Origin of the sequence: Streptomyces sp. NPDC048604 (genome assembly GCF_043199435.1) — a bacterium.
Classification (GTDB): Bacteria; Actinomycetota; Actinomycetes; order Streptomycetales; family Streptomycetaceae; genus Streptomyces.
Window position 1 is genome coordinate 327,907 of the sequence record NZ_JBICVX010000006.1, and the last position, 55,624, is coordinate 383,530.

At 69.2% G+C, this 55,624-nt stretch carries 53 protein-coding genes and 6 pseudogenes (1 of these 59 cut by a window edge); 20 read left to right on the plus strand and 39 right to left on the minus strand.

The window, feature by feature from the left end; translation table 11 throughout:
• Positions 1–175 precede the first annotated feature (175 nt).
• The gene (locus tag ACGFMM_RS15465) at positions 176–463 is read left to right on the plus strand and encodes a hypothetical protein (protein WP_393646794.1); all 288 of its coding nucleotides are present in this window, start codon (positions 176–178) and stop codon (positions 461–463) included.
• Between the two features lie 123 nt (positions 464–586).
• Here ACGFMM_RS15465 and ACGFMM_RS15470 read toward each other — a convergent pair whose 3' ends face one another.
• Positions 587–1,405: an isocitrate lyase/phosphoenolpyruvate mutase family protein gene (locus tag ACGFMM_RS15470; RefSeq protein WP_393646796.1), complete on the minus strand. Its 819-nt coding sequence runs from the start codon at positions 1,403–1,405 to the stop codon at positions 587–589.
• Positions 1,406–1,992: 587 nt separating this feature from the next.
• Here ACGFMM_RS15470 and ACGFMM_RS15475 point away from each other — a divergent pair.
• Positions 1,993–2,535, plus strand: a complete 543-nt coding sequence (locus ACGFMM_RS15475) for an SUKH-4 family immunity protein (protein WP_393646798.1) — start codon at positions 1,993–1,995, stop codon at positions 2,533–2,535.
• A gap of 587 nt (positions 2,536–3,122) precedes the next feature.
• The gene (locus ACGFMM_RS15480) at positions 3,123–4,223 is read left to right on the plus strand and encodes a hypothetical protein (RefSeq protein WP_393646800.1); all 1,101 of its coding nucleotides are present in this window, start codon (positions 3,123–3,125) and stop codon (positions 4,221–4,223) included.
• 164 nt (positions 4,224–4,387) lie between these two features.
• On the opposite strand, the gene ACGFMM_RS15485 is transcribed toward ACGFMM_RS15480, so the two are convergent.
• Positions 4,388–4,615 (minus strand): hypothetical protein, encoded by a 228-nt coding sequence (locus tag ACGFMM_RS15485; protein ID WP_393646802.1) that lies wholly within the window; start codon positions 4,613–4,615, stop codon positions 4,388–4,390.
• A gap of 305 nt (positions 4,616–4,920) precedes the next feature.
• Here ACGFMM_RS15485 and ACGFMM_RS15490 point away from each other — a divergent pair, with 305 nt between their 5' ends.
• Positions 4,921–5,406 carry a hypothetical protein gene (locus ACGFMM_RS15490; RefSeq protein WP_393646804.1) on the plus strand — a complete coding sequence of 162 codons (486 nt, stop codon included), beginning with the start codon at positions 4,921–4,923 and terminating at the stop codon, positions 5,404–5,406.
• Here the strand turns inward: ACGFMM_RS15490 and ACGFMM_RS15495 are convergent.
• The 8 genes and pseudogenes from ACGFMM_RS15495 to ACGFMM_RS15530 all read right to left on the minus strand — a co-directional run.
• A pseudogene (locus ACGFMM_RS15495) lies at positions 5,399–5,743 on the minus strand (transposase); the annotation flags it as partial. The gene ACGFMM_RS15490 and the pseudogene ACGFMM_RS15495 sit on opposite strands and share 8 nt — an antisense overlap.
• Before the next feature lie 333 nt (positions 5,744–6,076).
• Entirely contained in the window at positions 6,077–6,421 is a 345-nt protein-coding gene (locus ACGFMM_RS15500) for a hypothetical protein (RefSeq protein ID WP_393646806.1), read from the minus strand.
• A gap of 321 nt (positions 6,422–6,742) precedes the next feature.
• Complete coding sequence (locus ACGFMM_RS15505) at positions 6,743–7,189, minus strand: DUF3592 domain-containing protein (protein WP_393646808.1); 447 nt, start codon at positions 7,187–7,189, stop codon at positions 6,743–6,745.
• A 378-nt stretch (positions 7,190–7,567) separates the two neighbouring features.
• Positions 7,568–7,999: a hypothetical protein gene (locus ACGFMM_RS15510; RefSeq protein ID WP_393646810.1), complete on the minus strand. Its 432-nt coding sequence runs from the start codon at positions 7,997–7,999 to the stop codon at positions 7,568–7,570.
• A gap of 455 nt (positions 8,000–8,454) precedes the next feature.
• Positions 8,455–8,769 (minus strand): hypothetical protein, encoded by a 315-nt coding sequence (locus tag ACGFMM_RS15515; RefSeq protein ID WP_393646812.1) that lies wholly within the window; start codon positions 8,767–8,769, stop codon positions 8,455–8,457.
• On the minus strand, positions 8,729–9,241 hold the full coding sequence (locus tag ACGFMM_RS15520) for a zeta toxin family protein (RefSeq protein WP_393646814.1): 513 nt from the start codon (positions 9,239–9,241) through the stop codon (positions 8,729–8,731). The genes ACGFMM_RS15515 and ACGFMM_RS15520 overlap by 41 nt, the downstream gene beginning before the upstream one ends.
• Positions 9,242–9,412: 171 nt before the next feature.
• Positions 9,413–9,598 (minus strand): annotated as a pseudogene (locus ACGFMM_RS15525) (hypothetical protein); the annotation flags it as partial.
• Positions 9,599–9,651: 53 nt separating this feature from the next.
• Positions 9,652–10,062, minus strand: coding sequence for a DUF6463 family protein (locus tag ACGFMM_RS15530; protein WP_393646816.1), 411 nt, complete (start codon positions 10,060–10,062; stop codon positions 9,652–9,654).
• A 180-nt stretch (positions 10,063–10,242) separates the two neighbouring features.
• Here ACGFMM_RS15530 and ACGFMM_RS15535 point away from each other — a divergent pair, with 180 nt between their 5' ends.
• The gene (locus ACGFMM_RS15535) at positions 10,243–10,830 is read left to right on the plus strand and encodes a TetR/AcrR family transcriptional regulator (protein ID WP_393646818.1); all 588 of its coding nucleotides are present in this window, start codon (positions 10,243–10,245) and stop codon (positions 10,828–10,830) included.
• Positions 10,831–11,504: 674 nt separating this feature from the next.
• Positions 11,505–11,684: pseudogene (locus ACGFMM_RS15540) on the plus strand (transposase); the annotation flags it as partial.
• Positions 11,685–11,759: 75 nt separating this feature from the next.
• Here ACGFMM_RS15540 and ACGFMM_RS15545 read toward each other — a convergent pair.
• The 3 genes and pseudogenes from ACGFMM_RS15545 to ACGFMM_RS15555 form a co-directional block, all read right to left on the minus strand.
• On the minus strand, positions 11,760–12,086 hold the full coding sequence (locus ACGFMM_RS15545) for a hypothetical protein (RefSeq protein WP_393646820.1): 327 nt from the start codon (positions 12,084–12,086) through the stop codon (positions 11,760–11,762).
• Between the two features lie 1,787 nt (positions 12,087–13,873).
• Positions 13,874–14,914: a glycoside hydrolase family 5 protein gene (locus tag ACGFMM_RS15550; RefSeq protein ID WP_393646821.1), complete on the minus strand. Its 1,041-nt coding sequence runs from the start codon at positions 14,912–14,914 to the stop codon at positions 13,874–13,876.
• 442 nt (positions 14,915–15,356) lie between these two features.
• Positions 15,357–15,616 (minus strand): annotated as a pseudogene (locus tag ACGFMM_RS15555) (transposase family protein); the annotation flags it as partial.
• A gap of 189 nt (positions 15,617–15,805) precedes the next feature.
• On the opposite strand from ACGFMM_RS15555, the gene ACGFMM_RS15560 reads away from it, so the two are divergent.
• Both ACGFMM_RS15560 and ACGFMM_RS15565 read left to right on the plus strand, forming a co-directional pair.
• A complete protein-coding gene (locus ACGFMM_RS15560; RefSeq protein ID WP_393646823.1) occupies positions 15,806–16,744 on the plus strand; it encodes a MerR family transcriptional regulator in 939 nt (312 codons plus the stop codon).
• A gap of 146 nt (positions 16,745–16,890) precedes the next feature.
• Positions 16,891–17,385, plus strand: coding sequence for a GNAT family N-acetyltransferase (locus ACGFMM_RS15565; RefSeq protein WP_393646953.1), 495 nt, complete (start codon positions 16,891–16,893; stop codon positions 17,383–17,385).
• 330 nt (positions 17,386–17,715) lie between these two features.
• On the opposite strand, the gene ACGFMM_RS15570 is transcribed toward ACGFMM_RS15565, so the two are convergent.
• Positions 17,716–17,988: a hypothetical protein gene (locus tag ACGFMM_RS15570; protein ID WP_393646825.1), complete on the minus strand. Its 273-nt coding sequence runs from the start codon at positions 17,986–17,988 to the stop codon at positions 17,716–17,718.
• 75 nt (positions 17,989–18,063) lie between these two features.
• Positions 18,064–18,489 (minus strand): hypothetical protein, encoded by a 426-nt coding sequence (locus ACGFMM_RS15575; RefSeq protein WP_393646827.1) that lies wholly within the window; start codon positions 18,487–18,489, stop codon positions 18,064–18,066.
• Positions 18,490–18,792: 303 nt separating this feature from the next.
• Between ACGFMM_RS15575 and ACGFMM_RS15580 the strand changes: the two genes are divergently transcribed.
• Positions 18,793–19,182: a hypothetical protein gene (locus tag ACGFMM_RS15580; protein ID WP_393646829.1), complete on the plus strand. Its 390-nt coding sequence runs from the start codon at positions 18,793–18,795 to the stop codon at positions 19,180–19,182.
• A 263-nt stretch (positions 19,183–19,445) separates the two neighbouring features.
• Here the strand turns inward: ACGFMM_RS15580 and ACGFMM_RS15585 are convergent, their stop codons facing one another.
• On the minus strand, positions 19,446–19,646 hold the full coding sequence (locus tag ACGFMM_RS15585; protein WP_393646830.1) for a hypothetical protein: 201 nt from the start codon (positions 19,644–19,646) through the stop codon (positions 19,446–19,448).
• A gap of 677 nt (positions 19,647–20,323) precedes the next feature.
• Positions 20,324–21,328 (minus strand): helix-turn-helix transcriptional regulator, encoded by a 1,005-nt coding sequence (locus ACGFMM_RS15590; protein WP_393646831.1) that lies wholly within the window; start codon positions 21,326–21,328, stop codon positions 20,324–20,326.
• A gap of 117 nt (positions 21,329–21,445) precedes the next feature.
• Between ACGFMM_RS15590 and ACGFMM_RS15595 the strand changes: the two genes are divergently transcribed.
• Complete coding sequence (locus ACGFMM_RS15595; protein WP_393646832.1) at positions 21,446–22,687, plus strand: FAD-dependent oxidoreductase; 1,242 nt, start codon at positions 21,446–21,448, stop codon at positions 22,685–22,687.
• A 62-nt stretch (positions 22,688–22,749) separates the two neighbouring features.
• Here the strand turns inward: ACGFMM_RS15595 and ACGFMM_RS15600 are convergent, their stop codons facing one another.
• From ACGFMM_RS15600 to ACGFMM_RS15660, 13 genes are all read right to left on the minus strand, one after another.
• A complete protein-coding gene (locus tag ACGFMM_RS15600; protein WP_393646833.1) occupies positions 22,750–23,280 on the minus strand; it encodes a GNAT family N-acetyltransferase in 531 nt (176 codons plus the stop codon).
• 107 nt (positions 23,281–23,387) lie between these two features.
• Entirely contained in the window at positions 23,388–24,146 is a 759-nt protein-coding gene (locus ACGFMM_RS15605) for a MerR family transcriptional regulator (protein WP_393646834.1), read from the minus strand.
• A gap of 117 nt (positions 24,147–24,263) precedes the next feature.
• Positions 24,264–25,523, minus strand: a complete 1,260-nt coding sequence (locus tag ACGFMM_RS15610) for a vanadium-dependent haloperoxidase (RefSeq protein WP_393646835.1) — start codon at positions 25,521–25,523, stop codon at positions 24,264–24,266.
• Positions 25,524–25,638: 115 nt separating this feature from the next.
• Positions 25,639–26,538, minus strand: coding sequence for a TauD/TfdA dioxygenase family protein (locus ACGFMM_RS15615; protein ID WP_393646836.1), 900 nt, complete (start codon positions 26,536–26,538; stop codon positions 25,639–25,641).
• A gap of 89 nt (positions 26,539–26,627) precedes the next feature.
• Positions 26,628–26,996, minus strand: a complete 369-nt coding sequence (locus ACGFMM_RS15620; protein ID WP_393646837.1) for a 4Fe-4S dicluster domain-containing protein — start codon at positions 26,994–26,996, stop codon at positions 26,628–26,630.
• Positions 26,993–28,600 carry an FAD-dependent oxidoreductase gene (locus tag ACGFMM_RS15625; RefSeq protein WP_393646838.1) on the minus strand — a complete coding sequence of 536 codons (1,608 nt, stop codon included), beginning with the start codon at positions 28,598–28,600 and terminating at the stop codon, positions 26,993–26,995. The genes ACGFMM_RS15620 and ACGFMM_RS15625 overlap by 4 nt, the downstream gene beginning before the upstream one ends.
• Positions 28,597–29,952 carry an LLM class flavin-dependent oxidoreductase gene (locus tag ACGFMM_RS15630; RefSeq protein ID WP_393646839.1) on the minus strand — a complete coding sequence of 452 codons (1,356 nt, stop codon included), beginning with the start codon at positions 29,950–29,952 and terminating at the stop codon, positions 28,597–28,599. The genes ACGFMM_RS15625 and ACGFMM_RS15630 overlap by 4 nt, the downstream gene beginning before the upstream one ends.
• A gap of 69 nt (positions 29,953–30,021) precedes the next feature.
• Positions 30,022–30,963, minus strand: coding sequence for an ABC transporter permease (locus ACGFMM_RS15635; RefSeq protein ID WP_393646840.1), 942 nt, complete (start codon positions 30,961–30,963; stop codon positions 30,022–30,024).
• Entirely contained in the window at positions 30,960–31,811 is an 852-nt protein-coding gene (locus tag ACGFMM_RS15640; RefSeq protein ID WP_393646841.1) for an ABC transporter ATP-binding protein, read from the minus strand. The genes ACGFMM_RS15635 and ACGFMM_RS15640 overlap by 4 nt, the downstream gene beginning before the upstream one ends.
• A gap of 4 nt (positions 31,812–31,815) precedes the next feature.
• The gene (locus ACGFMM_RS15645) at positions 31,816–32,880 is read right to left on the minus strand and encodes an ABC transporter substrate-binding protein (protein ID WP_393646842.1); all 1,065 of its coding nucleotides are present in this window, start codon (positions 32,878–32,880) and stop codon (positions 31,816–31,818) included.
• A 538-nt stretch (positions 32,881–33,418) separates the two neighbouring features.
• Complete coding sequence (locus tag ACGFMM_RS15650; protein ID WP_393646843.1) at positions 33,419–34,489, minus strand: tetratricopeptide repeat protein; 1,071 nt, start codon at positions 34,487–34,489, stop codon at positions 33,419–33,421.
• A complete protein-coding gene (locus tag ACGFMM_RS15655; RefSeq protein ID WP_393646844.1) occupies positions 34,489–35,550 on the minus strand; it encodes a hypothetical protein in 1,062 nt (353 codons plus the stop codon). Before ACGFMM_RS15655 ends, ACGFMM_RS15650 begins: the two co-directional genes overlap by 1 nt.
• Positions 35,547–36,797 (minus strand): AAA family ATPase, encoded by a 1,251-nt coding sequence (locus ACGFMM_RS15660; protein WP_393646845.1) that lies wholly within the window; start codon positions 36,795–36,797, stop codon positions 35,547–35,549. The genes ACGFMM_RS15655 and ACGFMM_RS15660 overlap by 4 nt, the downstream gene beginning before the upstream one ends.
• A 314-nt stretch (positions 36,798–37,111) precedes the next feature.
• On the opposite strand from ACGFMM_RS15660, the gene ACGFMM_RS15665 reads away from it, so the two are divergent.
• From ACGFMM_RS15665 to ACGFMM_RS15680, 4 genes are all read left to right on the plus strand, one after another.
• On the plus strand, positions 37,112–37,777 hold the full coding sequence (locus ACGFMM_RS15665) for a glyoxalase (protein WP_393646846.1): 666 nt from the start codon (positions 37,112–37,114) through the stop codon (positions 37,775–37,777).
• A gap of 48 nt (positions 37,778–37,825) precedes the next feature.
• Complete coding sequence (locus tag ACGFMM_RS15670) at positions 37,826–38,290, plus strand: DoxX family protein (RefSeq protein ID WP_393646847.1); 465 nt, start codon at positions 37,826–37,828, stop codon at positions 38,288–38,290.
• A 195-nt stretch (positions 38,291–38,485) separates the two neighbouring features.
• Positions 38,486–40,138: a ribosomal protection-like ABC-F family protein gene (gene abc-f / locus ACGFMM_RS15675; RefSeq protein WP_393646848.1), complete on the plus strand. Its 1,653-nt coding sequence runs from the start codon at positions 38,486–38,488 to the stop codon at positions 40,136–40,138.
• A 317-nt stretch (positions 40,139–40,455) separates the two neighbouring features.
• The gene (locus ACGFMM_RS15680; RefSeq protein WP_393646849.1) at positions 40,456–42,195 is read left to right on the plus strand and encodes a lysyl oxidase family protein; all 1,740 of its coding nucleotides are present in this window, start codon (positions 40,456–40,458) and stop codon (positions 42,193–42,195) included.
• Between the two features lie 80 nt (positions 42,196–42,275).
• Here the strand turns inward: ACGFMM_RS15680 and ACGFMM_RS15685 are convergent, their stop codons facing one another.
• The gene (locus ACGFMM_RS15685; protein ID WP_393646850.1) at positions 42,276–42,614 is read right to left on the minus strand and encodes a hypothetical protein; all 339 of its coding nucleotides are present in this window, start codon (positions 42,612–42,614) and stop codon (positions 42,276–42,278) included.
• A gap of 172 nt (positions 42,615–42,786) precedes the next feature.
• Positions 42,787–43,671 carry a DUF2268 domain-containing protein gene (locus ACGFMM_RS15690; protein ID WP_393646851.1) on the minus strand — a complete coding sequence of 295 codons (885 nt, stop codon included), beginning with the start codon at positions 43,669–43,671 and terminating at the stop codon, positions 42,787–42,789.
• 200 nt (positions 43,672–43,871) lie between these two features.
• On the opposite strand from ACGFMM_RS15690, the gene ACGFMM_RS15695 reads away from it, so the two are divergent.
• Entirely contained in the window at positions 43,872–44,468 is a 597-nt protein-coding gene (locus tag ACGFMM_RS15695; RefSeq protein ID WP_393646954.1) for an IS5 family transposase, read from the plus strand.
• Positions 44,469–44,483: 15 nt separating this feature from the next.
• Here the strand turns inward: ACGFMM_RS15695 and ACGFMM_RS15700 are convergent, their stop codons facing one another.
• The 3 genes and pseudogenes from ACGFMM_RS15700 to ACGFMM_RS15710 all read right to left on the minus strand — a co-directional run bounded on the left by ACGFMM_RS15700 (position 44,484) and on the right by ACGFMM_RS15710 (position 46,277).
• Entirely contained in the window at positions 44,484–45,146 is a 663-nt protein-coding gene (locus ACGFMM_RS15700; RefSeq protein WP_393646852.1) for a GPP34 family phosphoprotein, read from the minus strand.
• Between the two features lie 329 nt (positions 45,147–45,475).
• Positions 45,476–45,661: pseudogene (locus tag ACGFMM_RS15705) on the minus strand (transposase); the annotation flags it as partial.
• Between the two features lie 31 nt (positions 45,662–45,692).
• Positions 45,693–46,277: a S1 RNA-binding domain-containing protein gene (locus tag ACGFMM_RS15710; protein ID WP_393646853.1), complete on the minus strand. Its 585-nt coding sequence runs from the start codon at positions 46,275–46,277 to the stop codon at positions 45,693–45,695.
• Between the two features lie 456 nt (positions 46,278–46,733).
• On the opposite strand from ACGFMM_RS15710, the gene ACGFMM_RS15715 reads away from it, so the two are divergent.
• From ACGFMM_RS15715 to ACGFMM_RS15725, 3 genes are all read left to right on the plus strand, one after another.
• A complete protein-coding gene (locus tag ACGFMM_RS15715; RefSeq protein ID WP_393646854.1) occupies positions 46,734–47,585 on the plus strand; it encodes an NAD(P)H-binding protein in 852 nt (283 codons plus the stop codon).
• 560 nt (positions 47,586–48,145) lie between these two features.
• Complete coding sequence (locus ACGFMM_RS15720) at positions 48,146–49,768, plus strand: phospholipase D family protein (protein ID WP_393646855.1); 1,623 nt, start codon at positions 48,146–48,148, stop codon at positions 49,766–49,768.
• A gap of 234 nt (positions 49,769–50,002) precedes the next feature.
• Positions 50,003–50,188 carry a transposase gene (locus tag ACGFMM_RS15725; RefSeq protein WP_393646856.1) on the plus strand — a complete coding sequence of 62 codons (186 nt, stop codon included), beginning with the start codon at positions 50,003–50,005 and terminating at the stop codon, positions 50,186–50,188.
• Between the two features lie 224 nt (positions 50,189–50,412).
• On the opposite strand, the gene ACGFMM_RS15730 is transcribed toward ACGFMM_RS15725, so the two are convergent.
• Positions 50,413–50,898, minus strand: a complete 486-nt coding sequence (locus ACGFMM_RS15730; protein WP_393646857.1) for a DUF1877 family protein — start codon at positions 50,896–50,898, stop codon at positions 50,413–50,415.
• Positions 50,899–51,023: 125 nt separating this feature from the next.
• Here ACGFMM_RS15730 and ACGFMM_RS15735 point away from each other — a divergent pair.
• A pseudogene (locus ACGFMM_RS15735) lies at positions 51,024–51,294 on the plus strand (aldo/keto reductase); the annotation flags it as partial.
• A gap of 497 nt (positions 51,295–51,791) precedes the next feature.
• Here ACGFMM_RS15735 and ACGFMM_RS15740 read toward each other — a convergent pair.
• The 3 genes from ACGFMM_RS15740 to ACGFMM_RS15750 all read right to left on the minus strand — a co-directional run bounded on the left by ACGFMM_RS15740 (position 51,792) and on the right by ACGFMM_RS15750 (position 54,724).
• Positions 51,792–53,192, minus strand: coding sequence for a sulfatase (locus tag ACGFMM_RS15740; RefSeq protein ID WP_393646858.1), 1,401 nt, complete (start codon positions 53,190–53,192; stop codon positions 51,792–51,794).
• Between the two features lie 121 nt (positions 53,193–53,313).
• On the minus strand, positions 53,314–53,406 hold the full coding sequence (locus tag ACGFMM_RS15745; protein ID WP_393646859.1) for a putative leader peptide: 93 nt from the start codon (positions 53,404–53,406) through the stop codon (positions 53,314–53,316).
• A 424-nt stretch (positions 53,407–53,830) separates the two neighbouring features.
• Positions 53,831–54,724, minus strand: a complete 894-nt coding sequence (locus ACGFMM_RS15750) for a GyrI-like domain-containing protein (protein ID WP_393646860.1) — start codon at positions 54,722–54,724, stop codon at positions 53,831–53,833.
• A gap of 173 nt (positions 54,725–54,897) precedes the next feature.
• Here ACGFMM_RS15750 and ACGFMM_RS15755 point away from each other — a divergent pair, with 173 nt between their 5' ends.
• Positions 54,898–55,624, plus strand: partial view of an RNB domain-containing ribonuclease gene (locus ACGFMM_RS15755; protein ID WP_393646861.1) — the start only. 728 nt of this gene lie beyond the right edge of the window; only the first 727 of its 1,455 coding nucleotides appear in the window; the start codon lies at positions 54,898–54,900; the stop codon falls past the right edge of the window.

A 55,624-nucleotide genomic window follows, 5' to 3' on the forward strand; every position in this document is an offset into this window, starting at 1 on the left:
GGTCCCCAGCCGTGGCAGGATGGCGTCATGTTGATCCGAAAGGGCGATGCCGCGTAGGCGTCCCAAGGCCGTCCGTGCAGAGCGGTGGCGGCCACGATGGCAGTATCCGGTCCTGAGGGTCCGCGGTGTCTCCGCGCGAACTCGTGCAGCGATCCGCCGGGTCGAAGACCAGGAGATGTGGCCCAACGCGGTCGCTCATGCGCTCTATCGCTTCGAGTGGGCCTTCAAGCAACCTGGCCGCTACCTGAACGCCTCCGAGGCCTGCTCGCCTGGGATAGAGGTGGAAGACGCTCGTGACGATCTGGAGCGGGCGATGCTGCACCTTCCTCCCGGAGCCAAACGGGACTTGGGTCGACTGATCACGCGCATTGATGAGGAATTCGAACGCCGCACGTTGCCGGAGCCCAACCACATCGAGTGGGCAATGGACGGCTGGTGGTGGACCAGGATGCGTGAACGCTGACGGACCGGGCCTCGCGCCCTTTCCCTCCAATAGAACGACACCGTTACCCTCCGCGACCGCTCCCCGAGATCTGTGCCAGAACCGAATTCTGAGAACGGCCTGTCGTTGCGTCGCGTCGCACGGTCAGCGCGGGTTTGGGAACAGGCCGTTGAGCTCGGGGAAGGGGATGGCGTCGGCGAGCGGGTGGTAGTCGCCGCTGTCGTACAGCTGCTGCGCGGCGTGGCGGGTGGCGGTGTAGGCGGTCTGGGCGACGCCCGAGCCGAGGCTGACGCGGGCGACGCCGAGGCCGCCCAGCGCGCCGACGTCCGGTGCTCCAGGGCCGGCCATGACGTTCAGTGGCACAGAGATGCCCGAGGCCAGTTCCGCGATCGTGGCGGGGTCGGTGACGCCGGGGACGAAGATGCCGTCGGCGCCGGCGTCCACGTACCCACGTGCCCGCTCCAGGGTGTGCTCCAGACGGGTGGCGGGGTCGCCGAGGCCGAACAGGTAGGTGTCGGTACGGGCGTTCAGGAAGAGGGACACTCCCGCTCGTTCCGCCGCAGTCCGGGCCGCTGTCAGCCGTGCCCTGAGCTCGGCCGAAGGACGGGTTCCGTCCTCGATGTTGATGCCGACGGCACCTGCTTCCAGCACCCGCGCAATGGTCTCGGCGACCCCGGCTGCGCCCTGGCCGTATCCGCCTTCGATGTCGGCGGTGACCGGTACGTCGACCGCCGCGACAATGCGGGCAATCAGGTCCACCGCCCTGTCGGGGGAGAGGCTTTCCCCGTCCGGATGACCGAGCGACCAGGCGATCCCGGCGCTGGTGGTGGCGATTGCGGGTGCCCCTGCGGCCTCGATGACACGGGCACTCGCTACATCCCAGGCGTTGGCGAGCGCGAGGGGGCGCGCGGAGCTGTGGAGGGATCGGAAGTGCAGGGCCTTGTCCATGTGTGCTGTGGTCACATGCTCAGCCAACCAACCGCCCAGGCCTCTTGTCCGGCAGGAATCCGACACCATCGTCACCGGCCCTGATACATCGCGACCGACAGGATCGGCGATCAGCCTTCGTCATGCACTGCGCAGCGAACGCCACCCAGGCGTTCCCGAATCTCGGCAACATAACCGCCCTGTGAAACGGGGCGCTCTCACCGCCCGGTAAAAAACGTTCTCGAGACTCACACCTACAAATCCAGCAGGCAGTATCCGGCATCCGGTTGCAGGCGGCCTGCGACCCGGTGAAGGGTGATGAGCGACGCTGAGGATGAGCATGAGAGCGACATGCTGGTTGTCGCTGGGAACGGATGAAACGACCCCGGCAGCGGTCAGGCCGCAGGGGTCCTCGTGAACACGGTGTCGGCTTCGCGGTCACTCTGTCGCGTGTGTCTCGGTGATGGCAGTGCGGGTGGAGGACTCGTCGACGATGTCCTTCATCTCGGTGAAGGCGGCGATAAGGGACTGCCCATACATCCGGCCGAGGGCGCTTGGATCGGGTGTCGGTCTTGGTCAGTAGAGTCGCGGCGACCGCTGGCGCCATCGGAAGGATCTTCCCATTGCTGACCTATGACGACCTGGTCGAATGGGCGGGTGAAGAGAACGTCGCGCGGGCCGACGCCGCCTCCGTCGCAGGCTGGCAGGTCCCTGTGAACCAGACAGCCCTGCTCGTGAGCATCGGCATTCCAAGCACGGACCAACTCATCGAGGCAGCGGCGGTCCAGACGGAATCGGCCCCACAGTTGCTGACCCAAGACGGTAAGCAGCTGTACCGACTGACCGAGAACCGCCAGGGAGACCTGGTCCCCGACCTGCTGTGGACGTTCGGAGTCGAGCCCGTGACCGGCACGGTCTACTACGTCCTTCCCGACGGCGAAGCCTGGTTCGCGAACTCCAGCATCGCCCTGTGGCTCCAATCCCTGCACCACTACGGCCGGCACGTAAGCCAGTCCGAGATCCTCAACGACCCGGACGGGGATGAGGACGAGGCCCTCGCCGAGCTCCGCCAACTCGCGGCCGAGCTCAAGCAGATCGACCCGCCCGCGTTCGACGGGTACAACGGCTTCATCTGGGCGGAACTTCTCGACCGATGGCTCTGGTAGCCGTCCGTCGCACCTCGATGCCCCCGTTCCTGTTCACGGTGTCGTCGCACACGAAGAGGCAGCCTGGCCCCGGATGCGACGACAGCCCATGTGCACCGGGAGCGTCGCCGTCATCCCGCTTCATCACCACGCAGAGAGTCGTCCAACAAGGGGTGCCGACTTGCCGGCGGGGACACTGAACCCCACCGTCGCCCGGTGCAGGGCCGCACGGACGATGTTGGCGTGGCGGAGGGCCTCGCACATCCGCAAGGCAAGGTCGCCGACTTCCTCTGCACTGTCGAGTTGGAGGCCGCCGAGCGCGCCGCGCTCGACCCGGGCTCGCTGCTCCCTGTGGTGTCGTGCAGCGGGACGTCGACCTCGGGACTGGTGGGCTCGCATGTTGAGGTGTCGCGTATTCAATGTCTGCGGAGGAGTTCAGTCGCTCAGCGTGTGCTTCGCTCTCTAATGCGGCCGATGTGGCGACTTGAGGAAGCGTGGCGCGCCCACACCGTCCGCCCAGCCAGCCTCGCCATCAGCGCTCTGTGTCATTATGCGGACGCGCCCAAGGGGGAGTGGGCCGCGGTCTACTGATTGCCAGGGGGTTGGGGATGGGCGCGGGTAGGGATCCGGACGGCTCGTCCAGGTCTGACGAGGAGTGGGAGCGGTTTCTGCGCGAGTCGGTGGCGGGCGCCGCCGACGCGCCCAAGGAGCCGTCGGCGCGGGCCCGCGACGTGGCGAAGCGGCTGCGCACGGAGCCCGGCCACGGCCGGGAGGGCTGGCGCAGCTACACGCCCGCGCGGCCCAAGCGGCGCACGGGCTGGTACGTGGCCGGACTGCTGGCCTCGTTGGTGCTGCTCGTGGTGGCGCTCGCCCCGGGGCAGATGGTGAACCTGTTCGCCGGCGGCGACCCTGACTCCCCGCCGCTGGCGGCCGAGACCGCCCGCCCGACCCAGGCACCCCCGGCGGAGGCGGCCCAACGCCCCACCATGGACAAGCCGTTCCGCGGTTCGCCGGCGGCGAGCTGGGCGAGCGGAGCGGCAGGGATCACCGTGCCGAAGGCCGAGGCGGTCGGCTGGATGAGCACGGCCGAGGTCGAGCGGGCCCTCGCCCGCAGCCGGGACTTCCTCGTCGCGTCCGGCCTGGACCGCGGGGTGCTGCGGGGCGAGCGCCCCGAGAAGGCGATCGCACTGATCAACCCGCACCAGAAAGACGTCCAAGACCTTCTGAAAACCGCTTTCCGAACCCCGAGCGAGAAGAACGACCCCCTCCTCCTCTTCAGCCGCTTCCAGCCCTCCCGCACCCACCTCGTCGGCGACGTCGTGAAGACCCGGGGCCGGCTCACCTACCGGGAAGGCGAGCGCGGCGCGCTGCAGGTGACCGCCGACGTCACCTTCGTCTACCCGGTCACCCGCGCGGACGCGGGCGGCGACGACGAGATCGTGCGCACGATCGTCCGGCGCGAGTTGGTCCTGAGCTGGGACGACCCTGACAAGGTGATCACCGAGCCGGGTACGTTCTCGATCGTCTCGTACAAATACGACATGACCAACGGCGGCTGCAGCGCCCCCACGGGCTACTTCACCCCGCCCTTCGGCACGGACCGCCGGGCGGACGAGGCCGGCACGGAGGTCGACCCGTACGACCGCAGCGCGCCGGTCGGGCGGGGCGAGTCCTCTGCGGACGAGTGCGGGAGGGCGACGCGGTCCTAGCGCGGCCTTGACTGGTGGCTCGCATGTTGAGGCGTCGCGTATTCCTCGTTGAGCTCGGTCCTGATGTCACCGTGTGGTCGCCGGGGGCGTATCGGCTCCAGGTTCCTGCGGCCTCGGTGCCCACACACGATGAGTTGTCGCGCCGCTCCAGCTGGCATGTCTCGTCACTCCGGAAAAGTGAAGCCCAGTTCGCGCAGGCGGGGCAGGCAGGCTTCGAGGCACTGCTCCACCGACGCAGCATCGGTACGCACGAGGACGTCGTCACGCAACGGGGCGCCACTGGCCACGAACGTCCAGGGCTTCCGCCTCTCTGCCATCCGCTCAGCATCAGCCTTGAACAGCACGGTTATGCCCTGTTCGGCCAGCGCCTCCATGATCGCGACAATGTCCACCGGTGACCCCTTCAGAAGTGGCTCGAACACACCACGGTGAATCTATCCGTCCGAGGACGGACCACGAACACTGGCCTCGCCACTCAGAGTGACCAACGAGAGCCGTCCAAGCTGGAAGACGCGACACCTCAACATGCGGGCCTACCAGTCCCGAGGGCGGGCGTCCCCTTCGACGACTCCGGCGTCCATGAGGTCTCCGGTGAGGTCGGAGCGGAGCCCGATGAGGGTCCAGAGCGGGGGCCCCTATGTGTTTGGTCAAGGGAAACGGGGGTGCGTTGGGTCGAGGAGCCGGGCAGCATGACGGGGTGGCTGATCTGCTGTGGGATGACGTGAAGTACTTCTTCGACCTGGACTTGATGGGGTCGTTGCCGGACGTGCGTGTTCCGAATGTCTCGGTGGAGGACTGGCAGGCGGTCCTCGATCTTGTTGCGGAGAGGGGCTGGAAGTGCCAGTACTCCGAGGGGGAGACGGTGCTTCCGGTGCCCCGGGCGGAGGCCGTGCTGTCCCGTCCGGCGGATGCCGAGTGCCCGGTCCTGCGCGTCTGGCCGACTGCCGATGTGTTGGCGATCTTCCGTTTTCATGCCGACGATGAGGTCGACTTCGACGTCGACCTGCGGGAGTTGCAGGGCCAGGAGCGACTTGATGTGTTCTGCGGCTTCCTTCGGGAGATCGGGCGGCGGCTGGGCGAACCGGTGCTGATGGACCCGGAAGGCGACTCCGGCCATCCAGTGCTCGGCTTCGACGTTGAGGCCGATCGAGTCGTTGTCCTCGCAGACCCGCAGGTCAGGTGACTGCAGCCGACGGCTGCGGTTCGTAGAAGGTTCCGTTGCGGAGCATCGCGAACAGGGCGTTGGCCCGGCGTCTGGCGAGGCAGAGCAGGGCTTGGGTGTGGTGCTTGCCCTGGGCGATCTTCTTGTCGTAGTAGGCCCGGGACGTGGGGTCGCCCAGGGCGGCGAACACTGAGAGGAAGAAGGCTCGTTTGAGCTGCTTGTTTCTTCTCCGGCAGGGCTGTTCACCGCGGATCGATGAGCCCGAGCTCCGGGTCGCGGGTGCGAGGCCCACGTAGGCGGCGAGGTGGCCGGCGGTCGGGAAGGTGCTGCCGTCGCCGACCTCGATCAGGATCCGGGCTCACCGGCCAAAACCGCCATGGCGCCTCGGACTTGGGCAAGCCTCCTGGCGTCATCGCCCACCGTGCCCGCGGCAGCCGCACGGTGCTGCTGGCACCGAGGCACCGACCGGCCACGTCGGCCTGGCCGCTGCATGACGCCCTGGCGCTGCTCGCCCATGTCGGCCGAACGGCCATCGGTCACCGCCACGGCCTAAGCGCACCCCGGCATGCGCCGATCGACGTACTTCCTCGGCCACTGGTCAGGGAGCGCCCACGAGGAGAGCAGTGCGAAGTGGGCCAACCTCTGCGGCCTGACCAGACACACCCTGAGCTTCGTCGGGCTGGAACCACGGCTACTTGGCCAGGCTAATAAGGTCATCGATGCTTGTGACGCCCACGAGTGCGAGTGCAGAGACGGAGAGTCCCACCATCGTGGTCCAATACGTCGCGTTGGTGCTTTTCCCGGCCTCTACGTCACTACGCAAATGCTGAGCGGCCTCCGTGAGTGCGTAGAAGGGGGCCAAGAAGAGAGCAAGGCCGATCGCGATCTCCGGCAGTGAGGGTTTCTCGCCCTCGCGTAAACCCATGGCGGACAGCACCTTGGCGGCCAGAACGGCCCCGACCACAAGCCCAATGACGCCGAAGAGGATGTCACTAAGATCATCCTTTTTGTTCTGATTGCTGTTCTCATCCGTCACGTCTGGATCCGCCCCCCGGTAACGTCCGATCAAGGGCCGAGTATCCAGGCTGACTGCTGCGCACTCAAGCCGACCTGGTATGCGTACGGCCTCCCGGAACAGGCCGGATCCTCCGGCCGCCAACTCACGCGCTCTCGCCAGGTGAAGCGCTCAGTCACACTGCGGATGGCAAACGATGAGCGGAAGGCCGGACCGATCGGTGGCGAGGTGAATCTTCGAACTGTTTTGCCGCGATCGGTCTGATCGGGGGCCCAACCAACCCCCCGTGCAGGGAGGTTGACTTGGTCCGATACGAATCGAGAGCGGGGCGCGCCGGTGGCCTCACCACCAGTCGTGGGACGCTCCGAACCCCCAGAGCATCAGCAGCGTCATCAGCCCGATGACGACCGCCAGGACGGCCGGGATCACCAGCGCCCGCCAGGCCCCCGGGCCGGCGATCGTGGCCCGCTTTTCGGGGGCCGCCGGGTCGTACGACACCCGCACCGGCGCCCCCTCCTCGAAGCCGAAGGCGCTCGGTGAGGGGTCGGTGAAGCTTATCTCGCGGCCGTCCGGGGTGCGGAAGGCGTAGACGTACTCGGTGGCGTACGAATTATCCATGCCGGACCGTTCCAAAACCCGGCGCTCCGCGCACCACCCATCCGCCCGAGCCCCGAGGCGTACGAGCCGCAGGACCCGGGCGAACCGCAGTGCTGACCGCACCGCGAAGAAGCCGGCGAAGAGTCCGAAGAGCAGCAGGAAGGTCGGTGTGCCACCCGGCAGGATCTGCATCGTCGTTCGCCCCAGTCGCTCTCGTACTCGGTCATGTGTGTGCTCGGTCCCGGCTGCTTCACAGTGACGGACTCGACGAAGGAGTTCAGCTCATCGTCCGTGAGCGCGCTCTCCACCGCGTTGATCCGCACGAGGAAGGGCACACCCTTCGAGCCCACCCTGCCACCATGACACCGTCCGTCTCGGTCCCCTTCGCCGGGTCCGTACCCGACCGCTGGATCACACCGGCTTTCCCTATCTGTTCTTGGACGCCACCTACGTCAAGGCCGGCATTACCGAGGGCTGATCCCCTGCCTTACGGCAGGGGACACGATCGACTGGAACCGAGGTTGCGATGCCGGCCCATGTGCAGCTCACCCGGCCGGCGGCGCTGTCGGGTCAACTCGCCGGGCTGGTCGGGACGCAGTTCGGATAATCGTTGTCCGGATCGCCGATGGCGGTCCAGAGCTTCAGGACCTTGCCTTGCTTCAAGGCGGCGTAGGAGTCGGGCCGTCGCTCAAACTCTTGGGGGTGAGCGGCGGTGCCGGAGCCCACGGGGTGAGCGACGTCGAAGGTCACATAGAGGAAGCTTTGCTCCTTGTTGGAGCTTTGCCTCCATGTGCCTGTTCCGGACCAGGCCAAACTGTCGTACCAGCTGACGGAGACGCAGATTTTATCGGCGGTGAACGTCCCGTCCTGCTTCAGCGTGAGGGTGCCGCCGTCGGCATCGGTCCACGTGGTCGCAAGTTCGGCCGGCTTCAGAATGACCGGTTCGCCTTCGGGCGGCGGCGTGACGGTGAGCCTGCCGCAGGCCGTCAGGGCGAGGGCCATGGCAAGCAAGATCAGCGCAGTGCGACAGCAACGCAACACACTCCACCCCTAACGGGTTCCGGAGGCCGCGTGCGCGACCGGTGCGCTCGCGAGCGCACGCCGTACCCTGGCACACTGTCTGAACACGTTCAAGTCTTGGTCGTTTCGGCGGCCACTCTTCATGAGGTGCGAGGCGTTACGACAGCGAAGTACCGCAACCACAGCGGCCGATCGCGGTCGGGCCGCAAATAGCCCATGGATCACCTTCTTCGCGAACCGTTTCCTGGCCCAGCGCACGCGACGGTCCATGACATCACCACTTGACGCGACGGGCACCGCGACAGGTTGCTGACCGACCAGGGCAGTGACCCTTCGCCTCACTTCGTTGTTGATTGAACGGTGTGAGGAAAGTGGAGCAAAGAGCATGTGTGGGCCACGCCGACCGTCAGGTCGGCGGGGCCCGGTGATCACGGACCTCAGCTGTGGGCCAATTGGTCAGCCCGCACTTCGAACTCGATGCGTCCGTCGAGTGACTCCAGTCCCCAGGGGGCGACGGAGATCTTGACCGTGTCCGCCGTGCCCGAGCTGTTGCCGCTGGTCAGGATGCCGCAGAGGATTGCCACCTCGACGGGATAGCTGGAGTCGGAGTGCAGGTCCTCACCGCTGAAGACGGGCCACTTGTCGATGAAGGTCCATTGCTGGTGGTGGGCGTCGGTGAAGCGGACTTCGACCAGGCCGGGCTGGGGTTCGTCATCGACCCATCGGACCGCTTCGCAACGCAGGAAGACCATGGGCAGACTCTGCCATCACGGCCTGCGGTCGGCAGCCGGGTTTCTCGGCTGCGCTCCTCGCGCACGCCCAGGCCGACGACCTCCACCCGACAGCCAGCCGCGGCGAACTCCCCGCCGTCGCCACCGTCATCTCCGGGTCCCGGAACGCCCCCTCCAGCAGCAAGCTGTACCCGTTGTCGCGGGCGTGCTCGATGCTCATCCGCCCCCAGGTGCCGGAAGCCTGCCCGGTCGCGTTCGGGAACAGCTGCGGGTGCTCGGCGAGCAGCTTCTTGTACTGCGGTTGGAAGGGACGTAGCTCGTCGCCGGTGAGGGGGACGAGCTGCCCGTCGGCGTGCCGCTGCTCGACGACCGTGGTGGCCTGACTCTTGCCCGACGCGGGCTGCCCGCCGAGGAGGACCAGGACGGGCGACTCCTGCACCGCGTGCCGGGCGAAGACGAAATCTCGAACGTGTTCCTCGAACCGCTTCCGCAACTCCTGCAGGGGCGCTGGCGACATCGCCGCGAAGCCGTAGCCGCGGGGCTGTCGTCGAGCTTGCGCTGCTTGTAACGCCGGGGGGTGCGGGAGTCCTTGTGCGTCAGCAGGTGGGGAAGGCGGACGAAGTGGGACCGCCCACCCCCTGAAAGGTCGTTCTCGTCCGATGTTTCATCCCGAGGTGGGCTGCTTAGCAGGCTTTGGGTCGCGCCAGGAGATCGTGTTCTCGCCGGTGAGACGGCGGGCCATGAGGTCGGCCATTGCGAGGTGAACGATGACTTCGGAGCGGGTCGGGAGGGTTTTGTAGTCGCGGGCCAGTCGTCGGTGGAGCATGAGCCAGCCGTAGGTCCGCTCGCACGTGGTGTTCGGCGGGTCCGCGAAGTGCAAACTGTCACTGGAGCCGCCCCTGTTCATGCTCGTGGAAGCCCGGCCTCGGGCGCGAGGTCGTCGCGGCGGGAGCGGCGCGCCCCGATCAGGAGCAGGGCGCAGGCGAGCAGGAAGATCGGCCAGGGCGTGAACGGGAGGATCACGGCGTCGACGACGGTCCAGCTCCCCAGTGTCCAGGCGATGAACGCCGGCGGGTTGATGCCGCGGCGGTCCAGCCACAGCACCGTCAGGCCGACGAGGATGAGCGGTATGCCGAAGCTCTCCAGGCTCAGCCAGTACGCGCTGCCCGCCGGGCTCATGTCGGCGAGGTCCTCGTTCCACAGTCCGCCGCTGAACCACGTCCCGGCGTGGCGTGCGGCTTTCTCCACCGTCAGGGCGCCGAGCGTGTGTGCGGCTCCGCATAACGTGATGATCCAGCCAGCCCACTTGATCACCCGAGTTCTCCGTTCGTGTCGCGAAGCCGCGCGGTGCGACTTCGTAGCGGTTGTCTCTGCGTAGCGGAGCAGCGATCTCCGAAGCCCTAGTTCCGAAACCGTCGTTCCGATACTCGCGTTCCGTATCATGCAGCCATGACAGTGGGAAGACAACGGGGTGGACGCCCCCGAGACAGTCGCGTGGATCACAAGATCCTGCAGACCACCCGTGAGCTGATCGACGAAGTCGGCTACCCGGCCCTGACCGTCGACCAGGTCGCGACGCGCGCCGGAGTGGGCAAGGCGGCGATCTACCGCCGCTACGCCTCCAAGGCCGAGATGGCGTTCGTCGCCACCATGCATGGGCAGCAGTTGCCCCCACCGGCAGGCACCGGCTCCTTGCACGGGGACCTGCTGGCGCTGGTCCGCACGTTTCACGCCCGCATGGCCGCCCCGGCGGCCCGACAACTGGCACCGGCCCTGATCAGCGAACTCGCCGGCAATCCCGCACTGGATGCCCGGTTCCAGGACACCTTCCTGGCCGCCGAACAGGCCGCCGTCGCCGAACTCATCGAACAGGCCGTGGCCCGCGGCGAGCTGGCCGGGACCGTCGACCCCGCGATGGCCCACCTGCTGCTGCTCGGCTCCCTGGCGTCCGCCCTGTACATCCTCAACCTGCCTGTCGACGACGCGATGGTCACCGACCTCGCCGCCGCCGCCACAGCAGGAATCACCGCCCTGGCCGACCGGTGCCACAGCGCCCCGGGCGGAGCCGCCGAGCCGCGCTGACAGGGCCGATCGGTAAAAGGGACTGTCGGCAACCTCGCCGCCGCTGGCCACGGGATTCAGCGCCCGGACGCGTTCGTGGGCGAGTTTCCGCAGCATCGCCGCGCCGGCCGCTACAGCGCCGAGATGCAGTGTCCCCGCGGCACTGCGGTGTTCCGGTGGTGTGAAGCCGGCGGGCTCTGCCAGCGCTGAGTACAGGATGAACGGCAGCTTCCAACTGCTCCATGCGAACAGTGAGCCCGACCCGACCCAACCGACCACCAGGGGCAGCCAGCGGGGCAACCGGGGAAAGTGCGCCCGCACGATCACCCAGATTGCGGCTGACACGGCGAGGGCCCAGAACCCGGAGACAGCTCCGAGCGTGTACCCGTGGGTGGTTCGCTCCGTTGGGTGCGCGATTCCCACGGTGCCTTCGGCCGCCCAGTAGAGCCAGACCAGGCCGACCACCGCACCGACGACAGCGGCCCACGGCGGCGCGGCCCGTGGTGCGTCGCCGACCCGCCCATTGAACGCTTGCGGCCAGCGATTCCGTAGATATGCGGGGATCGCGAGGGCCAGGCCCAGCCCCATCCCCGGGAAGCTGAATTGGATCAGTGTGCCTTCCCAGTCCGGCCTGACCGGGTCGTCGCCCCCGCCGTCCTGCGCGTCGCCGCCGGCATGCAGCAGCGTACTGAGCACGCCGAACGGCAGCATCGAGACTGGGCAAGGTGCGCTGGGTGGTCGAGCGCGCCTTCGCCCGGCTGCACCAGTTCAAGCGGCTCCGCATCCGCTACGAACGTCGCGCAGATCTTCACCAGGGCCTGCTCGAACTGGCCTGCAGCCTTGTATGTCTTCGCCGCCTCCGAACTTCATTCTGAAAGATCAGTAAGGGGCGACGCATCGAAGTTGGTGGCAGGGTGGCGAAGTCGGGTTCCTGCCCTTGCGAGCTGAACTCAGGTGAGGTCGAAGGTGACGCTCACGGAGCCGTCCCAGTCCGGTGCCTCCACGAGCGTGAGGGTTCCATCCTCGGCCTCGACGACTCGCACCGTGATCCCGCCGCTGTCCTCACCGGGAAACGCAATGGAGAAGTGGGGATCCATCTCCATGAGGAAGTCCCAGCCCTCGCGTTGGGTCGCGTCAAAGGCGTTGGCATGCCGACCGGTTGCCCGCCACGTGCCGACCGCGTCGACAGTGACAGTGATGTCGATGTCGTACATCTCAAGGCAAGTCGACTGATTGGCCCACCATTCGAGGCGGCCCTGACCCACGAATCGATCCATGAGCACACTATGCAACTGTGCAGGCCGACCGGGCGAGCCTGCACGGCTGCCGGCCGTCGTGGGGCAGGCCGCGAGACAGAACTGCATGGGGCAGACCGGACAGGTCCTCGCCTCATCCGGCGGCGCCCCATACGACTTCGCCGCCTCGCGACCTCACTCTGAAACCATCAGTAGGTCTTCTGTTTGATGACGCTGCGAATTGTGTTGCGAGAGTGCCCGGACAGCACGTTGCGCTCCGCTTCCGGGCGACCGAAGCCACCGATGTCCGCGGGCTTGTCCTCGCCAGGGTGCCCTGGAGTGGCGGAACACCGGCCCGCCATCCGGTACGGCCGTGTCCGTGCACGAAACTGTGCCCCACGGCGACAGCCTGGACGCGGATCCTGCTGCGTTCCGTACCGAGGCACCCAACGCCTCATGCCGGTCCACGTCTTGTGTACCTGGCTGGAGAGAAGAAGGGAGGGACGGCTGGCTCGGAGCGGCCACCTATTCCAAAAGCGGGTGCCCAAGACCGGCGACGTCCGCTCCTTCGGGCTGTATGGAAGCCCGCGCGGAGCCGGCCAGCCACCCGCTGGCCGTCGAGGTCGGCTACGGGATCTTCGCCCACCGCGACGAGGGCTTCGAGCCGGAGTGGCCGCCGGGGTGACGGGCGTCAGGCAGACCATGCGGACCACGGCGGAGGGACGCCCGCCGTACTCTACTGACACTTCGTCTCGAAGCGCGTTTCAGGAAGAGGATGTATATATGGACGCCCAGTTGAGACTTGCGGCGATAGCGGAACTTGCCACAGCGTGCCCCAAGCCTCCGGAGGGGGAGCTTCAATGCCCCTGCAACAGCCACTGGCGAGGGAGCCTGGAGGCATGGCCCTGCCGCCTCACTCAGATCGCCAACTTCATCAGGGAGCACAGCCAGTACCCCGACGCCACCAGGGAAACCGCAGCCGACCTACTCGCCGCCATGTCGACGGGACCGGACGGAGAGCGGCTCCCTCCCTGTCGGCGCCCTGGACCGGACAGCTGGACCATCCTCCCGCAGGGCGGCTCCTTCTGCTCACTGCCGCGCGGCCACTCGGGGAAGCACTGGGAGTCGGGTGCGCCGCGGCCCTGGAGCAATAGCGACGATTAGTGTGTGAGGCAGCGCGGGCGGCCGGCCAATTGGCGAGGTCGCCCGCAATCCGGTCGATCAGCCGCTTGACGCGGCCGACGGCGGCCTTGAGGTCGCGGCAGGCCTCGGCACGAAAACATGCCTCGACTGTGCCTCGGGCAGGCCATGAGTACGAGCGGCTTTGCGTCTCTTGGCCGGTGAGGGCGAGGGCACTCCGGAGGTCCGACCTGGCCGCGCTCGCGGCGGTGCGGGATGAGGAGCCGGGATACGACACGGCGGAGCCGGACCGCGTCGAGGTGGCGCAGAGCAGCGGTGAGGCCCCGTTCGGGGATCACTACTGATCAGTCCGGCCGCATGGCATCGCCCGGGTCAGAGAGAAGCCGCGGCTGTGGGAGCAGGTGGCGATCCGGAGCGACGCGCTGCGCGGTGACGGAGAACTCTGCTCGGCCATCTGCCCGGCTTCGAGGACCCGCGGCTTGTACCGATCCAGCTGCCCCACCGGACCGACGACCACTGGCTAGCCATGGAATTCGCACCAGGCACGACACTGGATGAGGACCGGCTGCTGTTCACCGCGCACTACGCCGCCAAGCTCACACCGCCGACCGACACCTTCTGCGGCCTACTGCTGGACGAGTGGACCGATCAGTCCGGCCCGTCCGTGTGGGGGTCGGTCGGGACGCCGTTCACGCGTAGAGGTAGCCCCTCGGGGCGGTGCCGCCATTGCCGCCGGTGCTACCTCCGCTGGCGTAGATGGTGGCCTCTTTCGCGGTGGTTGCGATGCCGTCGGTGCCGCTGAAAATGCGTTTGCCCCAGTCAGTCAGGGAGTTGGCCTTGAAGTTGTCAACCATGTCCAGGTAGCCGCCAGTGTTGCCGCTCCAGGACCAGCCCAGGTATCCCAGGCTGAGTTCCTCCGCGGTGGCCATGATCGCGTCCTCGTTGGGGTTGCCGTCGGTGTGCCAGTCGCCGAACTCACCTATCAGGATCGGCAATCCGGCGCTGTCGAAGAAGTCGAGGTAGTCCCGCACCGTATCGGCGTTTTCGTAGACCCCGTACATGTGGATCGAGAAGATCGTGTTCCGGTTGGGGTCGGCGTCGAAGACCGTGTGGGCGTGGTTGCGCATGGTACCCGAATAATCCTGACCCCAGTTGGGGGCGTCGACCATGATGGCGTGGCGGAAGCCGGCGCCTCGCAGCTTCCGGATGGCGGCGCTGGTGTCGGAAGTCCAGCGCTCGTAATACTTGTTGCCGTGCGGCTCGTTGCCGATATTGATGACGACGTACTTCTCCTGGCCCTGCAGTGCTCCTTTGACCTTGATCCAGTAATCGGCGGCCTCGGAGAGCGTGGCGGCGCCGCTCACCTCGCCGTAGCCGGTGGTGTCGTGCACCTCCAGCACGCAGATCAGCCGGTTCCGCTTGCACAGCCGGACGATGGTAGAGACCTCAGCGGCGCTGGTCATCGGCCAATGATGGCCGCTGGAGAGCACCACGCGGACGGTGTTGGCGTCCTTCGCCTTAATGTCGGCGAGGGAGCCCGTCCGGTCGGTATACCAAGCGTGAGGATGGTTGACGCCGCGCATCACAAAGTCGTTGCCATTGGCCTCGACGACACGTCCGTTGCTGACGCGGATACCGGTGGCGGCCTCGGCCTCATCGGCGGTTCCGGACGCGGACGCCAGCGACGTGGCCGCCTCCGTGGGCAGCAGATGCCCTGGTCGCTTCTGCATGTTCCCTCCTCGGATATCGCGCTCTCGCCGTAGTCACGGCCGGTGCGCTCGGCTGGACGGGCCACTCCCGCGTAAGGCTCGTGAGCCGAGCTGACTGCTGCCGGAACTGGCGGGCGCGGCATCCGTTCGCATCTGGCAGGGATCATCGACTCGCTACTGGAAGGAGCGGGGACGCGCTGATAACGGCCGGCCATGCCTGCTGGGCGATCAGGCTTGTGGCCCGCATTGCACCGGTGTGATCGCAGCCGGGCTTTCGGCGAGTGCGAGGAGGCCGGCCTCGGCCGCAATCGGGATGGCGCACCGAACATCTCTCACTGCATCACACCCAACATGTGGGCGCAAATGGAGTAGTAAACGTGGTTGATCGGTCGGAAATCAGCGCATAGACAAGTGAAACTGGAACCAATAGCTGAGCCTTTTCATCCGCAGGCACTGAGCTTCTTCAGCGTTGCCGCTCCAGAGTGAGGACGGCTTTGGCGATTGACATCATGCGGTTCGGACGCATCGGGATCTGCGGAAGATCCGCCAGGACTTCAAGCGGGCGACGCCGCGTTCGACCGGTGCCCGTGCCGCGGCCAGGGCCCGGTTGACGGTCTTCTCGGTGGGTGTGAGTTCCTGCAGGGGCCTGCGTTTGATGCCCGTGGTCAGCCAGGGGACTGCGCCCTGGTAGGCGAGGTCGGCCAGGATGGGGACGCCCCGCTGAAGATCCTTAGTGATGCAAAGGGACAGCGGCCGTGCACAGCTGTCGCCGGCAAGGTGGACTTTCGTGCCCAGGCCGCCTCGGGAGCGGCCGTCCGGAGGAGTTGTCAAGACTTGTGGAGGAGGAGTGGTTGTCTGCTGGCAGGCGAAGGGGCTTGAGTCTCCAGTGGGGGGAGACGTAAAGGTGGGGGCATGGACGGTGACACGCTCTACTCGATCGGCGAGCTCGCTCGGCGGACCGGTCTCACGGTCAAGACCATTCGGTTCTACTCCGATCGCGGAATCGTGGCACCGACGGACCGCAGCCCGGCCGGCTACCGCCTCTACGACATCGACGCCGTCGCACGCCTGGACCTCGTGCGGACCCTGCGTGAGCTGGGACTGGACCTTCCCACGATCCGCAAGGTCGTGGACCGCGAGCTCTCGCTTCCCGAGGTCGCCGCGGCGCACGCCGAGGCACTGGCAGTGCAGATCCGTGTCCTGCGCCTGCGGCGCGCGGTGCTGACGGCGGTGGCCGAGCGCGGGTCCACACTTGAGGAGACGGAACTCATGCACCGGCTGGCCCAGCTCTCCGAGGACGAACGCCGACGTCTGATCGGCGATTTCCTCGACGCCGTCTTCGGTGGTCTTGACGCCGCCCCCGCATTCGCGGGGGTCATGCGCTCGATGACCCCCGAGCTGCCCGACGATCCGGAGGCGGAGCAGGTCCAGGCGTGGGTGGAGTTGGCCGAAATGTCCCTGGACCCGGATTTCCGCGCCGTCGTGCGGCGGATGCTCGAGGATCAGGCAGCCGAGCAGGCCCGAAGCGACACGATGGGCCCGCGCCGCGACATTGCCGCAGCCGTCCGTGACCAGGCCGGCCCGGCCCTGACCGCCGGTATTGACCCGGCCTCGCCCCAGGCCGATCCGATCGTCGCGGCGTTCACGGCGCACTACGCGCACCTCCTCGGCCGCCCCGACGACGTCGAGCTTCGCCGCCGGCTGGCGACTCGGCTGGAGAGCGTGAACGACCCGCGCAGGGAGCGATACCTCCAGCTGCTCGCAGTGGTCAACGGCTGGCCGGCCCCGGAGAGTCTGGCGCCGGTGTTCGACTGGTCCGTCCAGGCTCTGCGCGTCCGGACACAGCAATGACGGGGCGGTCGCAAGGCGGCATGGGCCGGACGCGGCCGGCGTCGGGTGAAAACGCCGCCGCACACGATCGGTTCATGAATGCCCCCGTCGTCCTTCAGGTGGCCGCGACGCCGGCCTCTCCCGCTCTCGTTCTTCGCCCCTGGCACATGGAGGACGTTGCCGCATTGGTCGAGGTGAGCCGGGATCCCGCATTGCGCCAGTGGGCGAGCTCTGTTGTGGACAACGATGCTGACGGGGCACGGTGGGTGCAGGCCCAGCAGCGGGGTTGGGCAGCGGGGGACCGGTTCGGCTTCGCGGTCCTTGAGGCACAACCCGGCTCAGTTCGCGAACAGTTGGTGGGCAATGTGGTCCTCAAGGAAGTCACCTCCCGCAAACCGGCGGCCGAGGTGGGTTACTGGACCGCGGCGCACGCTCGCGGGCGGGGAGTGGCCTCCCGCGCTCTGGAGGCACTCACCAGCTGGGCCTTCGACACCTTCGAAGCCGACGGGCTGGAGCGTCTCGAACTCCTGCACCAGGTGGACAACCTGGCATCGTGCCGGGTTGCGCAGAAGAGCCGGTACGACTTCGACAGCATCCTGCCCGCGGCGCCGCCCTCCTTCCCCCGCGATGGCCACCTGCACATACGGCGCACGAGTGCCTGAGATCCTCCCGGCTTCTGCGGATCGGCTGAGGCTGCTCACGCCGCGAGGGTCTCGGGGCGTTCGACGAGGTGGCCGCGTTCGAAGCGGGCCCCGCGGCTGAGGCGTCCAGACGCCCCAGCGCTGAACCCCGGTCCATACAGCTCCGCACATCGGCGAGCGCCTCGATCACCCCGAGCTCGTCGGAGCCCTGTGAAAGCCGCAACGCCACCCGACCGGCATGCCAGGCGAGGCGAGCGGTGCGCCCGGCCACGTAGTCCAGGGCGGGCTGGCTGCTGAACGCGTGTGCATACGGCGTCAACGGCACCCGATCCGGTCCGCGGTGGCTCTCGATCAGATCACGCACCGCTGCCACCGAACGCGCGGCATCCCCGATGCCCTCCCCGGCCCCAGCTCCGTCCGGTCGGGCGCGGGCAGCGACCCGCGCGCGACCCGCAGCGAGGCCTGCGCCTGGTCCAGCTGCAGAACGAGCTCGCCCAGCGCCTTCGAGGTCCGCAAGATCCTCTCGTCGCTCTCGCGCACCCGGTGCAGTTGGAGCCCCTCACCCAGCCGGCCGATGAGGTCGTCGAGATTTTTGACCAGCGCGGCCGCCTGACCCGGGTTCACCGCGCCGATCGGTGTGCCCGCGGCGGCCTGCAGTCGGGCGTCTGCCGTGTCGAAGAGGTCGCCCAGGGTTCGCCATCAGTGCCCCCGGACCGTCGCGAGGGCCACGGCACCAGCGTCGGCGTGCCCCGCTGCCGCGACCAGCACCGCCCGCGCCTCGTCGCTCTGACCGTCACTCAATCGCACGAGCGCGTCGCGTACCTCGTGCAGCAGTTCCACCCACGGTTCCAGCCCCTCCGGCCCGGCCTCGATGACCGATGCTTCGAGCGGCCGGCCGGACCCCGGCAGAGGCAGCAAGGCCCTGCCGGCCATGCAGGACTGCGAGGCCGCCAGCGCCTGCAGCTCGTCAGACCCCGCCTCCCAGGTGACAGTGCTGGCCACTCGCCGGGTCACGTCGAGGGCGTCCCAGGAAGCGACGAGAACCTGCCGCGGCTCGGACGAGGCGAGCATGCTCTTGGTCTCGGACAACATCGGATTCCCCCAATCAGGCTGGTCGTACAGCAACTTGATCGTCCCAGCGGACGTCACCGCGCCGCGCGCCCTGTGGATGACCTTCGGACGATGCCTCTCCGGTCCCCTCAGCGCGCGATGGAACACGCTGGTGCCCGCCCGGTGTCAGTGCGGCTAGCTACTGAACTTGCATTCGTGATGTCGGTCATCGGCAGCTGACCGACATCACGAATGCAAGTTCAGTAACAACCTTGGCAGATCCGGCTCAACCCGGGCATGATCACTCCGAGTTGGCCGGGCGGGATATCCGCTGTAAGAGCCTGTGAGTCAAGAGAGTGAGGGACGCACATGTCCCGTATGAAGCGTGTTCTGTCTGTCATAGCCGGCGCTGCCGCCTGTGTCGCCCTGGCACAGGGCCCGGCGAACGCCGTCGGGTCCTACCAGTTTGCGTATGCGTCGAACGGCCGGGGATACGGAGCGTTCAACGCCACCGACGGCAACAAGTTCAAGGTCGCGGACACCAAGGCCGACGGCTACAGCATGGTGCTCCGCATCAAGTTCCCCGGCCGTGCTGAGATCACGTCATGCGACGACCGAAACGGCGCGAACAACGGCGTGGAGTACTGCACGATCTCGAACATTCCCCACAACACCACGTTCGAGTTCAAGGCCTGCGCGAAGGACTTTAGCGGCGGACTTCCCGGATGGATCGACTGCTCCGGGTGGATCAAGGACGTGACCAAGTAGGCAATGGGCCTCTTCGGTGTGGCCACTGCCTCCGCAGAACTTGGCCAGAATTCTGTACTTGATCGGGTGGCGTGGCCGCGCTCGGCGGATCGCATCGGATAAGGTGCGATACCCGACGTGTCAGGGCCTTGAGCTGCGCTAATTCGCGACTCAGGGCCCTGTCTTGGTCGAGGTGCTGGTTACGGCGTGCCGGGTGGGGTCGTCTGTTCACCAGGTGTGTTCTGGCGGATCAGCGCCGCCAGCTCACGACGTTCGTCCTCCGTCTATCGCAGCTTGAACTCCCGGCTGTCCGCCCGGGCTGCGGCCATGGCATGGAATGCCGCGCGGCCAAACCCCTCCAGGACGAGGAGCATGATTGACCCGATCGCGACGTAGAAGGCCGTCGCGGCCAGCCTCGGCGCCGGGTCCGGTTCGGCTGTCCCCACGTTCCCTGCCCACCACAGCACTTCGCTCTGCGTCCCCACGATGACACTGCACGTGACCAGCTAGACGATCGAGGCGAGCATCGGGGGCATCAGCTTCCAACACCGAGCTCGGATCGCTGTCTTGGGGTGCGGATCCCGCAGCGCCTCCGGTGAGGGCGTCGCGCCGCGCCGCTTCTCCTCGATTGCGTGGCCGCGAGCCGCCCCCGCCGATGGAGGTCACGCGCGGCTTGTACGTCGTGGAGGTCGGCGGCTGCGCGCGGGAGGCGTCGTTCAGGCCGCCGACGCACTGGGTGCATAAGGACAGGCGCCAGTTCCACTGCATGTGCGGGCCGGCTCTCCCCCTCTTCCACCGGACCAACGGCCTTCCGATGATGACCGCGTGCGCAGGGGCCAGTGCGTGCTGGCCCTGCGCGCCAGGGCCTGCTGAGCCGCCACTTCCGCCGCCGTCTGGAGATAGCGACGCAGTGCTGCTACTGCGGGGAGCGGACCGAGGCGGGGGATGGTTGGTCGCTGAGGGCGCACGTGGCGCGGCCGTGGGCCAGCGGTGCTCGGCGTGCGCGAGCAACCGTCGCGTCCCAGGGGCGGCCGTGGCGCCACGATCAGGTGATGGTGTCCTTCCGGTGGCTCCCGTGCCCCTTCGCATGTGCGCGGGAGCCACTCACCGCCTCGGTTTGACTCGGTGCGGCGGCAGGCTGTTGCCGGCCGTGGGGGCATGACTACGGTTTTCCTTCGGGGTCCGCGACGACCGTCAATCGGTGGGCAAGTCGGTGGCATGCCTGTGCGAGTTCGCGCGGGTGGAGGTCGGTGAGTTCGGTGTCGAAGGTGGCGAGGAGCCCAGCGATGCCGGCCCAGGACCAGGCTCCGAGGGTGAGCCGGCAGTGCTCGGTGTCGAGGTGTTCGACGACCGAGCCGCTTGGTGCCCAGCGGGCGACGACGCCGGCCGGCAAGTTGAGTCGGGCACTGCCGGTGAACTCCCAGGCGGCGGGGGCATCGCCGCGCTCGTGACTGCTCATGACGAAGTGAGCGAGGTCGTCGTGGGGGAGTTGGCGCTGACTGAAGCGGTGTGTCGTGGGGCGGGTGCGGAGCCGGTCGACACGGTGCACGCGCCACTGGTGGTCTTCAAGGTCGTAGGCGACCAGGTACCACCGGCCGGCCCAGACGACCAGATGGTGGGGCTCGATGCGGCGGGCGGGCAGGAAGTCGTCGTCGCCGGGTTCGGGGCGTGAGCCGTCGGCGCGCAGCGTCTCGGTCACGAGTACGTGGCGGTGGCGCACCGCGGCCCCCACGGCGGTGAGCACGGTCGAGTCGATGGGGGGTGCCGGGAACTCCCAGTAGTTCTGCAGCGTGGTCAGGCGTAGGGATTTCATCGATTCCCGCAGCGCAGCGGGCATGGCCTGTTCCAGGGTGACCAGCGCCCGCGCCGCGTCGTCTCTCAGGCCGAACACCGTGCTCGGCGCGGTTTGCAGGGCCACCGCGACCGCAAGGGCCTGATCGTGGTCGAACACCAGCGGAGGGAGGGTGTGCCCTGTGCCGAGCCGGTATCCGCCGTCGGGCCCGTGGACGGTGGTGATCGGATATCCGAGCCGGCGCAGGGTCTCGATGTCACGGCGGACGGTGCGCTCGCTGACCCCGAGCGCGGTGGCGAGCTCGCGCAGTGGCCACAGGCGGCGCGATCCGAACAGGGACAGGAGCCGCAATGCCCGTCGTGAGGTGCTCGCCATCGTCACATCATGCCCATCGTCACATCATGCCCGGTAGTGGCCACTCGGTGTCCACTACCGGTGTCACGGTTGAGTTCCTGTGCAGGGCCAAACAGTGGTGGAAAGGGGCAGACAGGTATGCGTGTTGTCGTGGTCGGTGGCGGGATCGGTGGACTCGCTCTGGGGGCGGGGTTGCGTCGCAGGGGCTTCGAGGTGGCGGTGTTCGACCGCGATACCGACGTGGCGGCGACGGGCGGTTACCACATCACCCTGGACGAGCGGGCCCAGTCGGCGCTCCGGGAGCTGGTGGCGCCGGAGATCATGCAGCGGCTGATGGCGTCGGCCTCGGCACTGCGGCTGCGTGACCGCGACGCGTTCTGGGACCGTCGCGGCCGACTCCTCGGCCGCGGGCCGGATCTCGGCGGCGATTCCGGCATCGATGTCGATCGCATCACTCTTCGCACGCTGCTGGCCGAGGAGGTCGGCGATGACCTGCATCTGGGGCGGACGGTGTCCGAAGTGGGCCTGGGCGTCGACGGCGCACCCCGCGTACTGTTCACCGACGCCGCACGTGTCTCGGCGGATCTGGTGGTGGGCGCGGACGGCACCCATTCCCTGGTTGCCCGACACCTGGCGGGAGGCCGGACCAACAGCCCGGCAGGCATCGTAGGGTTCTCCGGCCGTACCCTCCGCACGGACCTGAGCCCCGGTGAACAGCACCGGCTCGGACCACGATCAGGGCTGGCGATCGGCCCACGGGGTGCAGCGCTGTACGTCGGCTTCCTCGACCCGGTGGGCAACGCGGTCCTCGATGCCCCTGAGTTGCGGATGTCCGTCACCACCGGCCCCTCCTACATCTGGGGCGCCATGCTCCCCGAATCCCACGCGACCGACTCCCTGCGTGAATTGCGAGACGGCGAGTTGCAGGCCGCGGTGCTGGGACGGTTCCGCGAGCAGGGCTGGGCCGAGCACACGCTTGAAGTCATCGCCCGCGCCGACCCGCACAGCGTGGCCGGGTACCGCTTCAATGCCGCCTCGACTCGCGCCACCGAGCTCGCGCCATGGCCTGCGGGCCGTATCACCGCGCTTGGCGACGCCGTCCACGCAACGCCGCCCACCGCCGGAATGGGGGCCGGCGCGGCAATCCGCGATGCTGCCGCCCTGCTTCAGCACCTGGGCCGCGTCAAGGACGGCGATACGACGACGGCCGAGGCCGTGAACCAGTTCGAGGCAGGCATGCGCCGGCGCGGCAGCGAGGTCCTCACCCTTGCCATGAGAACGGTCCGCTTGATCCTGGCCACCGACACCACACTCGGCGCCGCCGCTACCGCCGTGACCACCCCGGTCCTGGCCGCCGCCGCCCGGCTGTGTCATCGATGATCGATGCCGGCGTGAGCCGCGCGGCTCAGTCCTCGCGTCCCCGTCGTCATCCTCGTCCAGCCCTACCGTGTCGGGTTGATGCTGGTTGCGACCTCGCGGGTCATGCGCAGGTTCGGCAGCCTTCCTTGCCAAAGCTCTCGCTCGCCCGTGACCTTGAATCCGTGACGTTGGTAGAAGCGGACCGCGCTCTCGTTGTAGTCGGTGACCCACAGGGATATGGGTGCGGCTCCCGCCCAGGTGAGGAACTCGGTCATCATGCGGCCACCGAGTCCGTGGCCCTGGACGTGATTCAGCAGATACATCGGTCCGAGGGTGACCACTGCGCCACGGCGCCCGCAGAGAACGCCGACGATCTCGGTTTCGGAACGGACAACGCGGCAGAACAGCAGGTCTGGTTGCTGGTTCGCTGCCTCGATGAACTCCCGCCACTGGGTGATGCCCTCCACCGTGGCTGACGAGCTGCGATGCTCAAGGATCCAGTTCTCGTCGATCCCCACCTCCGGGTTGGGGTATGTCTGCAGCCAAGCCTTCAGCAGCAGCGGCCCCAACCATGCGGAGTCGTCCGGACGAGCGGCTTCGATCACGTAGGTCATGGCAACGATCATCGTCGAATGTGGTTCTTGGCTCGAACGTCGCCGGCTCGCCGCGACGCGGCGCAACCGCCATCGCGGTCCTCCCGCGACGGCGGTTGCGCCGTGTCTCAGTTCAGCCGGGTGGTGGCGTAGGTCTCGATGGCGTCGCGCTGGTACGCGGCCAGGCCCGGAGCGATGGCCTCGTAGGCGGTGCGCCACGTCTCGTTGTCGACGATGGAGCGTCCGATGGCCCGGTAGGTCTCGGCGGAGACGGCGCGCAGTTCGGTCAGTGCCCGGTACTGGGCGTTGATCTCGGCCTGGACCGGGTCGGCGTCGGCCGGGTGGCCTGCGGCCATGAGTTCAGCCAGCCGGATCATCTGCGCGGTGCGCTCACGGTGCGCGGCGTCGGCGTCGGCCTGGGTCATCGTGACGGCGCGTCGTCCGATCTCTTCGGCGAGTTCGGGGAAGTCGCGCATGTTCTCCTCGTACTGGGAGGGCGCCACGCCCTCGAAGAGGTTTTCCGGTCGGTTGATGGTCATGGAGTTGCCGTCCTTCCTGGACTGCTCCAGTTCGGCGATCGTGCGGGAGACGGTGCCGGCCAGTGCGTCGAGCCGGTCCCGTTCCGCGAGGAGGCGCTGGTGGTGGCCCCGCAGGGCATCCACCTCGTCGACCTGTTCGGACAGGATCCGGCCGATCTCCGGCAGCCCGACGCCCAGCGCCCGCAGCACGAGGATCTGTTGCAGCCGCAGGAGTTGGCGCTCCTCGTAGTAGCGGTGCCCATTGGTGCCGATCCGGGCCGGCGGCAGCAGGCCCGTCTCGTCGTAGTGGCGCAGTGTCCGGGCGGTGACGCCCGACATCCGGGCCACCTCCGCAATCGGCCAGTCCATCAGGGCTCCTGCACGTGTGTGTCGCCGGGCCGGTGTCTCCGGCCCTGGTCACGACGGTAGGAGCTGCCGCAACGGCAACTTCAACCCCGAGACCCATGTTCGCCTGGGAGGCACCGGTCACAGCCTGCCGAACAGCCGCCCGGAGTGGGCCAGCGCGTACCGGGCCACGTCGCCGCCGAGGTCGACTCCGGCCTCGTCCGCGGACCGGGTGTGGATGCCGGACCACACCCGGGCGTCGACGTTCTCGGCCGTGAGCCGGCGCCAGCTCGTGTAGCTGCGGGTCACGCCGGGCGCCGTGGGGCTGGACAGCTCGAAGGGGGCGGTCCGCGGGCCGACGAGCGCGGTCAGTACCGTCTCGGCCGCCCCGGCGTACGTGGCGTGGCCGCTCGGGTAGTCCGGGTGCGCAGGTGTGCTGTGGCGCGGCGTCCACGCGGGGTCGAGGTCGATGGCGCCGGTGCGCAGGGCGGTGACCGGACGCCAGCGCAGATGCGCGTACTTGCTGTCGGAGGTGGCGATCTGCGTGTCCACCAGGGCCGCATGGAACAGTGCCACGAGCCCGGCCCGCCGGTCGGTGGACGGGCCCGAGCGGGTCAGCGCGACGCGCAGGGGCTCGGTGTACAAGGTGAGCGAGGAGCCGTACCAGAAGTCGGCGGTCTCGGACTGCCGGGAGGTGCGGACCGTGCTGTCCGCCGCCCCGTACGCCCGTACCTCGGCCAGGTCGGCCCGGTAGCGGGCGGAGCCGACGGCGGGCGGCGGGCCCAGCCGGAACCGGTCGGCGCGCTCCAGCAGGAAGGGCTCGGCGAGCCGGTTGCCGTACTGGACGGCCGGGGCGTACGCCGGCGGCGTCGGCTGCCAGATGCCCGGGCCGGCGGGCGGCACCGTGAACGGGGCGTTCACCGAGGCCGGGTCGAGGCCGTCGCCCTGCCGGGCCGTCAGCACCTGTGCCGCCTGCCGGGCCCCGGCCGCGACGCCATGCTCCTCGGCGTACCCGTCCGGGATCGCGTCCAGCGTCCGCTCCAGCGCGGCGTCCAGCGCCTCGGTCCGGGCGGGCGCCAGGGCGACCAGCGCGTCGTGCACGGCCGAGGCGAGCGCTGCATCCTGGAACGCGCGGCGGTTCACGCCGGACGGCGCCAGCCGGGTCGCCCTGGCGGCGGCGAGCCAACTGATCGCCCACGTACGACTGTTGGTGATCTGGGTGGGGGCTCCTGCCGTGGCGATGGTCTCGGCCGTGATGTCGTACCAGTCCAGGACGACCGAACTGCGGGCCGGCGGGGCTGAGGCGGTCTCGACGGGGGCCGCGGGGACCGTGGAGGCGACGGTCAGCAGGGCGGACGCGGAGAGCGTCACCACGGCCGACCGGAGGCGGAACGAGGTCACAGGGGGTCCCTCCAAGGGGGATGGGGTGAAGGGTGAGGGCACGCCGACATGGCAGCGGCGACACGGCAGCCCCTACGCGGCCGCCGGGCAGAGTGCTCGCCCGGCGGCCGGGGGTTCAGGCCGCTGCGGGGGTGTAGTGGGTTGCGTCGTCGCCCTCGATGACGTGGCTGAGCGTGCCGTCGATCCCGGACGGGACGTCGCCGGCGACGGTCACCCGGTGCAGCAGTCGCGGGAGGTCGCCGTAGTCGTCGGGGGCGTAGTGCTGGGTGATGCGGTTGTCGAACAGGACGAGGTCGCCCGGCTGCCAGGCCACGCGCACGATGTTCTCCGGGCGGGTGACGTACGACTGGATGATGCGCAGCAGGTCGCGGGATTCGGAGGGGCCGAGGCCGACGATGCTCTGGGCGAAGCCGCCGATGAACAGCCCCGGCTCCCCGGTCTCGGGGTGGACCCGGACGACCGGGTGGGCGGTGCGGTACTTTCGGGAGACGAACTGCTTGCGGTGCTCGGCCGCCTTGTCGCTCTTCGGGGCGGCGTAGTCGTAATCGTTCGTGTGCACCGCCCACAGCCTGTCAGCCAGCTCACGCAGCGGCTCGGGCAGGTCCCGGTAGGCGGCGCCCGCATTGGCGATGAGGGTGTTGCCGCCGTAGGGCGGGACCACGATGCTGCGCAGCGTGGACGCCTTGGGCGGCGTACGGACGAAGGTGACGTCCGTGTGCCAGTGGTTGGCGCGGATTCCCTCGTCGCCGTCGACGGGCAGGATCTGGGGCTGACCGTCGACGGACGGCACGGTCGGGTGAGCGGTGGTGAGCTCGCCGAAGAGGGAGGCGAAGCGGAGCTGGCCCGCGTCGTCGAGCCGCTGGTCGCGGAAGACGAGCGCCTTGTGTTCCAGGAGCGCGGAGTTGATCTCGGTGACGACGGCGGGGTCGAGGTCGGTGCCGAGGTCCACACCGAGGATCTCCGCGCCGATGCGGCCTCCGATCCTGCGGACGTCGAAGCCGGTGCTGGTGGTCATGTGCGGGGTCCTTTCACGAGGTGCTTTCACGAGGTGCTTTCACGAGGTGCTTTCGGGAGGTGGATTCGGGAGGTGGATTCGGGAGGTGATCAGGACGTGATGGGCAGTGAGGAGCCCTTTGCCCCCGGTGGTCCGAGGGGAGGGCCGACGGCTCGCAGCGCGCCGGGTGTGCGGCCGCGTCCCCAGCCGATGTGCCGGCGGTAGCTGCCGAGCAGGCCGCTACGGGCCAGGTGCTCCTCGTCCCGGGCGGTGGGGTCGTCGGGCAGCGGGCGGGTCTGGGGTGCGACGTACAGCGCGTCGGCCGGGCAGTTCGCCTCGCACTGGAAGCAGGTCTGGCAGTCGTCGCGGCGGGCGAGCACCGGGACGCCGTCCTCACCCCGGTCGAAGACGTCGGTGGGGCAGACCCTGATGCACTTGTCGCAGGTGATACAGCGTTCCGCCGAGACCAGTTCGATCATGAAGCCACCTCCAGTGGTAGCGCCGCCGGTGCGGTTGTCAGGGGCTCGGGCCGGGTCCACACCCGGTCGAGGCCGCCGGTGACGATGCGGTGGTGCTGTCCGGGATCCTGCGTCGGGAAGTCGATTCGCCTGGCCATGCCGCGGGTCTCGGTGCGGGCCAGCGCCGCCGCGTACATCCAACGGGCGTGCGCCGCCATCGCCGACGCCTGCCGGGCCCGTACGACGTCCCCGCCCTCGGCGTGCAGGGTGGCGCGCAGCTCCTGCCAGACGCTGTCGAGCACGCGCAGAGAGGCGGTGAGCTGCTCGCCGTGGCGCAGATAGTTCTTCTCGTAGGGCAGCACCTCGGCCTGGACCGCGGCGACGACCTCACGGAAGCCGCCGGCCGGGCCCGGTGTGCCGGTGGGCCGGATCCCGGCCCCGCCCGCGGGGACCGTACGGCGCGTGGCGGAACGGAATCCCAGCGAGAAGGCGTGGCGGGCCGCACCCTGACCCGCCCACGTGCCGGAGGAGACGGCCCACGCGGCGTTGTGGCTGCCACCACCGGTGAATCCGCCGCAGATCAGCTCACGGGTGGCGGCGTCCCCGGCCGCGTACAGGCCGGGGACGGTGGTGGAGCAGTCGTCGCCCGTGATGCGGATGCCGCCGGTGCCGCGCACGGTGCCCTCGGCGAGCAGGGTGATGGCGAAGCGTTCCGTGAAGGGGTCGATGCCGAGGCGGTCGAAGGTGAGGAAGAAGTTTGGCTGGGCCAGCCGCATCGCCTGCCGGGCGGCCGGGTCCGCCCGGTCCAGGCGGCAGTACACCTTCTCGCTGAGCAGCGTCCTGGCGATCACGGACCGGCCACCCTGACTGGCCGCACCCTCCAGGACCGTGCCGTCCTCGCGGTAGAAGGTCGCGAAGGAGTAGAACGCGGTCTTGGTGACGGAGGTGCCCTCGGGCGCGATGCCGTACGCGTTGGAGAACTCCATGCCGGACAGTTCCGCGCCCGCCTCGGCTGCGAACAGCGCGCCGTCGCCGGTGTTGACGTTGCAGCCCAGCGCACCGCTGAGGAACGCGCAGCCGCCGGTGGCCAGGACGACCGCCCCGGCGCGCACCCGGTACGGCTGCCCGGCCTGCCGTCGGTGGCCCCTGGCCCCGGCGACCGCCCCGGAGGGGTCGGTGAGCAGCTCGGTGACCGGGCTGTGGTCGAGGATGCGCGCCCCGGCCCGCTGGACGCGGATGCGCATCCTGCGCATGTACTCCGGCCCCTGCACGCCGTTCCTGAGCTGCTTTCCGTCCGGCCCTGTCGGGAAGGGGTAACGCCCGGCCGCCGCCAGCTCGTTCATGCCCGCGTACGTCTGGTCCAGCACCCGTGCCATCCAGCGCCGGTCGGCCAGAAACCCGCCCAGTGCCTCCCGGCTCGCCATGGCCGCCTCGCGCGCGGCACGTTCCGGCGGGACGTACCAGACTCCGGTGCCACTCGAGGCGGTGGCGCCGCTCGTGCCGCAGTAGCCCTTGTCGGCGAGGACCACGTCCGCCCCGGCCTGCGCCGCCTTGAGCGCCGCCCACGTCGCCGCGGGGCCACCCCCGACCACGAGGACGTCCGTGGTGAGGTCGAGCCCGGTCATACGGGCCGTCCCTCTGCCGTGGCCGCCGCGTTCGGCCGGCCGGCGGGGCGGGCCAGGCCGTAGTGCTCGCGCAGGGTGCGGCCGTTGTACTCGGTACGGAAGAGGCCGCGGTACTGCAGGATCGGTACGACCTGGTCGACGAAGTCCGCAAGGCCGCTCGGCAGAAGGGGCGGCATGATGTTGAAGCCGTCGGCGGCGCCGTGGGTGAACCACTCCTGGAGCTCATCGGCTATCTGCTCCGGAGTGCCGGCGAAGACGCGGTGGCCGCGTCCGGCGCCGAGGCGGGCGATGAGCTGGCGTACGGTGAGGCCGTCGCGGCGGGCGAGTTCGGCGACGAGCGTGAACCGGCTCTTGTTGCCGTTGATGTCCCGCTCCTCGGGCAGCTCGGGCAGCGGCCCGTCCAGCGGCAGCCCCGTCAGGTCGGTGCCGAGCATCCCGGACAGCTGGGCGAGCCCGTACTCGGGGATCTGCAGCTCCGTGAGCTCCTGCTCCAGTGCGCGTGCCTCGGCTTCGGTCGAACCGATGACGGGGGCGATGCCGGGGAGCACCAGCAGCTGGTCCTCGCTGCGGCCGTGGCGCGCGAGCCGGGACTTGAGGTCCTTGTAGAAAGCCTGGCCGTCGGCAAGGGTCTGCTGAGCGGTGAAGACGGCCTCGGCGTACTGTGCGGCGAACTCCTTGCCGTCCTCCGACGAACCGGCCTGCACCAGCAGCGGGTGGCCCTGCGGACTGCGTGGAACGTTCAGCGGACCCTGCACCCCGAAGTGTTCCCCACGGTGATCGATCGCCCGCACCCGGTCGGTGTCCGCGTAGACGCCGCCCTCGCGGTCGAGCAGGATCGCGTCGTCGTCCCAGCTGTCCCACAGCTTGGTGGCGACTTCGACGAACTCCCGGGCCCGCTCGTAGCGCAGCCGGTGCTCCAGGTGCTCGTCCCGGCCGAAGTTGCGGGCCTCGTTCACGGTGCCGGAGGTGACGATGTTCCAGCCGGCCCGGCCACCGCTGATGTGGTCCAGGGAGGCGAACTTGCGGGCGGTGTGGAAGGGCTCGCTGAAGGTGGTGGAGACGGTGGCGATGAGGCCGACGCGCTCGGTGACCGCCGCCAGCGCGGACAGCAGGGTGAGCGGTTCGAAACCACCGAGCGCGTTGTACCGGGCGTTCCCCCACAGGGCGAGACCATCGGCGAGGAAGACCGAGTCGAGCAGACCGCGCTCGGCGGTCTGCGCGAGCTGCTGGAAGTAGCGGAGATCGGTGACCCGTTCGGGCTGGGTAAGGGGGTGGCGCCAGGCGGCATCGTGGTGGCCGGCGTTCATCAGGAAGGCGTTGAGATGCAGTCGGCGGGGACTGGTCGCGGTCATGGGGGTTCCTCGGATCGGGGGCGGTGGGACGATCGGGGACTGCCGGGGGAGGGGAGGAGGGCGGCCGGATCAGTCGCCGGTGGATACGCGCCAGGAGCTGAGCCGGCGTTCCACGGCCACCAGGAGCTGGTTGAACGTCACGCCGATGGCGGAGATCGTGATGATGCCCGCGTACATCTGCGGGATCGCGAAGTTGTACTGCGAGGCGTTGATCAGATAGCCGAGCCCCGCCTTCGCACCGATCATCTCGGCCGCGACCAGCACCAGGATCGACACCGCTCCGGCCAGCCGGATGCCGGTGAACATCACCGGCACGGCGGAGGGCAGGACGACCTTCTGGAACAGACGGGGCGCGGACAGGTCCATCGACTTCGCGAGCTTCAGCAGCGTGGGGTCGACATGGCGTACGGCGCTGATCGTGTTGAGAAGGATCGGCCACGTGCACGCGTACACCACGATGGAGATCTTCGAGGTCTCCCCGATGCCGAGCAGCAGGACGAAGACCGGCAGCAGCGCCAGCGCTGCGGTGTTGCGGAACACCTCGAGCAGCGGACCGAGCAGATCGGCGAGGGGCCGGTACCAGCCGATCAGCAGACCGAGGGGTACGGCGACGGCCAGGGCCAGACCGAACCCGCTGAACGAGCGCACCAGGCTGGCGTAGGTGTTGTCGGCGAGCTGGCCGTCGGCCGCCAGCTCCCACCAGGCGGCGGCGACCTCGGTGAACGGGGGCAGGAAGGTCCGGTCGACCAGTTCGAGCCGTGGCGCGGTCTCCCACAGCAACAGCAGGGCCGCGATCGCCACGGACTTGGTGGCCCCGGTCGCCAGGAGGGACGTCAGCCGTCGGACCGGCAGGCGGACACGGGCCGCCCGAGAGGCACCTCGACGCGATGGCGGCGACGGTGCCGAGGGAGGGACGGAGGAGGAGACGGAGGGCGTAGGGATGCCTTCGGCGAGGCTCGCCGGGCCCGGCGGGGGAGTCTTCTCGATGGACGTGCCGGTCGTCAGGCTCATACGGAAGCCTCCTCCTTCTCCAACTGCTGGGCCCTGGCCACCTCGTCGTGCAGCAGCGCCCAGATCTTGTGCCGGTGGTGTGCGAACTCGGGGCTGGAGCGGACGTCGTCCGTGGTCGTGCGGGAGTCGAGGGCGACCGGCACGATCTGCTTGATGCGGCCCGGCCTGGACGTCATGACGGCGACGCGCTGCCCCAGGTAGACGGCCTCGTCGATGCTGTGCGTGATGAAGACCACGGTCTTTCCGGTGCGCTGCCAGATGCGGAGCAGTTCGTCCTGCAACGACTCACGGGTCTGGGCGTCCAGCGCGGCGAACGGCTCGTCCATGAGCAGCACGTCCGGGTCGTAGGCGAGGCTTCGGGCGATCGCCACCCGCTGCCGCATCCCGCCCGACAGCTCATGCGGATGCCGGTTCTCGAACCCGGAGAGGCCGACCAGATCCAGGAACTCCCTGGCCCGTGCGGCTCGTTCGCGGCGTGGAACGCCGGTCGCCTCCAGGCCGAACTCGACATTTCCCTGCGCTGTGCGCCAGGGCAGCAGCGCGTACTGCTGGAAGACGATGCCGCGGTTCAGGCCGGGACCGGTGACGGGTTCGCCGTCGAGCAGGATCCGTCCGCCGGCGGGCCGGGTGAGGCCGCCGAGCAGATCCAGCAGTGTCGACTTGCCGCATCCGCTGGGGCCGACCAGGACGACGAACTCGCCCGCCGCTATCTCCAGGTCGATGCCGTCGACGGCCGTGAACTCCCTGGACTTGTCGGTCCCCGAACCTCCCTTCGCCGTCGCGTCCTTGACCGTGAAGACCTTCCGTACGCCCTCGAGCACGATCTTGGGTGTCGTGGATGCCGGCATGGGATCAGCTCCCGCTCGTCGGGGCGGAGGAGCTCGGTGAGGCGGGCGCTGTGCCGCCCGCACCGGCGGTGTTGAACTCATTGGTGTAGAGGTCGCCCAACGTGACCTGGCCCTTGCGGATGTCGCCGCGCTCGGCCAGCCAGTCGATCCAGAGCCGGAGTTCCTTGCCGGTGATCCGGCCCGCCGTCTCGGCGACGCCGTAGGACCGCCAGTACTGCAGGGGCGCGGTGTCCTCGCTCCGTCCGCGCTTCTTCACGATGTCCGTCATCCGGGCGATGACCTCTTCGTGCGGAGTGGTGCGCGACCACTCGATGGCCCGTCCCACCGCGGTGACGAAGGTCCGGGCGGTGTCGGGGTTCTGCTTCAGGAAGCGGTCCGTCATCACGAACGTGCCGGCGCTGAATGCGCCGAGCAGGTCGAAGTCGGTGAACAGCGGGCGGATTCCCCCGGTTGCCAGGGCCTTGTCGCGCAGAATGCCGCCGAGCACGGCCACCTCGATCTGCTTCTGGCGCAGCGCCTGCTCGGTGTTCACCGGAGGCACGACCAGCGGCTCGACCTTGTCGATCTGCGCCCGGGACAGGCCGCCTCGTTGGAGAAAGATGTCGAGCATGGCCTCCGCGTGGGCTCCGAGCGTGTTCATCCCGATCTTCTTGCCGATCAGATCGCGGGCGGAGCGGATCGGGCTGTCCGCGAGGACGTAGTAGCCGTTGTAGGCGTGCTTGTCGGAGCCGTAATAGCTGATGACAGCCTTGATAGGGGTCTTGTTCGCGGCCAGTTTGACGACCGCGCCGTTGAACGCGCCGCCGAAGTCCGTCTGGCCGGTGGCCGCTGACTGGATGTCCTGCGGCCCGCTGATCGTGTTGCCGACCCACTCCAGCTTCACATCCTCCAGGTAGCCGAGGTCCTCGGCCAGCTCGGGCAACGTGACCTGTCCTGCCCAGCCCTGATACCGGAGGGTCCGGGTCTGGCCCTTGCCGGAGGCGCCTGTTGCGGTCGTGCAGCTCACCGCGACCGCGGAGAGACCGATCAGAGTGAGGAACTGTCGTCGGGTCGACGCCGTCGTGGTCATGGAAGGTCCTGTTCACGTTCGATGGAGCGGCGGGAGTGTGTCTCTGCTCTGTCTCTGCTGAGTTCTTCCGCGCACATTGCGAGAACTGACATCGAGACGGTTGTCCGGCCTGAAGCAAGCGCGTTGCCGGAAAATGGCGCGCCAGGATTCGCGGCAAGGGCATGGAAGCCGCCGAACGGCGGGAAAAGGAACCTGCCCGGAAAACTCCGGTGAGGAGTCCGGTCAGTTACCGCAGTGGCGTCCTGCGCGGCGGGGAACGGCGATCCACGGCAGAGAGAAGAGCAGGAGAAAGACGCCTGTCGGCGGGTCTACCGACCGACGGCACAGATGGCGCTGGCTTGACGTCGCAGATCGACGTGGAGCCGCGCGGCGAGGTTCTCGGACATGCTCACGGCCAAGAGACTTGCAGCGAAAACCGGACACGTCAATGTGTCGTCGGGCTGCGTCTCGCATACTGAATCTCGCGCCATATGCGTGAAGTACAGCGTTCACAATTGGCCCGACATGAGGCGCGGGAAAGCGCCCCTTCCATCCGCCTCTACGGCTTCGGCGCGCGCTGCTGGAGGGCGGTGCGGCCGGCCACGGACGTGACGATCACGAAGAAGAACAACGGAATCGCGAGCGCGCCGAACACGGCGCTGCGCCACAGCACCAGAGCCAAGGGCGCGTGGACGATGAGCAGCGCGACGGCGAACGCCATCCCGAGGACCTGCCGAGAGCCGCGCGCCACCAGCAGGAGGGGCCGGCGCAGGAGGGGCGGGACCCGCCGGGCCTGAAACAGCAGCCACCCGCCCCAGCTGCCGACCAGCACGGCCGCGCACACCAGGCAGGCGACGAGGGCGTCGGTGCCGGTGGCGCCCGCACGCAGGTGGGCGGCGCCGCACGACACCGCGACGGTTCCGGCGAGGGCCACCCAGCGGGAGCCCATGACCGTTCCCCAGGCCATGGTCTCCAGGTTGAAGCGGGCCTGGCGGTCGTTCAGGTCGAGGGCGGCGGACTGGACGAAGCCCTCGGCGGCCCGAGTCCACGAGCCGGGACGGAGCCAGCGGCGGCGCAGAAGGAGCAGCGAGAGGTTGTTGTGGGCCTGGCTGCTGTCCGGGTCGAGGCGCAGCGCCGTCTCGTAGGCATGCTGGGCGACGCGGTGGTTGCCGGTCTGGTGGGCGGTCACGCCGAGGAGGAGGTGCGCGTCGCTCTCTTCGGGGGCGAGGGCGGCGGCCGTGCGGGCCGACTCGTACGCGGCCCGCCGGTGCTTCCCGCGGGCGCCTTGGCTGAGGACGGCGCCGAGGGTGTAGTGGCTCCCCCAGTGCTGCGGGGCGAGTTCGACGGCGCGCCGGGCGGAGCTCTCGGCCTGCTTGTACTCCTTCAGGGCGAGCAGGACATGGGCGTGCATCAGCCAGGCGCTCACCGACTCGGGTTCGACGCGCAGGGCCTGTTCGACGGCGGTGAGCGCCTGCTCTTCGTCGCCGAGGCGGTGCCGGCACCGGGAGAGCAGCACGAGTGCGGTGGCGTCGTCGGGGTGGCCGGCGAGGTGCTGGGCGGCGAGTGCGGCGGCCTGCTCGTAGCGCCCCAGGTCGAAGAGGGCTTCGGCCTGTTGCAGGGCCCGGTTCATCAGACCTTGTTCCGGTCATGGGTGATGCTGAGCAGGTTCGGTACGAGTGCCAGCCAGAACAGGACCTGAGGGACGGTGCGCTCGCTCCACGGAAGGGCCACGAGCAGCAGCGCGCACAGGGTGGCCCAGGTGGCCTGGCCGAGTACGACCCTGGGCCAGAACGAGCGGCGCACGAGCGCGAACACGGTGAGCTGTGCCCCGGTCCGCAGCCGCCGGTAGCGGCGCCAGGCGCCGAAGGCCCACACCACGGCCATCAGGGCCAGCGCCCACAGCCGGGTGCCGAGATCGACGGGCAGCTCCTTCGCCTCGGCCCCGGTGGGGAAGACGTCGACGGTGAGGGCAGCCATGACCAGGCAGAGCAGGGCGAGCCATCGGGTGCCGCGCAGCATCCGGTATACGGCCCTGTCGAGATCGGCGCGGAGCGACTCCGAGTCGGGGGCGACGGCGAGTGCGCCGGCGTAGAGGTCGGCGGCTCGGGCGGCGGACGTGCCGGGCTTGCGGGCCTCGCGCCCGGTGACCTCGGAGACGGCGAGCTGGTCGGTCGGGTCGATGCGCAGCATCTGCCGCACGGACTCCTGCACCAGGTCGAAGCGGCTGTTGAACGCGGCGACCTTGTACATGGTGTGCCACGTGTCGACGACGTCAGGGCCGCGCCGTACGGCCTCCTGGGCCTCCTGGAGTGCCTCCTCCTTCGTCCCCACGAAGATCAGCATCTCGGCGCGCTGGGCACGTGGGCCCCAGTATTCCGGCGCGAGGCGGATGGCCTCGCGCTGTGACTGCTCGGCCTCGGGCAGCCGGCTCAGCCTGCGCAGGGCGAATCCGCGCATGAAGTGCCCGTCGGCGAACTCGGGTTCGAGCTTCAGCGCCTGGTCGGCGGCGTCGAGCCCCTCCTCGTTGCGGCCCAGAGAGGTGAGACAGCGGGCGCGCGCGGTCCACGCCTCGTGGTCGTCGGGTGCCTCGGCGAGACGCCGGTCGAGGAGGGCGAGGGCCTCCTCCTGCCGCTTCATGCCGTAGAGCTCGAGGGCCTGTTCGACCCGTGGGTGCAGGGATGTTCCACTCACAGCTTGCGCTTCTTCTTCAGGTAGGCGACCAGGTCGTCGTACATGCCGCCGTCGTTGGCGAACATGGCGACGTTACGGGCGGAGGCGAACCAGGATTCGCTGGACGGCCTGATCTGCTTGGCCGCGTTCAGGAAGTCCTTGGTGCCGATCATGCGGACGGTGCCGGTACGGGCCGAGTCCAGGAGCGCGTACTCGGCCGCGCTCTCGCAGACATGGGCGAGATCGGCGCCGGAGAAGTCCTCGGTGGCCTTGACGATCTTGCCGAGATCGACGGACTCGATGGGACGCTCGCGCAGGTGGTAGCGGAGGATCGCCTCCCGGGCCGGGGCGTCGGGCGGCAGCACGAGCAGGGTGCGGTCCAGGCGGCCGGGGCGGCGCAGGGCGAGGTCCACGTCCCAGGGGACGTTGGTCGCGGCGAGCACGAAGACGCCGTCGTTCTGGGCGGCGTTGATGCCGTCGAGCTCGGTGAGAAGCTGGTTGACGACATTGCGCAGACCGCTGTGGTGCGTACGCGAGCGCTTGGCGCCGAGCGCGTCCAGCTCGTCGAGGAAGACCACGCAGGGCGCCTGGCGGCGGGCGGCCTCGAAGATGCCGTGGACGTTCTTCTCCGAGGTGCCGATGTACATGTCGAGGATGTCGGAGAGCGACACCGACATGAAGCCGGCACCGAGTTCGCCGGCGACGGCCCGCGCGATGAACGTCTTGCCGCAGCCGGGCGGGCCGTACAGGAGCAGGCCGCCGCGGAGCGACTTGCCGTACAGCTTGCGCAGTTCGGGGTTGCGCATCGGGGCGAGGAAGGCGGCTTCGAGCCGGTCCTTGACCTCCTGCATGCCGCCGACGTCGGCGAGGCGTACCTCGCCGGGGGCGTCGATGTCCCAGGCGGACGCATCGGCCGGGTCGCCGCTGCCGTCCGAGGTCAGGGGGGCCTCGGTGGCGTCGCCCGCGTCGGCGGGGTCGGCGGCGAAGCGGGGACCGACGACGTCGGAGACTTCCTGCTCGGCGGAGGCCCAGTCGAAGGCGGGGGGTTGGGCGCCGACCGTGGGCAGTTGCATGGCGCGGACCATCAGGTCCCGTACGGCTTCGTCGCCCGGCGCGTGCTGCAGCGCGACCGCGGCTTGCGTGACGGCCTCGTCGTGCCGCCCCTCCGCGAGCAGCAGTTCGGTGAAGTGCAGCCGCAGGGGCACGTCTTCGGGAGCGGCGGCGACAGCGGCCCGCAGGCTACGGATGAGAGGAGACTCGTCGGACATGGGGTCAGCCTAGAAAGCGGCCCGTGGCTCTCGTTCACCGGGTGCGGTCAAGATCGACAGGCACGCGGACGCCGCGACCCCACCAGCGGCCGTGGCGGTCTACGGCGGGGTCGAGGCGCCGGCGTGCCAGCACGTGCCGGCGGCTGCGATTGACCAGCGAAGGACAGGCCGAGCGGAAGGGGCAACTCGGCCTGCAAGGGGGCCGGCGCACCTCCGAACGGACCCCGCGGCCGGGCCTTGCGGTGCGTGGCGAAGCACGTCTCAAGACCGGTCAGGATTCGAGAAGCCCCAGCCTCCGCGCAGCCCCTAGCGTGATGGTCATGGCAACCACCACTTCCACCACGGCCAACACGTCCCTCGCGTCCGTCACCCTTGAGGTGGCCGACCCCGAGGCCGCCCGCCGCTTCTACGGCGCCTTCGGCGTGGACACGTACATACGCCTGCGGGCGTCCGAGGCGGACTCCAACGGATTCCGCGGCTTCACCCTGGCGCTCACGGTGTCCGGGCCGGCCACCGTCGACAGCTTCGTCGGGGCGGCAGCGGGCGCCGGCGCCACGGTCCTGAAGCCCGCCGCGAAGTCGCTGTGGGGCTACAGCGGCGTCGTTCAGGCCCCGGACGGGACGATCTGGAAGATCGCGACCTCGGCGAAGAAGGACACCGGCCCTGCCACCCGCGAGATCGACGAGGTCGTCCTGCTGATCGGCGTCGAGGACGTCAAGGCCACCAAGCAGTTCTACGCCGCCCGGGGCCTGACCGTGGCCAAGAGCGTCGGCGGCAAGTACGCCGAGTTCGCCCCCGGTCAGTACAGCCCCGTCAAGCTGGCGCTGTACAAGCGCCGTGCCCTTGCCAAGGACCTCGGCGTCCCCGCCGAAGGCACCGGCTCGCACCGCATCGTCCTGGGCACCACCGCCGACGCCTTCACCGATCCTGACGGGTTCACCTGGGAGGCTGCCGCGTCGCTCGCCCCCACGCCGTCCTGACGCCGTGCGGAGCCCTGGCCCTGCCCAATTCATCCTGAAGGGACAAGAATGTCGAAGCGACTCATGACAGGTCTGTACTGGTTTCTGGCCTTGGAGTTCGCCCTGGGCGCCGTGACCAAGTACTGGCCGGGCGACACGATGTTCAGCTCGGCGTACTCCGTGAAGTTCGTCGATTGGGGTTACCCGGCCTGGATGCGCTTCGTGGTCGGCGCCCTGGAAGGCGTCGCCGCCGTCCTGCTCGTGATACCCGACCGGCGAGCACGCTTCCTTGGTGCCACGACGCTGATGTTCGTACTCACCGGCGCGGTCACCACCCACATCGTCAACCACGACCCCGCGGTGGAGAGCTGGGCCGCGCCGACCCACCTTCTCGTCATGGGAGTCCTCGCGCTGGTCAATTGGCCTGCCGACTGGCGAGACCTCCTGCGGACTCCTACCGCGCCGACAGCCCGAGCGCCACGTCCGTCCAACGACGACGAGGGTGCGGCACCTCAGAGGGAATCCCTGACCTGAACCGACCCGCGCCGGCCTCACCGAGCTGCTGCTCGAAGAGGCCTTGTCGCGCCAGGAGCTCTTGGAAATGAATGGGGCGAGACGAGTCGTCTTGTTATGGTGGGGGCATGGCTTTCTTCTTCGTCTGAGTCCGGGCACGGCCCCTGCCGCCGCTTCTGCTGCCCGTAGACCCTTCGTATTCCTGGGGAAAGCCCTATGCGCGACCGCGCTCGTACCGCCCCGCCCGTCACCGTCCCGGCCGTGGCGCAGCTGTCTGTCAAGTCCGTCACCAAGTCGTACGGCACCCGGACCGTCCTCGACCAGGTCTCCTTCACCGTCCGGCCGGGCGAGAAGGCCGCCGTCATCGGTGAGAACGGCTCCGGCAAGTCCACCTTGCTGCGGCTGCTCGCCACGGCCGAGACGCCGGACGCCGGGGAGGTCACCGTCCGCTTTCCCGGCGGAACCGGCCACCTCGCCCAGACCCTCGACCTTGATGCGGACTGCACCGTGCAGGACGCCGTCGACGTTGCCCTGTCCGAACTGCGCGACATGGAGCGAGGGCTCCGTGCCGCAGAGGAGTCCCTCGCCGACGCGTCGGACGAGGAACTTGCGGCGTACGGCGAGCTGTTGATCGCATACGAGGAACGCGGCGGATACGAGGCGGACGCCCGTGTGGATGCCGCCATGCACGGGCTCGGCCTGGCCCGGATCACCCGGGAGCGCCCGCTCGGTTCACTGTCCGGCGGCGAGCAGTCGCGCCTCGCGCTCGCCTGTGTCCTCGCCGCAGCCCCCGAACTGCTGCTCCTGGACGAACCGACGAACCACCTCGACGCGGCGGCCGTGCGCTGGCTGGAGGAACACCTGCGCGCACACCGCGGCACCGTCGTCGCGGTCACCCACGACCGCGGCTTCCTGGAGCGCATCGCCACCACGATCCTCGAGGTCGACCGGGACGAGTGCGCCGTGCGCCGGTACGGCGACGGCTGGGCCGGCTACCGCACCGCGAAGGCCGCCGCCCGACGCGCCGCGGAGCAGCGGTACGCGGACTGGGTCGAGGAGGTGGCCCGGACGGAGGAGCTGCTGGAGACCGCGGGCAGGAGGCTGGCCACCACCGGCCGCGACCCGAAGCAGGGCTTCGGCAAGCACCGCCGCTCCAGCGAGGCGAAGCTCGGTGGACAGGTGCGCTCGGTGCGGGAGCGCCTGGATTGGCTGCGGCGCAACCCGGTGGCGGAGCCGCCGGTACCGCTCAGGTTCGCGACGGCGCTGCCGACGGCAGCCGGCGGCCCGCTCCAGGGCGCACTCGCCGAGCTCGACAGCGTACGGGTCGGGGAACGGCTGCGCCTGGACGGGCTCCTGACGATCGAGCCCGGAGGACGCCTCCTTGTCACGGGCGAGAACGGCGCGGGCAAGACGACGCTGCTTCGTGTCCTGGCGGGCGACCTGCGGCCGGATGCGGGCACGGCGAGCCTCCCCGCCCGGATCGGCTACCTCAGCCAGGAACTGCCCGCGCACGCCACGCGGCTGACTCTGCTCGCCGCGTTCGCCACCGGGCGGCCGGGGCTACCTGACGAGTACGCCGAACAGCTGCTGTCCCTCGGCCTGTTCCGTGAACGGGACCTGCACGTCCCGGTCGCCGCACTGTCCGTCGGACAGCGGCGGCGGCTGCAGATCGCGACCTCGGTGACCCGGCCCGCAGACCTCCTCGTACTCGACGAGCCGACCAACCACATCGCACTCGACCTGGTCGAGGACCTTCAGGCGGCGCTCGCGGCGTACCCGGGGGCGGTGGTCGCTGTCTCGCACGATCGCGACTTCCGTGCGCACTTCGAAGCCGAGCGGCTGCAACTGCACGCCGGCCGCAGGCGCTGACCCGGTCCGGCCCGCCCCGAAGGATGCCGGCGCTTTCGGGCCACCCGAGACTTTCCCGACGTCTCCCGAACCGGTTCCCGTCTCCCGTTTCCCGTGGTGAGGTGCCGCTTTGACGGTCGTACCCGGCATTCGTCGCGGGAACGCCTTTCGGCCAACATCGCGACATTTCTGCGCTTCGGACAACCGGACGCCCGATGCCTACCTCTCACAGCGCAGGTAGCACCGAGCGCCCCATACCGCGTCAGCCCCGGGGTGGAACCCCCGCCGGGCCGCGACCGATTTGGCCTTCTCCACAGCATCCGGAGGACGAGAGAACGATGAGTACGACGCGCACCAACCGGCTCCCGCGGCCGCTGCTCGCGGGGACCACGGCTGTCGCTGCCATGGCGGTGACGGTCGGTCTCATGACCGCCGCGCCGGAGCAGGCGACGGCCGCGACGGGCCCGAAGTTGAGCCTCGTCGCGGCGACCGGATCGGTCACGCTCACCTCGTGGAAGGAAGAGCCGGGCGTCTACCTGGACCTCGGCACGTACCTCACCGCCGAGGGCAGGCCGCTGGAGCTGAAGGTGACCCGGAAGTCCTACAAGGATCCGGTGACTGTCACCCAGACCGTGTTCGAGGGCGGCAAGAACAAGGCGAAGCCGTTGCCCCTGGGTACCGTGAAGGACTTCTCCGGGCTGCCGGGGTTCGCCGAGATCACCGTCAAGAACAAGGCCGGCAAGGTGGTCGTCAGCCGCGCGGAGAGCTTCTGCCCGAACAACGCCAGCGGACGGATCCGGCCCGACGCGCCCGCCACCTCGAAGTACCCGGAGAGCTGCCCCACCAACCCCTTCACCCTCGGCTCCGTGTGGGGCGTCGAGAAGGGGTGGGCCTCCAACACCTACGGCGGTTCCTACACCCAGCCCGTGAAGCTCGCCGCGGGCGCGTACACGGCCGAGGTCAGGGTCGCCAAGAAGTACCGTGACCTCTTCGGCATCGCCGACAAGCCCGCCAAGGTGAAGCTCACCGTCGAGGAACGCAGCTGGGAGAACGGCCCGTCGGCCGCAGCCGGGAAGCACGCCGGACACGGCTCCGCGCACCAGGCCCCCTCCGCCCACGCCGGGCACGGAGCGGGACACGCCCCGACCCCCGCCCAGGCCGGCGCACCGCAGACCAGCGGCGCGGGCCCCTCGTACAACGTCGGCCACGGGCCGCTGAAGGCCGCGCCCCCGGCACTGCCGTGGGCGCTGAAGGTGCAGCAGGCCGGGCGCGCCGGTGTCCAGGCCGCCGGTGACACCCCCGGGCAGACCGACGGTTCGCGCAAGGCCCCCGCCCTCGCCCCGCGGTCCGCGCGCCCCACCGGGACCCCGTCCGTCCCGAACGTCCCCAAGCCCGACCTGCGGTCGCTGCCGGCCTACGGCATCACCATCAGCGACGGTGGCGTCCAGGACATCCCCGGCAAGGACTACCTCGCCTTCAGCGCGAACGTCTGGAACGCCGGCCCGGCCCAGCTCGTCGTGGACGGCTTCCGCTCGCCCGGCAAGGCCAAGATGGACGCCTACCAGTACTTCTACGACGCCCGGGGCAAGCAGGTCGGCTACACCCCCACCGGCACCATGGAGTGGGACCCGCGCCCCGGCCACGTGCACTGGCACTTCACCGACTTCGCCAGCTACCGGCTGCTGAAGGCGGACAAGAAGGAAGCGGTCCGCAGCGGCAAGGAGGCCTTCTGCCTCGCCAACACCGACGCCGTCGACTACACGGTGAAGAACGCCAACTGGCACCCGAACAACACCGACCTGTCCACCGCCTGCGGCCAGGAGAACTCCATCTCCGTCCGGGAGGTACTGGACGTCGGCTCCGGTGACACGTACACCCAGGACCTGCCGGGACAGTCCTTCGACATCACGGACCTGCCCAACGGCACCTACTACATCCAGGTCCTCGCCAACCCGGCCAAGCGGCTGAAGGAGACCAATCTCGACAACAACAGCGCCCTGCGCAAGGTCGTCCTCGGCGGCACGCCTGGCCGGCGGACCGTCACCGTCCCCGCCCACGGCCTCGTGAACGCGAACTGACCAGAGGGCGATCCCCGCAGTAACCGCCGAGCCGGCCCGAACGGGCCGGCTCGGTCGTCATCCGGAGCAGGGTTCCACTCCTACGCGCTGTCCAGCAGGTGGCTGAGGCGCAGTCGCAGTGCCCGTTCCGCGCCGGCCGCCAAGGTGGCGACGCCGATCGCGATGTTGCCCCATGCCGGCACGTCGATGGGCGAGGTGAAGGTCCCGGTGCGCTGGGCGATGCCCGCCGGCTTGGTGAGCTGTTCGGCAAGTTGTGGGACGAGGACGACAAGGGCGGCGGCGAGCACGCACAGCGAGAGGAGACCGATGGCGCGGCTCAGCGCGGGGTGTGCGATCCCCCGGGACAGCGCCAAGAACGCCGTCTCCATCACCCTGCCCGACAACGACCGCCTGAAGGTGTACGCGATCAGCGGGCGCAACGCCTGATCCTTGACGGAGCGGCGGCTCGAGCCACGGGTGGAGCCGCCGCTCCCAGTGCGCACGGCGCCGGAACGCCGCGTTGTGGCCTCAGACCTGCTCACTGGAGCTCCCCAGCCACCGGCCGGCCGGTCCGCGGTCGTGGGATCTGGCTGAGGGTGACAGAGCGATGTGTCATGCGCTGCTCGAGATACCTGCGTTCGCGAGGATGTCGCGTGCGGGCAACGCCGTGCTCTGGGCGGCGGTCAGGCCGGAGGCTGCCAGGTGGGCGTCCACGATCCGAAGGCCGGCCGCGTATCCGGCGAAGTCGGGCAGTCCGATGGGCTGGAGCCCCATGTGCGCCGCGGTGGCGTCGCCGTACACGTAGGCGGGCAGGTTCTGCATCCCGGCCACGTCGATCCCGGCCGCGACCTTGTCGCAGACGTCGTCCAGTTCCGGGCCGGACAGCGACGTCGCCCAAGGGCCCATGGCCGGCTCGCCCGCCAGTTCCCGTACGAACGCCTCGGCCAGCCCCTCGGCCACGACCTGTTCGCCGACCGTGACCGTCATGGGGTTCCAGACCACGTTGGCGTAGCGCACGTTGTGGTGGAGCTCGTGCGCGGCGACGTACCCGATCTCCGCCAGGCTGGTCTCGGTGGGCCACATCGTCAGCTGGATCGCTCCGGGGATACCGCCCATACCGAGGTAGCCGGCGTTGCGCACCGTCAGCAGGTCGTCATCGGGGTCGCCAAGTACCAGCACGACATGCACGGTCTCGGCGCTCTTGGCTCCGGGCACCGCGCCGCTCAGCCGCTCCCATGCCGCGGCGAGGCAGTCCTCGATCCGGTCCCACACCCCCGCGTCCCGCATCTGACGCAGGGCCGTCAGATAGCGCGGGTCCTCGCGGTCGATCCGGAAGCCGCTCCCCATCTGGTGCATCTGAACCACGTCCACGCCCACCGTGGACATCACGCCGTGCAGAGGGCTGAGCATTTCCCGTAGGGCGTCGGGCCGCTCCTCCAGCGGGCGCTGCAGCAGATCGAGCATGGAGGAGGCCGTGTCATGAACAATGATCTTCATGACCTGGACCGTAGAGCCTCACGTTACGGGAGGGGCAAGCCAGAAGGTCCACGGCCACTCACTCCTGCCGCAACCCGGCTCACTCCAGTCGGATACGCGAGTTCAATGGAGTGGACTTCGTCCGCGCGGACGACCTCGCCTGGGACGCCGGAACCGCCCGGCTGCTGCCCCGGCTGTTGAAGGGCCGCACCCGGGGCACGGTGTTTACCACCCACCGCCGACCCGGCCCCGGAAGGTGGTGGGCCCGCGCTGCCCCGACATCAGCACGCGTCCGGAGCCCGCAAACAAGGGCTTCGGTCGGCGAGCCGCGCGACCATGCGATCGGCAGGTCCCGCGGCGGGCTGAGTACGAAGATCCACCTCGCAGCGGACGCTCACTGCCGGCCCCTGGCCTTCGTCCTAACCGCAGGACAGGCAGGTGACGCTCCTGCCTTCGGGGACGTGATGGCCCGACTGCGGGTTCCCCGCCGGCGCGGGCGGCCTCGCACCCGGCCCGATGTCGTCCTGGCCGACAAGGCCTATCCTCGCGCCCCATCCGCGAGCACCTGCGCAAGCGCGGTATCCGCGCGGTCATCCCTGTCCCAGCCAAACCAGCGGGCCCACCGCCTACGGCGAGGCAATCGAGGCGGTCGGCCGCCGGCCTTCGACCGCGAGACATACAAGCAGCGCAACACCGTCGAGCGATGCATCAACCGCTTGAAGCAATGGCGCGGCATCGCCACCCGCTACGAGAAGACCGCGACCATCTACCTCGCCGGACTCCACATCGCAGGCATCTTCATCTGGTCCGCCGGATGATCCGAGGGGAATGGTCTAACTCACGGCCGTGGCGGCCGTGACCACGGTGACTGCGACCATCGCCGCCTGCATGTTGCGGATGGCAGCGTGGACGCTCTCGGCCGCCCATTGCCCGGCGGCCACCTCCGCCATCCGCCCGGCGACCTGGTTGCGCGGGCTGTCGGGAAAGGCCAGGCGGTGCAGCTTGGCGGAGTGGATCAGCGAGATTAGGCCCGCCGTCCGGGTGTCCGGCTCGGCGCCGTCCAGTACGACGGCGCGGAGCCGTTCCCGCAACTCGGCCTCGACGGCGCCGTCGGCCTCGGGATAGCGGCGTATGGGGAACACGCCGAGTGCCTTGTGCTTCTCCTCGACGACCACTCCGCGCGTGCACAGGCTCTCCAGAGCCGCACCGACGGCCTTGGCCTGGTCCTTCGTCAGCCACTCCGTCACCCGGCGCTTCTTGCGACCGCCCAGCCACGTCTCGATCAGTGCCGTCCGGCTGTCCAGCAACTGGTCCCCGGTCGGCGTCGTGTCTGTCAGTTCGAGGTACTTGCCCGCCACGGACACCCGCCCGGCCAGCACCAGTTCGAGCAGAATCCCGCCCGACACCGCCCACCCAGCGGCCTGCCGCTGCTTCGCCGACCCGGACTCATCGTCCAGAGACAGCAGCATGATCTCTTCGGCCAGTGTGATCGCCATACCACTACCCCCGTATACGACCCGTGATCACTTTCTCATGATCAGACGCCCGGAACCGCAAGGAGGTTCCCCCGCTGATTCCGGCCCCAGCCCGTCCCTCCCACCTCATACCTGGTCCACTGACTGATCCGAAAGAAACGGCCTAGCCTGCTCGCGCCGGGCACCGCCCGACGCTGACCGGGTGGCCCGGGCTTGCGACCGGTACCCAGGTACAGCTTCACGGTCGGGTGACGTCCCGCCCGCACGCCGCGGGGACGGAGCGGCCCAGACCCTCACCTCCAGCACCACCTCCACCAGGCGGGCGACCAGTCTCTGCCACGGCGTCTCGATCTGCGTGCGCCGGCGGCATGCTGATGCGCGCGGACGATGGTGGAGTCGACCCCGGTCCGCACCCGGTGGAGGATCCCGTCGATCACCTGCCGGTGATCCCGCGACCTGCCACAGCGCCCGTTGCTGACCGGCAACAAGGGTCGAAGCCGTTCCCACTCGGCATCACTCGGATCACTCCGCCCCATGCCCACGTCAACGGCTTGGACATGCCGGCCGTCATGTAGCCGATGCGACACCTTCGTGCCGAACAACCTTCGGCCTGGAAAGGAAGATCCGGCGGGCCGGCAGCTCGATTTCCGTGACGACGACGGTGATCTCCTCTCCGACCTCGAATTCTTCCACCGGACTCACCACAGGCCGGCCAGAGACTTCTCCGGAGGGGACCAGCCCGACGATCCCGTCCCCGAGGCCGACGAAGACGCCGATGGAAACCGTCTTCTCCACCGTCCCGCGGAGTTCCTGGCCCACCGCTGTGCGGTCGGCGAGAGCCTTGAGGGGGTGGGGCTCCAGTGCCTTCAAGGACAGTCTGGCCTCCGCGTTGTAGGTGTCGAACTGAAGGAACTCGCAGGAGACACGCTGCCCTACCTGAACGACATCGGTGGGAGCGTCGATGTGTCGCCAGGACAGTTCGGGGATGACGATGAACCCGACACCGGGGAGGGTGGGATGGGCAGGTCCGTCGTCCAGGGCCACGAAGACCCCGAACCGCTCGATCGCCGCGACGGTGCCGGACAGGATCTCGCCGCGGTGCAGGGACTCCAAATACGCCCAGAGTTCCGGGCTCTCAGACTGCCAATCCACACCGCCACCCTGGCACACGACATCGTGGGCCGACGATGCCCTCGACGAGCTGCACCCCCTCCATGCCTCAGCAGCCGGGATCATGATCGGCCGGACATCTCCTCGGCGACGCCTTGGCGGAGCGGGGGAGTCCGCGCGGGCCCGGACCCGCTGGGCGGAGGCCCTCGCGGTGTACGAGCAGGTGCCTGGGGCGGAGGGGTATGCACCGCGGGGCCGCCTGAACGCATGGCTGGGCGGCCGGGCCGCGGACAGGGTGGGAGGTCGACTGACGGAGGCGTGATCCGCCTCGCCCGCGGTGCCGACGTTCTCCCAGGCCGGCGCACAAGTTCAGGGGGCGTACCCATCTCCAAGCATGAGTCGGCACTGCACTTGACGGGCACTCCGGCCGGTGCTTGACCTGAACCTTGGTTGATGTACGAGAGTCGTGTCATCGAACGGCGAGACGAGGAGATTCCGATGACACAGCCCAGGATCCTGGTGACCGGCGCGACCGGAAAGGTCGGTGGCGCGGTGGTGACCCAACTGCACGCGGCGGGCGTGCCCGTGCGGGCGCTGGTGCGAGGGGAGGCCGACTTCCCGGAGGGCGTGGAGGCGGTACGCGGCGATCTCGCCGATCCCGCGTCGCTGGGCATGGCGCTGGAGGGCGTCGATTCGGTCTTCCTGGTGTGGCCGTTCCTGAGCGCCGAGGGCGCGACGGACGTGATCGACGCGATCGGGAAGCACGCTCGACGGGTGGTGTACCTGTCATCCGCCGGGGTCGGGAGCGAGAAGGAGAAGCCCGGCGAGGCGATCACCATGTTCCACACGAAGCTGGAGCGGCTGATCGAGGCATCGGGCCTGGAGTGGACGGCGCTGCGGCCCACCGGGTTCGCGAGCAACACGCTGGGCTGGGCGGAGGAGGTCCGCACCACCGGTGTCGTACGGGCGCCGCTGGCAAGGCTGGCCCGTCCGCTGATCCACGAGGCGGACATTGCTGCGGTCGCCGTTCGGGCGCTGACGACCGACGCCCTGCTCGGCGCCCGCCCTCTGATCACCGGCCCCGAACTGATCACCCAGGAACGGCAGGTGGCGCTGATCAGCGAGGCGATCGGGCGACCGGTGCGGTTCGAGGAGGTCGCGCTGGAGGAGGCCATCGAGCAGATGAAGGCCTCAGGCTACCCGGCAGAACTGGTGGAGGCCGTGCTGCCGGCCCAGGCGGAGATGCTCGACCATCCGGAGCCGGTCAACGATGAGGTGGAGCGCATCACGGGCACCCCGGCCCGGTCCTTCCAGGAGTGGGCGGTTGACCACGCGGCGGACTTCCGCTGAGAGGGACGTCCATACACGTTGGCGTAGACGACCGAACCCGCTGTCCGTCAGCGACGAAATGGCCGCGATCCAGGCTGCGGAGTCGGTCGTTCACTCCAGTGAGACGGCGGTGAACGTCATCTCCCCTCAGCGATGGGATCCTCCGCGAAGACGCTGATGGTGACGCGAGCGGCGGCACCGGGTACGGACAGGGCGAACCAGGCGGCCTTCGTGCACAGTTCGACGCTCGCGTCCGGGCGAGGACGAGGGGAGCCCGGCCTCGAGTCTTGTGAAGTCGTACTGGCCCACGCGTGCCCGGGCATCGGCAACGGCCCGGGGCAAGGGCAAGAGGGGCGAGATCACTTGCCGCGCGGGCTGTGCCCCCAGTACGTGCCCGGTCTGCCGCACGTGTGATCCGCTCCGTTCTGCTACCGCGCGCACACTGTCCGGCAGCTCGAGCCGCAGGCCGCCCTGGAGTGGGAGGCTGAAGAGTGAGGGTGCCGACGAGACTCGGGAGAGCCGAACGGGATGCGGCACCCCGTCTGCCGCAGCAGGTGGCAGGAGCGCATTGGAGGGCCGACGTGACGCGCGCAGAGTGGCTTCTGGTCCCCGGTGAACGCGGCAACACCGCGACGGGCCTGGACAGGCGCCGCCCGGACGCGAAGGCATGGTCCGACGGGAATCAGGCAAGCGCCCTGGTTCACGGCGCCGCGTACTTCAGCGAACTCCTGGCGGCGATACGCGAGATGCGCTCGGGCGACTTGCTTCTGTTCACGGACTGGCGCGGCGATCCCGAGGAGCGGCTCGCCGGGCAGGGCACCGAGATCGGCAGGGTCCTGTGCCGGGCGGCGAGGCGTCACGTCGTCGTCAAGGGGCTGCTCTGGCGTTCCCACCTGGACAGTCTCCGCTTCAGCCAGGAGGAGAACCGCCGCTTCGGCAAGGAGATCGAGGAGGCGGGCGGCGAGTGCCTGCTCGACATGCGGGTGCGGCCCGGAGGCTCGCACCACCAGAAGATGGTGGTGCTGCGGCACCCCGGCCGCCCGGAGTTGGACGTGGCGTACGTCGGAGGAATCGATCTCTGCCGCAACCGCAACGACGATGCCACCCATCGTGGCGACCGCCAGTCTCTGCCCATGGCATCCGCCTACGGTCCGCACCCGCCGTGGCACGACGTCCAGCTCGCCCTGCGCGGCCCGGTCGTCGGGGATGTCGAAGCCGCGTTCCGCGAACGATGGCAGGACCCCGCCCCGCTCAGCCGCAGTCCGATCACCCGCCTACGTGCGCTGATGCACCGGGAGGACACCGACGCGGACAGCCTGCCGCCGCAGGTCGGCGATCCGGTTCCATGCGGCACGCACACCGTGCAGCTGCTGCGCACGTATCCGAACCGACTGCTGCTCGGGTACCCCTTCGCCCCCGACGGGGAGCGGAGCATCGCACGGGGGTACCTCAAGGCGCTGCGCCGGGCCCGGGCGCTGATCTACGTCGAAGACCAGTACCTGTGGTCGCCGAGGGTCGTGGCCTGCTTCGCCCGGGCACTGTCCAAGTACCCCGGACTGTTGATGATCGGAGTCGTCCCCACGGTCCCGGAGCAGGACGGCCGGCTCACCCGGCCCATGAACCTGGTCGGGCGGGTCAACGCCCTGGACGAGCTACGTCGCGCGGGGGGCGACCGGGTCGCGGTGTACGGACTGGAGAACCATGCCGGGACCCCCGTGTACGTGCACGCCAAGGTGTGCGTGATCGATGACGTGTGGGCCTCCGTGGGCTCCGACAACATCAACCTCCGCTCGTGGACCCACGACTCCGAACTCAGCTGCGCTGTCGTCGACGAGTGCCCGGACCCTCGGCAGCCACGCGACCCCGGAGGACTGGGAGACCGTGCCCGCGTCTTCGCCCGGGAGCTGCGCCTGGGGCTCATGCGCGAGCACCTCGACGTGCAGGGAGCCGAGGGGCAGGAGGCGGCGGACCCGGACGCGCTGTGTGACCCGGCGACAGCCTTCGGTGCCTTCGAGGAGGCTGCCGCGGCGCTCGACGCATGGCACGAGGGAGGCCGCCATGGCCCACGGCCGCCGGGCCGTCTGCGCCGGTACACAGCCCCGCACCTCTCCGGGGCACAGAGGGCGCTGTCGACCCCCCTGCACCACCTCCTGGTGGATCCGGACGGCCGACCGCTGGGGCTGCGGCGCCGCAACGCGTTCTGAACGAGTCGTAGCGTCGGCTCGGGGAGGAAGACGTCTGGCCGTCACGGCCCCATGCAAGGTAGTGGATCTTGTGCCGTGCCCATCAGCATGCGGCGGGGGCCCGCCAAACGGGGTGACCTGCAGAAGGAACCACCGGGCGGTGTCCTTGACGAGCCTTGTGATCACGGGCTTGGGCGTTCGCGCGGCGGGTTCACCACCAAGGTGCCCCTGGCCGTCAAGCAGGGCCAGAAGCCCATGACGGTAGTGGTGACCGCCGGGCAGCGCGGGGACTCGCCGCAGTTCGAACCGGTGCTGGAGAAGGTCCGCGTGCCCCGCATCGGGCCCGGCCGGCCGCGCGTCCGCGCTGATCGCGTGAGGGCTGACAAGGCGTACGCCTCCCGGAAGAAGCGCGTCCACCTGCGCCGCCGGGGGATCCGCTGAACCATTCCGGACAAGGCCGCCGGAAATTCGGCTCGGGCGGCGGCCGGCCTCCGCAGTTCGACCCGGTCGACTACCGCGAGCATCATGCGGTCGAGTGCGGGATCAACCGCCTCAAGAGGCACCACGCTGTGGCCACCCGGTACGACAAACTCGCCGTCGGCTACGAGACGACCGTGCTGATCGCAGCCATCAACGAATGGCTGTGACCAGCAGGTGGCCACGTCTCAAGCCCACACCGCTTTGACCACGGCGTGACCTGCCGAAGCCGCCTGCCCGTAGAACTCTTGGAGGTCCCTGTGATGGTCGAGGTGTTCCTGCCTGGTCCAGCCGAGGCCACTGAACCTGGCACCGGCAACGTTCCACAGCTCGTCGAAAGAGACAGCCGTAAGGAAACGCGCGGCCTGTGACACCCCAGGCGGCTCCAGAAACATCAGCGGGGGATTGGAGGGGTCGGCGTCGGTTCTGTGGGGCACGGGGCGGCCGCCGTAGATCGGCAGTTTCCAGGGCTCGTCAGCGTCTGTACAGAGGGCATCGGCTGCGGCGTAGAGGTCGTTGACAGCGTCCCAGCCCTTGTTGATCGAGTGGGCGATGCCCGCTGCGTGCTCCTCGATGTCGTTCTCCCAAGCCTCGGACATGAACGCAGCGAGCCAGGTGTAGTCGTCCCGGATCTCGGACTCAGCGACGGCGCGAAAGTGCAGATAGATGCTCACTACGACGAATCCCTCAGCTCGACGACCCATCTGTCAGGCCGAACGGGGCGAACCTACTGGAGAGCGCTGACAGCCACGTGTCGTCGGTATCAACTCGCTCCATGCGGCAGTACTTTCGAAACACGATCAACAGCGAGATCACCCCGGCGGTCAATCAGGTCGAGACCCACCCCTTCTTCCAGCGCACCGCCGACCAGGAGCTCATGCGAGAGCACGGGGTCCAGATGCAGTCCTGGGGCGGGTTTGCCGAGGGCAAGAACCAAGTCTGTGGCCCAGGTCGTGCTGCGCTGGCTCACCCAGCGTGGCATCGTCGCCATTCCCAAGTCCGTCCGGGCCGAGCGGATGGCTGAGAACATCGACGTCTTCGACTTCGAGCTCAGCGACGAGCAGATGGCGGCCTCGGGCCTGGCCGAGTGACCGTACTACCTTCGCCACGCCGGCATTTCTTCTGGCCGTACTCCGGCGTGGACCCCGCCGAGTGCGCTCGCCGAGCCGGCCCAGAGCATCGAGGTCCCCTTCCGCTTCTACGCCCAGTTCCTGGATCGCGCCAGTCGGGGCTCCGCCCCCTCAGCCGGACCGGACTTGGACCGGAAATGGAGCGGAAGAGCTGGTCAGGAGTGGGAGCGGGAGGAACTGGGAGTTGCGGTACATGACTTCCCTTGCGCTGATCCGCGCGGATAGAGGGCGCCTGACGGGCGAACGCCCCCGCCGATGGTCCGGATCTTGGTTTCGGGAGCGGTGGGAGACGTGCGCTCCGGATGCGGTGGGATGACGGCAGGCCTGCAACGAAGACCATGCCGCCCACCGCTGTGCAGGTAGCGACGTCGGCTGCCCATCGAGCGTGGTGCTCCGCGTCGTTGGCAGCGCCGGCTCATCGCGCGAGCCGACGGCGCTCAGTACCGGAGCAGTCCCGCGTCGATGCGCTCCCACGCGGCCCGCAGCTCGGCGAGCCGTGCCTGTTCGAAGGGTGCTCGGTCCGCCTGCTCGCGGGCGTCCTCGGACAGGTGGAAGAGCTGGTCCCGGCCGGACTTTCCGCGGTAGTACTTCCAGTCGCCGCGACGCAGTGCCCGCTCGCCCCGCACCCGCCAGAAGAGGTTCCGCTCCGGCACCTCGGCGCCACGCAGCAGGTGCCCGGCGAGGCTGGTGCCGTCGAGAGGGTACGCCGGGTGGTGACGGGCGCCGGCCAGGTCGAGGAGGGTCGCCGTCCAGTCGGGCGTGAACACCGGCAGGTCGCTGACCTGGCCGCCGTCGATCCGCGCCGGCCAGCGCAGGATCGACGGAACGCGAATGCCGCCCTCCTGGAGGGAGCCCTTGTTTCCCGCGAGCGGCCAGTTGTAGGAGAAGCGCTCCCCGCCGTTGTCGCTGGCGAAGAAGACGAGGGTGTCCTGTTCCTGGCCGGAGCGCTTCAGCGCGTCGAGGACCTGCCCGATCGAGCGGTCGAGGTCTTCGACCATCTCCCTGTACTTCTCGATCGAGCCACCGTCCTGGTGCCAGAGGGCGGAGCGGTCGCCGGCTTCGATCCGTCGGACGATCTCGGCGCTCGTGTCCGTGTCGCCGTCGGCGATCCAGGGCCAGTGCGGGGTGGTGAAGTTGAGGTTGAGCAGCCAGGGCCTGTCGTGGTCGCGGCTGACGTACTCGCTCGCTCGCTCGGTGAGGATCCGGGTGTAGTAGCGCAGGTCCTTGTACTCGGCGTCGCCCTCGTAGAGGTCGTACTCACCGCCGAGGCCGAGCTTGGAGTAGTACTCCAGGGCTCCGCCGAAGTTGCCGAAGAACTCGTCCCAGCCGGAGCGGGTGGGGGAGTGGTCGGGAAGGTATCCGCAGTGCCACTTGCCTATGAGGGCGGTGGCGTAGCCGGAGTCCCGGAGCAGCGAGGCGAGCGTGGGGTGGGTGGGCTCGAGGCCGACGGACTTGTCGGCGATCGGCTCGGCGAGGCCTCCCTTCGTACGGCCCGGGTAGCGGCCGGTGTAGAGGCTGAAGCGGGTGGGCGAGCAGGTCGCGGAGCCGGAGTAGGCGTCGGTGAAGCGGACGCCGCCGCGGGCGAGACGGTCCAGGTGGGGGGTGCGGATGTGCGGGGAGCCGTATGAGGAGAGGTCCGCCCAGCCCAGGTCGTCGCCCAGGACGAAGAGGATGTTGGGCCGCCGGGAGTGGCGCAGCGGGTGCGCGGCGCGGAAGGGGCGCTCCCGCGGTTCGGCCGGGGTCGCGTGCGCGGACGGCGCGGTGGCACCGAGGGCGGCCGCGGCGGCGACACCGGCGGCGGCCCCGCCGAGGGCGCGGCGGGACAGGGGCGTGGACATACGAGTCTCCAGAAGGGCGTGCGGATGTACGGGCATGCCTCCGGGGCCCGGCTGGCGGGGACGGTGCCGTGGGCGCGGAGGAGCGCGCGGGTGTGGCTGGGGGAGCGGGAAGACCGGCTGGTCAGGGGCAGCGACAGGCCGCGCTCGCGACACGGACGAGGTCCACGTGTCGGCGCTCGACGAGGGTGACCGAGGGGTCACGCTTGGGCTGCATGGCTCAGGAGTCTCACCGGGGCGGGCGGGGGGCGTCAACGGTGCAGTGAACGGTCAACGCGCGTAGTTCGCATGATCGACACGCCACCGCAGCTCGGCACCCCGGTGCGACGGTCGCCTGCGGCAAGGGGACGGACGGACAGGACGCCTCCGACGACTTCGGCGACCCGCACCTCATCGAGCACGCCAACCGGGGCCGGTACGACCGAGCGACCTGCTGCGGTCGCTCCGACACCCTCGTGGGCTCCTTGTCGTAGGCGTCCTCGACCGTGACGGTCAAGCGCCGGCTCGCCCGGATGCCTCATGGGGCGACACCCGGTGGGCAGGTGTGGTGAGTCTTCGATGGTCGCTCACCATCGTGCCGACCCTGGTAGGGCCCTGGACGTCGCCTCCCGAAGTGGAAGGCGACATCCAGGGCCCGGTTGTCACGCCCCCGCGCCTCCGCTGTTCCGCTCGACCGGGATCCACAGCTGGGAGTCCGTGGCCGCGCCGATCTCCACCGGCTGGGTCCGCAGGAGTTCCGGGCCGGGCCGGCTCACGTACGGGTTCGAGGGGAACCACTGGGTGAACACGTCTCGCCACAGTTCCTGGAGGGCGGTGGGGTAGGGGCCGTGGTTGTCGAAGACGGCCCAGGTCCCGGCAGGGACCTCCAGGGTGTCGAGCTCCTCCGCGGCCGATTCCGGGCCGGTCGTCACGCCGATCCAGTAGTCGACCTCGGCGCCTTCCTCCCGGCTGTCGGTCAGGTGCACCACCGCGGACAGGACTCCCTCCGGCTCTCCGTCGGCGAGTTCCTTCATCCGGATGATCGCCTGCTGGTCCAGGCTCTCCACGTGTGCCGCGGCGGCCGCGTTGACTCCCTCGTGCACGAGCGGAACCCGTGCTTTCCGGCCGAGGACCCGGAACGCTTCCTTCTCGACGATCCGGTACCGCATGGTCGTACTCCCTTCGACGACGACTCGGAAGGACATGCGCGGCTGCGCCGTCAGCGTCGCGCCCGTGCGCCGGGCCTCGTTCGGTCCGATGCCGTGCACCGACCGGAACGCGCGCGCGAACGCCTCGCCCGAGCCGTAGCCGTAGCGCACGGCCACGTCGAGCAGTGTCCGCTCCCCGTCCAGTACCTCGGCTCCGGCGAGTGTCATGCGCCGGCGTCGTACGTACACGGACAGCGGCATCCCGGCCAGCGCGGAGAACAGACGCCGGAAGTGGTACTCCGACGTCGTCGCGATCCGGGCGACCTCGGCGATGTCGAGCTCCCGGCCGGCCTCCGCTTCGAGGCGGTGCTCGATGTGGTCGAGCGCCTGGTTGAGCTGCTCCAGCACGGGTGCGTGTCCTTCCCTCTGTTGCCTTCACCGTAGGAATCACCACCCTTCCAGGACCCGACGATCCGTGCCCGAAACGATCGGGTGCCGGACCACGCCGCCACGAGCCGGGAGTATGCCCGGCCGGATCTGCTCGCCGTGCCGCTCCGTGTTCGCGGCCGTACGCTCGGCACATGCGACGCCGACAGATGCACATGTCCCGCGAGGCTCAGGACGTCCTGCTCAAAGCGCTGCAGCAGCTACGGGCGGAGCTGAAGGCCACCGCGGAGTTTCCCGTGCACGTGCTCGAAGCGGCGGAGGCCGCCAAGCAGGATGTCCGGCTGCCCGAGAAGGACGCCACCCACCTGCCCCTGTTCACGATCGACCCGCCGGAATCGAGGGACCTCGACCAGGCCATGTACCTGGAGCGGCGGTCGGGCGGCGGGTACCGTGTGCACTACGCCATCGCCGACGTGGCAGCCTTCGTCAAGCCCGGGAGCCCGCTGGACGACGAGGCCCACGACCGGATCGAGACGCTGTACCTCCCCGACCTCAAGGTGCCCCTGCACCCGCCCTCGATCTCCGAGGGGCCGGCCAGCCTGCTCCCGAACCAGGTCGTCCCCGCCCTGTTGTGGCAGCACGACCTCGACGCCGACGGCAACGTGACCGATTCGACCGTGAGCCGGGCCAGGGTACGCAGCAAAGCCAAACTCGACTACCTGGGCGTCCAACAGGACATCGAGGCCGGAACGGCCGAGGAGTCCGTCGCCCTGTTGCGCGAGATCGGCAAGCTGCGGGAGGCCGTCGAGGCCGCGCGCGGCGGGATCTCGGTGAACCTGCCGGACCAGGAAGTCACCCTGAAGGACGGATCGTTCCGGCTGAGCTACGTGGCAGCCTTGCCCGTGGAGGGCTGGAACGAGC

Excerpts from the sequence above, each read along its gene's own strand:
- ACGFMM_RS15465 (WP_393646794.1), top strand. The coding sequence starts at position 176 with ATGTGGCCCAACGCGGTCGCTCATGCGCTCTATCGCTTCGAGTGGGCC.
- ACGFMM_RS15480 (WP_393646800.1), top strand. The coding sequence starts at position 3,123 with ATGGGCGCGGGTAGGGATCCGGACGGCTCGTCCAGGTCTGACGAGGAG.
- ACGFMM_RS15505 (WP_393646808.1), bottom strand. The coding sequence starts at position 7,189 with ATGCAGATCCTGCCGGGTGGCACACCGACCTTCCTGCTGCTCTTCGGA.
- ACGFMM_RS15510 (WP_393646810.1), bottom strand. The coding sequence starts at position 7,999 with ATGGCCCTCGCCCTGACGGCCTGCGGCAGGCTCACCGTCACGCCGCCG.
- ACGFMM_RS15515 (WP_393646812.1), bottom strand. The coding sequence starts at position 8,769 with ATGGTCTTCCTGCGTTGCGAAGCGGTCCGATGGGTCGATGACGAACCC.
- ACGFMM_RS15545 (WP_393646820.1), bottom strand. The coding sequence starts at position 12,086 with ATGGATCGATTCGTGGGTCAGGGCCGCCTCGAATGGTGGGCCAATCAG.
- ACGFMM_RS15550 (WP_393646821.1), bottom strand. The coding sequence starts at position 14,914 with ATGCAGAAGCGACCAGGGCATCTGCTGCCCACGGAGGCGGCCACGTCG.
- ACGFMM_RS15560 (WP_393646823.1), top strand. The coding sequence starts at position 15,806 with ATGGACGGTGACACGCTCTACTCGATCGGCGAGCTCGCTCGGCGGACC.
- ACGFMM_RS15565 (WP_393646953.1), top strand. The coding sequence starts at position 16,891 with ATGGAGGACGTTGCCGCATTGGTCGAGGTGAGCCGGGATCCCGCATTG.
- ACGFMM_RS15580 (WP_393646829.1), top strand. The coding sequence starts at position 18,793 with ATGAAGCGTGTTCTGTCTGTCATAGCCGGCGCTGCCGCCTGTGTCGCC.
- ACGFMM_RS15590 (WP_393646831.1), bottom strand. The coding sequence starts at position 21,328 with ATGGCGAGCACCTCACGACGGGCATTGCGGCTCCTGTCCCTGTTCGGA.
- ACGFMM_RS15595 (WP_393646832.1), top strand. The coding sequence starts at position 21,446 with ATGCGTGTTGTCGTGGTCGGTGGCGGGATCGGTGGACTCGCTCTGGGG.
- ACGFMM_RS15600 (WP_393646833.1), bottom strand. The coding sequence starts at position 23,280 with ATGACCTACGTGATCGAAGCCGCTCGTCCGGACGACTCCGCATGGTTG.
- ACGFMM_RS15605 (WP_393646834.1), bottom strand. The coding sequence starts at position 24,146 with ATGGACTGGCCGATTGCGGAGGTGGCCCGGATGTCGGGCGTCACCGCC.
- ACGFMM_RS15615 (WP_393646836.1), bottom strand. The coding sequence starts at position 26,538 with ATGACCACCAGCACCGGCTTCGACGTCCGCAGGATCGGAGGCCGCATC.
- ACGFMM_RS15620 (WP_393646837.1), bottom strand. The coding sequence starts at position 26,996 with ATGATCGAACTGGTCTCGGCGGAACGCTGTATCACCTGCGACAAGTGC.
- ACGFMM_RS15625 (WP_393646838.1), bottom strand. The coding sequence starts at position 28,600 with ATGACCGGGCTCGACCTCACCACGGACGTCCTCGTGGTCGGGGGTGGC.
- ACGFMM_RS15630 (WP_393646839.1), bottom strand. The coding sequence starts at position 29,952 with ATGACCGCGACCAGTCCCCGCCGACTGCATCTCAACGCCTTCCTGATG.
- ACGFMM_RS15635 (WP_393646840.1), bottom strand. The coding sequence starts at position 30,963 with ATGAGCCTGACGACCGGCACGTCCATCGAGAAGACTCCCCCGCCGGGC.
- ACGFMM_RS15640 (WP_393646841.1), bottom strand. The coding sequence starts at position 31,811 with ATGCCGGCATCCACGACACCCAAGATCGTGCTCGAGGGCGTACGGAAG.
- ACGFMM_RS15645 (WP_393646842.1), bottom strand. The coding sequence starts at position 32,880 with ATGACCACGACGGCGTCGACCCGACGACAGTTCCTCACTCTGATCGGT.
- ACGFMM_RS15650 (WP_393646843.1), bottom strand. The coding sequence starts at position 34,489 with ATGAACCGGGCCCTGCAACAGGCCGAAGCCCTCTTCGACCTGGGGCGC.
- ACGFMM_RS15660 (WP_393646845.1), bottom strand. The coding sequence starts at position 36,797 with ATGTCCGACGAGTCTCCTCTCATCCGTAGCCTGCGGGCCGCTGTCGCC.
- ACGFMM_RS15665 (WP_393646846.1), top strand. The coding sequence starts at position 37,112 with ATGGTCATGGCAACCACCACTTCCACCACGGCCAACACGTCCCTCGCG.
- ACGFMM_RS15670 (WP_393646847.1), top strand. The coding sequence starts at position 37,826 with ATGTCGAAGCGACTCATGACAGGTCTGTACTGGTTTCTGGCCTTGGAG.
- abc-f (WP_393646848.1), top strand. The coding sequence starts at position 38,486 with ATGCGCGACCGCGCTCGTACCGCCCCGCCCGTCACCGTCCCGGCCGTG.
- ACGFMM_RS15680 (WP_393646849.1), top strand. The coding sequence starts at position 40,456 with ATGAGTACGACGCGCACCAACCGGCTCCCGCGGCCGCTGCTCGCGGGG.
- ACGFMM_RS15690 (WP_393646851.1), bottom strand. The coding sequence starts at position 43,671 with ATGAAGATCATTGTTCATGACACGGCCTCCTCCATGCTCGATCTGCTG.
- ACGFMM_RS15700 (WP_393646852.1), bottom strand. The coding sequence starts at position 45,146 with ATGGCGATCACACTGGCCGAAGAGATCATGCTGCTGTCTCTGGACGAT.
- ACGFMM_RS15715 (WP_393646854.1), top strand. The coding sequence starts at position 46,734 with ATGACACAGCCCAGGATCCTGGTGACCGGCGCGACCGGAAAGGTCGGT.
- ACGFMM_RS15725 (WP_393646856.1), top strand. The coding sequence starts at position 50,003 with ATGACGGTAGTGGTGACCGCCGGGCAGCGCGGGGACTCGCCGCAGTTC.
- ACGFMM_RS15740 (WP_393646858.1), bottom strand. The coding sequence starts at position 53,192 with ATGTCCACGCCCCTGTCCCGCCGCGCCCTCGGCGGGGCCGCCGCCGGT.
- ACGFMM_RS15745 (WP_393646859.1), bottom strand. The coding sequence starts at position 53,406 with ATGCAGCCCAAGCGTGACCCCTCGGTCACCCTCGTCGAGCGCCGACAC.